The sequence below is a fragment of the Nocardia salmonicida genome, from assembly GCF_036142455.1.
Lineage (GTDB): Bacteria > Actinomycetota > Actinomycetes > Mycobacteriales > Mycobacteriaceae > Nocardia > Nocardia salmonicida.
Window position 1 is genome coordinate 4594425 of record NZ_CP108014.1, and the last position, 57671, is coordinate 4652095.

Genomic DNA, 57671 nt, shown 5'->3' on the forward strand with positions numbered 1-57671 from the left:
AACCGCTCACCATGACGAGGTGAGCGGTTCGCTTGCGGTACAACCCTTTTCCCGGGTTCATGCCATGATCGCGACCTTGCGCGGACGACCGCGGGGGCGCTTGCGGGCGATCACGACACCCTGGTCGAAGATCTCACCGCCCCATACGCCCCACGGCTCGGCGCGATCGATGGCCGCGGTCAGGCAGCCCTTGCGGATCGGGCAGGCCGCGCACAGTTCCTTGGCCTGCTCGAGATCGGTGGGGCTCTCGGCGAACCACAGATCGGGGTTTCCGCCCCTACAGGGCAGAGTCTTGGTGACCTCACGGACGCGAGGGGTCTGCGCCACGGTTCGGCATGTCACGTCAGTAGTGGCCGTCGGCCAGTCCTGGGCGGTGAACACGTCGTTCTCCTTCAGCTCGTTTGCAGCGGTGGAATGTTCGGTGTGCGAACCCGGTGCCTACGGCTGAGGAGCCGATATAAAGATGGCCACGGATTTCGCTTCTCGCGATCCGTGGCCAGGAGGTCTGGGAGGTGTTCCCTACCTAGTTCGACATTTCTGTCGAGACCTGATCACGGTCGCTGGGTGGACGCGGAGGCGGATTGCGCCGATGAACTCCGGTGCGTAACCGGCTTCATCGGCGATTGCTGCCGGTGCCGCAACAGCGGTCGGCTGCCAACCCACGTTGGGCTTGTCCTGGAGACGAATCGGAGTGGGCTGATGGACGACAGTCATCGGCACAGCTTTGACATCGACGCCGGACAGGCCGGTCCCCTGCAGAGCGAGGACCCCCCGGGAGGCGGACATGACAAATGCGTTCACCAGGACGCGATTGCTCATCGCATCGAACGTGGTGTTCGTGTTCGTGTTCATGTGTCTGCCTCCCTCCTGAACTCGTGTGTGAACAATTACCGCGCACCGGGATCACTCTCGGTGCGTGTTCTCCACCATAGGCAATGATCGAGAACCGAACAACTTATTTTCTACCTGGGGTTTTGTGCCGTTGTCTTCACACGTGATGCGACGATCGCGAGCACGTCGGCACCGTACTGTTCGATCTTCTTCGCACCGATGCCCGCGATGGCCGCCAGCGCGGCGTCGTCGGCGGGCAGTTGCTCGGCGATGGCGGTGAGGGTGGTGTCGGTGAAGACCACGAAGTCGCGCCGCTGCAGGGCCTCGGCCTTCTCGGCTCGCCATTCCTTCAGCGCCTCGAGCAACTGGGGGTCGACTTCGCCCGGGCAGCGCCGGCAGCGGCCGAGCATGGTGGCATGGGTGCCGATCAACGGCTTGAGACACACCCGACACAGCGGACGTGGGGCCTCGGCCCGGGCCTCGACGGCGATCCGCGAGGCCGAGGAACTGTCCGGAATCAGCCCGTTGAGGAATCGCGACCTGGTCACCGGCCGGTAGTCCCCGCCTGCTTGCAGCCGCCGCTGGGTCCACGACAGGCTCAGATGTTCGCGTGCCCGCGTGACACCGACGTAGAGCAGCCGTCGTTCCTCTTCCAGTCCCGCTTCGTCGACAGCCGTGTTCTTCTTGCCGAGCACGTGGAAGATCGGCAGCGTGCCGTCGGTGAGCCCGGCCAGGAACACCGCGTCCCATTCCAGGCCCTTCGCCGCGTGCAGCGAGGCCAGGGTGACACCGTCGACGGTCGGCGGATGCTTGGCCTCGGCACGGGTCGCGAGCTCGCGCAGCAGCGCCGTGAGGTCCATCTCGTCGTCGTGGCTGACCAGTTCCTCGGTGAGCTGCACCAGGGCCAGCAGCGAGGACCACCGTTCCTTCGCCTGCGCACCGGCCGGTTCCTCCGCGGTGAGACCGACCGGCGCCAGCGCGGCCCGTACCAACGTGATCAGCGACGATCCGCTGCGCGCCGCATCGGGCAGGTCGTCGCGCGCGTCGACCTGACGCAACGCCGACACCGCCTGCCGCACCTCCTGGCGGTGGAAGAACCCCTCGCCACCGCGCACCTGGAACGGAATCTCGCGGGCGCCGAGCACCTGTTCGAACGGTTCGGACAGCGCGTTGGTCCGGTACAGCACCGCGATCTCGGACGCCGGCGTCCCGGCGGCGATCAGTTTCTGGATCTGTGTGGCGACGGCGACGGCCTCGGCCTGCGCATCGGCGTACTCGGCGAACTCCGGTTCCGGACCGGCGGGCCGCTGACCGATCAGGGCGAGGCGGGTGCCCGCGATGCGTCCGCGCGCTGCCCCGATCACCTGGTTGGCCAGCGACACCACCTGGGGAGTCGACCGGTAGTCGCGTTCGAGCCGGACCACCGTGGCGTCGGGGAAGCGCCGGGAGAAATCGAGCAGGTAGGACGGGGTGGCGCCGGTGAACGAGTAGATGGTCTGGTTCGCGTCACCCACGACGGTGAGGTCGTCACGTTCGCCCAGCCACGCGTCGAGCACCCGCTGCTGCAGCGGCGTGACGTCCTGGTATTCGTCGACGACGAAACTGCGATAGCGACCGCGGAACTCGTCGGCGACGGCCGGATAGTCCTCGAGCGCGGCCGCGGTGTGCAGGAGCAGATCGTCGAAGTCGAGCAGCAGACCGTCGGCGGAGGCTTTCGCGGATTCGTAGCCCTGGTACACCTCGGCGACCTTGGCCACGTCGACCGGCGCGTCACGATGATGCCGGGCAGCGGCGGCCGGATAGTCCTCCGGCGCGATCAGCGAGGCCTTGGCCCATTCGATTTCGCTGAGCAGGTCACGCACCATTTCGGTGGAGGCCCGCAGCCCCGCCCGCTGCGCGGCCTGCGAGACGATGGGGAACTTGCTGTCGATCAGTCGCCACGGCACATCCCCCACCACCTGCGGCCAGAAATACCGCAACTGCCGCAGCGCCGCGGCGTGGAAGGTGCGCGCCTGCACCTGTCCGGCGTCGCCGCCGAGCCCCATCGTGCGCAACCGATTGCGCATCTCCCCCGCGGCCCGTGCCGTGAAGGTCACCGCCAGCACCTGGTCGGCCTTCACATGCCCACCCGCGATCAGGTGCGCGATCCGATGCGTGATCGTCCTGGTCTTCCCGGTGCCCGCACCGGCGAGTACACAGACCGGCCCCCTCGGTGCCCGCACCGCGGCGGCCTGTTCCGGGTCGAGGGCGGTGAGATCGAGTGCTGGCACGCGCACCATCATGACAGCGCCCCCCGACAACTTGCCGCGACGCCCGCCGATCCCACGGCCACGATCGCGCGATCGAGCACCGTCACCCATCGGTCCAGGATCGGGCAAGGAACACCGAGCCGCGTCGCGACGTTGCACATCGCGTGACTGAAGCAACGGCAGATCTGACGATGTACTCGACCACCTGGTGCGGCTATTGCCGACGCCTGCGGACCCAGCTCGACGAGGCGGGCATCACCTACACGGTGATCGATATCGAAGACGATCCCGCGTCGGCCGAGTTCGTCGGCAGCGTCAACAACGGCAACCACGTCGTGCCGACGATCAAGTACCGCGACGGCTCCACCGCGACCAACCCGTCGTTGGCTGCGGTCAAGCAGGCGTTGGCCGCCCAGCAGGCCTGATCCGCCGAGTCAGTCCGCCCAGGACTCGATGATCGATCGCGCGATCGAGATGGATCCGGGGACGAGCAGCCGTGCGCCGGGTTCGCGCGCCGACCAGTCGCCGACCTGCAAAGCGGCGCGAACCTCTTCGCGGGTGAACCAATGCGCTTCGGCGATCTCGCCATCGGAGAACACGAGTTCCTGGGCGGGGTCGCCGACCGCGGCGAAGCCGACCATCAGCGAGCGCGGGAACGGCCACGGCTGGCTGCCGAGGTAGTGGATATCGCGCAGGTCGACGCCCACCTCCTCGCGGACCTCCCGTTCCACACAGTGCTCCAGCGATTCGCCCACTTCCACGAAGCCGGCCAGCAGCGAGAACATCGTCTCCGGCCAGCTCTGCTGGCGGGCGAGCAGCACGCGATCGGCACCGTCGTGGACCAGGCAGATCACCGCGGGGTCGATCCGCGGGAATTCTTCCTCCCCCGTGGCGGTGAGCCGCGACCAACCGCCGCGCGCCGACGTGGTGGCCGTGCCGTCGCCGCCGTGGTATCCGGCCCGATCGTGCCAGTTGAGCAGCGCGTACGCGGTGGACAGCAGCTCAGCGGTGAAGTCGTCGACGGCCCCGAGCGTGCGCAGATCCCTCAGCGTGCCGTCGAGGTCGGTCGCCCGCATCGCCCACAGGTGGCTGCCGTCGACGACACCGAGGAACACCGTCCCGTCACCGGGCTCCGCGGCCACCGAAACAGCCGCGTCGAGGACGATCTTGTCGCCCTCGACCCGCACTTTTCCGCGCGGGTCGATACGCAGAATCTTGGCTTTGCCCCACCCTTCGCGCAGGGCGCCGGGATCGAGCCGGGCGTGCTCGGCCCGGTCGATGGTGGAACGTGACAGCAGCGGAACGTCTTTCAGCCGGAATGACACGTTGCCGAGCATAGGCCGCGCACGGCTGCGGCGAATGCGGAGGTACGCCTTGGTCGGGCGGGTGACTACTTTCCGGCGCGACGGATGTAGAGCAGTTTGTCGCCCGCGTCGAGGGCGTCGACCTCGGGTTCGCCGACCCGGATCAGTGCCCCGTTGCGCACCACACCGAGCACGATGTCGCTGAGATGGCGCGGCGATCCGCCCACTTCGCCCTCCTCCACCTCGCGTTCGGCGACGGCGAAGCCCTGCTCGGGCGTGAGCAGATCCTCCATCATCTCCACGACCGTGGGTGTGGTGGTGGCGATACCGAGCAGTCGACCCGCGGTCTCCGAGGACACCACCACCGAGTCGGCGCCGGACTGGCGGACCAAGTGGGTGTTCTCCGCTTCACGGATGGCCACGGAGATCTTGGCCGTCTTGTTCAGTTCGCGGGCGGTGAGCGTCACCAGTACGGCGGTGTCGTCGCGATTGGTGGCGACGACGACCGCGGCGGCACGCTGCACGCCGGTCAGCCGCAGGACATCGGATTTGGTCGCCGAACCGTGCACGGTTACCAGACCCGCCGCGGCGGCGGCCTCCAGCGCGATGGGGTCGGTATCGACCACCACGATGTCGGACACCTGGATCCCGTCACCGACCATCGCATCGATCGCCGTGCGGCCCTTGGTGCCGTAGCCGACGACGACGGTGTGATTACGCACGGTGTGCCTCCATCGCTGAATCTTGAATGCCTGCCGCGACCGTTCGGTCAGCACGCCGAGAGTGGTACCGACCAACACGATGAGGAACAGGACGCGCAGTGGGGTGATGACGATGATGTTCACCAGCCGTGCCGTTGGGGTCACCGGGGCGATATCGCCGTAGCCGGTGGTAGACAACGACACCGTGGCGTAGTACATCGCGTCCAGGAACGACAGCTCGTCGCCGGTGTTGTCGCTATAGCCGTCGCGGCCGACATAGACCACTGTCGCAGCGGTGAACAGCAGCGCGATCGCGAACAGCACGCGGCGGGTGAGCGAGACCCACGGGCTGGACTGCGCCGCCGGGATCCGCAACAGACCGACCAGGGCGTAGTCGGGACTGCTGCTCAACCCGACCGGGTTGCGCGTGTCACCGAACATGCCTGCTCCTGTATCTATGGCGGCTGGCGCCGCGTGTTTTCGGCCTGGGAACCTTGATCTTCCCTCCCGCCGGGTACTCCTTCGTCGCACCCTCTGGTCAGTCCAGATCAAGGCGGCCGAAAACCGGCGGCTGCGCCGCCGGGTTGACGGCCCTGTTCGCCTCGAGCTTTCCTCGGCGAGCGCAACACTATCGGCTCAGTGGGCCTCGTGTGGATCGGTGTCGGCGTTTTCCGGTGCGGCGTCGTGGATGAGGCGCGCCAGTTCGGCTGGGCCCGCCAATTGCTCGGGGGCGATGGTGCGACCGGAGCGGATGTAATGGAATGCGGCGCCGACTCGTTGGAGCATCCGGTCCTCGGTCTCGCCGGTGCGGGCGGCCATCAGGCGGGCCCAGGCGAGGCGGTAGACGGCCAGCTGCATGGCGACGGCGGGCTCGTCGGCGGGGCCGGGTTCGGCGCCGGTCTTCCAGTCGACCACGATCCAGCGCCCACCGGGTTCGGCGAACACGGCGTCCATGCGGCCACGGATCACCGTGCCCGCGATGCTGGTTTCGAACGGCACCTCCACGTCGACAGGATTGCGGTGCGCCCACGGTGACCGGCGGAAGGCCGACTGCATGGCGGCGAGTTCCTGATCGGCGCGGCCCATCTCGGTGGTGCTATCGGCGGCGCCGGGTAGCTCGTCGAGGCCGAGCAGCTGTTCGGTGCCGAACCATGACTGCACCCAGGCGTGAAAAGCGGTGCCACGCCTGGCCATCGGGTTCGGGGGGTACGGAAGGGGGCGGCGCAGACGTGCGGCCAGGCGAGTCGGGTCGGCGCGGAGTTCGACCAGGGCGGTGGCAGGGAGTTGGCCCGGAAGTTCCACCTGCTGTTCGGCGAGTTCGGCGGCGGTGAATTCGGCGAGGAGCGCGTCGACGTCGTTGACCCACCCTTCCGGGTCGTCCTCGACGACCTCGGCCGACTCGAGTTGATCACCCGCTGCACGGCTGGAAACCGTTGTGCCGCTGCGCAAGGTGTCGAGAGCCTCGCGAACCAGCGCGGCGCCCTGTTCGATGGGGTCGCGACGGTTGCCGAGTGGGTCACGCGGCCACTGGGCGGTCGGTGGGTTGTCGGCGAAGGGGTTCACGGCGTCCGGTGCGGGCTTGTCGTCCCAGCGGGCGATGGTGGCGACGCCGTAGGCCGCGCTGTCCGGGTTCTCGTTCGCCTCCTTGAGCTCGAGCAGGAACTCCGACGGGCCCTTCTGCGAACTGCCCGTCTCGGGCCAGTAGTAGGCCGAAACAAGGAGCACCCGTTCGGTTCTGGTGAGCGCTACGTAGAACAGGCGACGTTCTTCGTCGAGGCGGCGACTCTTGAGCGCGTCCTTGTGGTGGGCGATCGCGTGTTCGAGTTCGGAGCGGTCCCCCACGGCGCTCAGGTCGAGCACGGGCACGCCTTCGGACGCGTCCGGCTGGGCGCGGTCACCGCGCAGGGTGGTGGGGAGTTCGGTGAGTGCGCCGAGCCAGGTGCTCAACGCGGTCGTCGACGGGAACACCGTGGCACTCACATGCGGCACGGCGACGACTTCCCATTCGAGGCCCTTGGCGGCGTGCACGGTGAGAATCTGCACGCGGTCGCGCGCGACCTCGACTTCGCCGGGCTCCAAACCGTTTTCGACCGATTCGGCCGCGGTGAAGAAGGCGAGCAGGCCGCTCAGCGATGCCCTGGAGTCGGCCGCGTATCCGGCGACCACCTCGGCGAAGGCGTCGAGATGCTCGCGACCCGCACCGCCACCGGCGATAGCGCGCCTGGCCTGGGTCTCGACGCCGACCCCGATGGTGCGTTCGACATCAGCGACGAGTTCGACCAGCGGTTGTCCGCTGCGCTCGCGTAGCGCGGCCAGCTCCTCACTCAAGGCGGCGATCCGCGCGAACCCGGGCTCCGAATACTGTTCCGCCGCACCGGGATCGGCGATGGCATCGGCCAGCCCGGCCTGCTCGGTCGGTTCGGGCGCCACCTCACGCAGCGCCGTCGCCAGCCCGGCGGCATCGGTGATCGCGTTCGCGTCGCCACCGGACACACTGCTGATGGACAACATCCGCGCGCGTCGCGCCAGGGCGGCGAGGTCAGCCACCCCGATCCGCCACCGGGCCCCCGTGAGAATCCGAACCGCCGCGCTCCCGGTCCCCGGTTCGGCGATCAACCGCAGTGTGGCGACGATATCGGCGACCTCCGGGGTCGCCAGCAACCCGCCGAGCCCGACGATCTCTACCGGCAGCCCCTGCTCACGCAGCGCCTCGGCCAGCGGCGCGGCATCGGCATTGCGTCGCACCAGCACCGCCGAGGTGGGCGGCGGCGCTTCGTTCTCCCGTGCGCTCGCCCACTCTCGCGCGATCCGCTCGGCGATCCAGTCGCGCTCCTGCGCAATGGTTTCGGTGAGCCCGAACTCGACTACCCCCGCATGCGATTGCGGCTTGGCCCGCAACGCGTCCACCGTCGCGCCGCCGGCGGCCCGTGCCACCATCCGCAACGGGTCGGCCACCAGATTCGCCAACGCCAACGCCTCGGGCGGATTCCGCCAACTGGTCAGCAGTGGCAGCACCGGTGCGGGAACCCCTGGCGCAGCGGGGAAGTCGGTGGCGAACCGCGGCAGATTGGCCGCCGAAGCGCCACGCCACCCGTAGATGGATTGCATCGGGTCGCCCACCGCCGTCACCGCGAGGGCCTGCGATGGTCCGGGTACGTCACCGACAGAGTCACCACGGAGCGACAGGTTGCCCACGTGTCCAGGTCCGTCGCCGCGCACCTGCGGAGATGCCGGGTCCTGATCGTCCACCCCGAACAAGGTGTCGGCCGCGTGCGCACGAGTCGGCTGCGCGTCACCCCGAATCCGAACCGCTTGCCTCGGCCGATCCTGTCGCACCGCCTCGGCATTGCCGAACAGCGCCGAGAGCAGGACGCGCTGCGCGTGCCCGGTGTCCTGGTATTCGTCGAGCAGGACCAGTTTGAATCGAGCGCGTTCGGCGGCGGCGACTTCCGGGTGGTCGACGGCGAGCTGCGCGGCCAGCGACATCTGGGAGCCGAAATCCAGTGCGCCGCGACGGTTCAGGGCTTCGGCGAGCTGGCCGACCAGCGGCAACAGGGCGACGCGCTCACGCTGCGCGGTCACGACACCGATCAGCGCCTGACTCGGCCCGCCGCGTTGACGTGGACCGGCGGGCAGCGTGTAGACGAGTTTCTCCAGCTCCGCGTGCGCCTCGGCCAATTGCTCCGGCTCCACCAGGTGCTCGGCGAGCTGCCCGGACAGGGCGAGCACCGCCTCGGTCACCGAGACCGGGGTGCGGTCGGTGTCGAGGTCGCCGTCCCAGGACCGCACCACCTCGTGCGCGAGCTGCCACAGCTGGGTCTGGGTGAGCAGGGCCGCCGAGGGCTCCACCGGCAGCAACAGCCCGTGCGCGGTGAGCAACCTGCCCGCGTACGAGTGGTAGGTACTGATCTCCGGCTCGGCCCCGGCGACGATCGTGCGCAGCGCGCCACTGGGGTCGATCTCGCGCAGGAGCGGCGCGCCCGCCAACCGGGCCAGCCGCGTACGGATACGAGAGGTCAACTGCTGGGCGGCTTTTCGGGTGAAGGTCAGCCCGAGCACCTCGTCCGGGGCGACCAACTGGTTGGCCACCATCCACACCACCCGCGCGGCCATCGTCTCGGTCTTGCCGGCGCCCGCGCCCGCGACGACCAACGTGGGCCCTGGTGGCGCGGCGATCACCGCCGCCTGCTCATCGGTCGGTGGTGGCAGGCCGAGCGCGTCGGCCAACCGCTGCGGGGTGACGCGCACGCCGCTCACTCGTCGGTCACCTGCCGTCCGGTGTCCTGCACCGGGCAACTGCCCGCGACCGGGCAGTGTCTGCACCCGTCGTTGCGCACCGCCAGATATCCGGGACCGCGCGTCGCGTCGGCCGCATCGTGAATGGTGGTGCGCCACTGGTCGAGTCCGTCGCTGTCGAGCGCGTTCTGTGTGCGTTCGGCCGCGCCGGTCTTGCGGTTCGGTTTGGCGACATAGACCAGCCGCGCGCCACCGGGATCGACCACCGGGGTCGGCTCCTCGGACTCCTCCTCGTCCAGCGCGCCGTGCGCGGCCGCCACCTGGTAGGTCGCCAGCTGGGCGTGATCGGCCACCGCCTTCTCACTGACCGGCGTCTTGCCCGTCTTCACGTCGACGATGACGAAGCGCCCCTGCGCATCTCGTTCGAGCCGATCGATGCGCCCCCGAATCCGCACGGCCCGTGCGCCTTCCGTGCGCGCGGGCAACACGCAGTCCACCGGTACCTCCACCCCGGCCTGGGTGAGCTCACCGCGCGTGGTGCGGACCCAGGAGAGGAAGGTCTCCAGCATCGTCTCGGTGCGGCGCAGTTCCTGTCGCGAATGCCAGCCGTCGGCCGGGTCGACCGTTTTCCACGCCTGGTCCAGTGCCGCGCGCACCTGCGCCTCGGGGACATCGCCCGCCAGCGCCTGCACGAGCGTGTGCACGAGATTGCCCTTCACGGCGTGCGGGTTGTCGCCGTCGGTACCGCCGTGCCGTTCCAGCGCCCACCGCAGCGGACAGGTGCGCAACAGCTCGACCGTCGACGGTGACAGCCCGATCGGCGAATCGTCGTCGTCCCAGAGTTCGCGCTGCGAGCTGAGTTCGGCGGTGCCGTACCAGTCGCCGGGGTCGGTGCCGGGCACGCCCGCGTCGGCCAGCCGGGCCAGCTGACGTGCCGCCCGATCACGACGTTCGGGGTCGCCCCCGGGATCACACACCACCCCGCGCAATTCGGCGACCAGCGCGTGCATGACCAGCGCGCGTCCGGGATCGGCGACCGGCAGCGCGCCGGGTTCGCCGCTGTCGTCGTCACCGACGAGTTCGGTGAGAAACCGCGACGGCACCAGATCCTGGTCTCCCGCAGCGGATTCGACAGCGGTGACCAGCAGTGACTGCCGAGCCCGACTGCACGCCACGAGCAACAGCCTGCGTTCCTCGGCCAGGATCGGTGCGGCCCGGCTCACGGTCGCACTCGGATCGACTCCGCCGACCAGGTCGACGAGATCCTCGGTGTGGAGCAACGTGCCCCGCGAGCGCGGGTTCGGCCAGATGCCCTCCTGCACGGCGGCCACCGCCACCACGTCCCATTCCCGGCCCGCGGCAGCGTGCGCGCTGAGCAGGGTCACCGCCTCGCCTTCCGCGGTCAGCGGCCTACCCTGCTGTGGAAGTTGCTGGTGCAGAAGGTATTCGACGAACCCGTCGATGCTCGCCTTCGGCAGCCGGTCGACGTAAGCGGCTGCGGCATCGAACAATTCGACGGCGGCATCGAGATCACGATCGGCCTGCATGCCCGAGGCCCCGCCGCGCCGTGACTGCCGGAACCAACGCCGCTCCAGCCGGGAATTCGTCCACAGCGTCCACAGCACGTCTTCGAGACCCTGTCCTCTGGCCTGCGTCTCCTTGGCCTTCGCCACCGCACGCAACACCCGACGCAGCGGCGCGGCTTCGACTTCGGTGAGCCCGTCGAGCAACCGCTGTTCGCCGACGCCGACGATCAGGTCGCGCAGGACCTCGGCGGAGGATTGGTCGATCAGCGCCACCGCGGGCGCTTCGGGGCGTACGACTTCCACGACGGTGTTCGCGGCAGGCGGGTTCTCGACATCGAGGAGGTCGATATCATCGGGTAGTCGCTCGGCGATATCCCAGTCCGGTTCGGGTTCCGGGCGCAGCGGGTCGTCCGGGTCCGGTGGCGGGAGCCATTCGTCGTCGACCGGATCCGGTTCGGGCTCCGGCATTTCCGGCGCGGGCGCGGCCTCCTCCCAGAGCAGGAACTGGTCGGCGCCGTCGACGAAGGGCTCGGCGAGCGCACCCGTGCGTTCCAGGTCGAGCACGCTGCGTCGCACACCCCGGCGCAGTCGGCGCAGCGCGATCTGGTCGGCCCCGCCGAGCGGCCCGGACAGCAGATCCATCGCATCGTCGGGCGAGAACATCGCGTCGATCGCCCGCCGCGAGCCCGGCCGCGACGGATCCCCCGCCAACAGCACCCGCAGCGCGAGCACCATCCACGCCGCTCCACGCCGCCGCGCCAACGGCTCGGCCACCGCGGGCCTGCGCACCGGCACCCCCGCCGCCAGCAATGCCCGCCGCAACGGCGCCAGCGACAACGGCACCGAGCGCACGATCACGGCCATTGCCGACCACGGCACCCCATCGGTGAGGTGCGCGCGGCGGAGGTGATCAGCGATCAGCGCCGCTTCCTTGGCCGGCGTCGACAGCACCCGCACCCGCACACTCGACTCGTCGACGGGATGCGAATCCTCCGGGGCCGCCCACTCGTCATCGGGCGGCGGCTCGTCATCGGGCGGCAGATGCCCCGGCCAGACGTCCGGTTCATCGGGCATGTCCTCGAATGCCGCCGAATCGGGGCGCGCGGATTCCGCGCTGACGTCGCGGTCTACTGTCGCGGCCCGCTGCCGGCCTGGTCCCTCGGGTAGGTCGGCGTGCGCGAACAGATCGACGTCCTCGAGTCCATGCTCCTGACCTGCTACGGGCTCGGGTGGTTCGTTTTCCTGCCCCGGCAGCACCCGGTGCCGGGCACTGCCCGGCAACCTCGCCGCGATGCGCGCGTTCGCCAATCGAATCGGCGCACCACTGCGATGGTTGTGCCGCAAGATGATTCGACGCGACGCGGCGGTGTCGAGGTCGGTGAGGAAGTGCGAATCCGCGCCGCGGAAGGTGAAGACCGCCTGGTCCGGGTCGCCGGTGACGACGGTGCTCGCGCTGCCGCTGCCGATGGCGCGCACGAGCGTCGCGGCCTGCGGGTCGAGGTGCTGCGCGTCGTCGACGAGCAGGTAGCGAATCCGATCTCGTTCGGCGGCAAGCAGATTCCGGTCACCGGCCAGGGCGTCGAGCGCCGCACCGACCAGTTCCGCGGCGTCGAGGGCGGGCGCGGTGGCCTCCGGCGCGGCGACACCGACCGACCAGCGCAGCATCGACGCCTGTTCGTAGCGCTGGAAGAACCGCCCGGCCGCCACCCACGCGTCGTTGTCGTGTTCACGACCGAGGGCCATCAGGTCCTCCGGCCCGAGTCCGCGCTCGGTGGCGCGCAACATCAGATCGCGCAGTTGCTCGGCGAACCCACCCAGTGCGAGCGCGGGCTGCAGGCGCGGCGGCCACAACCCCCCGGCCCCGGCTTCGATGTCGGCGAGATCGCCGCGCAGCATCTCCCGGAGCACCGCGTCCTGTTCGGCACCGGTGAGCAGTCGCGGCGGCGGATTGCCGTGCAGCTCCGCATGCCGACGCAGTACCGAGAACGCGTAGGAGTGCAGCGTGCGCACCATCGGTTCCCGGCTGGCGCCCGGAATGCCACCCGCGGCAGGCCCCAGCTGATGGGTGATCGCATCGCGCAACGCGGCCGCGGCGTGCTTGGTATGGGTGAGGACGAGCACCGAGGCCGGGTCGGCGCCGTCGACGATCCGCGCGGTCACCAGGTCGATCAGCAGCGAGGTCTTACCCGTCCCCGGCCCGCCCATCACCTGCCACGGCCGCCACCCCGGACGTGGCGGCGCGGGCTGGGCCTGCTCGGTGAACAGCGCGCGAACGGACGCACCCCAGGCCCGCGGCCGGGGCGCCCGCGTTGTCCGGCGCACGAGTCGCACCGAGCTATCCGATCGCACCACATCGGCTATTGCAACAGACCAGTCCGACACTCCGGCGTACCCCTACCGGAGGGACACGCTGCGAGACTGTGCGCGACCGGCCAGAATGGGTGTCGTGTCGTCGCTTCATGTGCACCGATTCGGCCCCGCCGACGGTCCCGTCGTCCTCGCCCTGCACGGTCTCACCGGCCACGGCAACCGGTGGGAAACCCTGGCCGCCGAGCACCTGCCCGAGGCCAGGATCGTCGCCCCCGACCTGCGTGGACACGGCCGCTCCACCTCGCTGCCGCCGTGGGATTTCGAAACGATCGTCGCCGATCTCGCGGAGCTGCTTCGTGCCGAGACCGACGGACCCGTCGTCGTGGTCGGCCACTCGTTCGGCGGCGCTACCGGCATCCATCTGGCCCGGCAGCACCCCGACCTCGTGCGCGCGCTGGTCCTGCTCGATCCCGCCATCGGCATCGACGCGAAACTGATCGAGCAGATCGCCCTGGCCAATCTCGCCTCCCCGGATTACACCGATCTCGCCGAAGCCCGCTCCGACAAGCAGGTCAGCGCGTGGGGACCCGACGAAGTCGATCCCGAGACCCTGGAACGGGAGTTGGCCGAGCACCTCGTGCCGACCGAGGGTGGCCGCGTGGGTTGGCGCATTTTCCAGCCCGCGATCACCTCGTACTGGGGTCAGCTGGCGCGAGGGTTCGTGCTGCCGCCCGCCGACCTGCCGACGGTGCTGGTCCGCGCCGGCAAGGTGCAGCCGCCCTATGTCACCGAGGAGTTCCTGGCCGCCCTCACCGCCCACCTCGACGACTTCACCGCCGAGGTCTGGGACTGCGACCACATGGTCGCCCAGGCCCGCCCCGCCGACACCGCCGCGCTGATCGCCGAGGTCCTGTAGCCCGTGGCTGTCACGACGGAGGAGCAGGTGGAGAAGGTCCGTGAACTCGTCGCCGCCATCCCACCGGGTCGCGTCTCGACCTACGGCGATATCGCCGCCGCGGCCGGGCTGTCCTCGGCTCGCACCGTCGGCTGGATCATGCGCACCGACTCCGCGGATCTGCCGTGGCACCGTGTCATCGGCGCCAGCGGCCGTCCCGCCGCGCACCTGGCCACCCGCCAGCTGCGGCTGCTCACCGAAGAAGGTGTTCCGGTCGTCGACGGTCGTGTCGTTCTGCGCACCGCGCGACTCTGAGCGACCGCCACCCTCGAGCACGCGGGCAGCTCGAGCACCGGCAGCACGCCTACTAGCATGACTTTCGTGCCGTTTACCCGATTCAGGATCAGCCGATGACCGCCGTCGATGCCATCGTGCTCGCGGGTGGACGCGCCAGTCGGATGGGTGGGGTCGACAAACCGGCGATCGTGATCGGTGGGCGATCGATGCTCGACGCCGCGCTGGATTCGGTGCGCGACTGCGCCGAGGTGGTGGTGGTCGGCCCGTACCGCCCCGCACTCGATGCGCGGTTCCGGCAGGTTCGTGAGGTGCCGCCGGGTTCCGGGCCCGTCGCGGCGATCGGCACCGGCCTGAGCGCACTCGACACCACGGCCCCGTGGATTGTCGTGCTGGCCGCCGACATGCCGTTCCTCACCGATGCCACCGTCCACGAATTGCTGCGCAGGGCAACCGATTCCACCGCTGATGCCGTTTTCGCGATCGACGCCTCCGGTCGCCCGCAATACCTCGTCGGCGTCTGGCGGCGCAGCGCGCTGGTGGCGGCGGTGGCGGGACTGGGTTCACTGGTGAACCAGCCGATGAAGGCCATCGTGCCCGCCGAGACCGTCTTGGTCGAGCTCCCCGATATCGCCGACTGCGATACCGAGGAAGAGGTCCGCCGCGCCCGTGAATCCTTGGCCACCGACCGCGCGTCGGCCCGCCTCGACCTCACCGAAGCGCGCGAACGCCTCGGCACCGGCCTGACTCCCCTGGTCGCCTACGAGGCCGCGCTGAGCGAAGTCCCCGGTGCCGCACTGGCGGCAGCACTCACCGCGGCGGGCCCACTGCCCCGCTTCGACGTCTCCGCCATGGATGGCTACGCCGTCTGCGGCGACGGTCCGTGGCAGTTGCGGCGCGACGTCGGCTTCGCGGGCGGCGCGCGGCCGGAGGGCCTGCGCTCGGGCGAGGCGGTACGCATCGCCACCGGCGCCCACGTTCCGGACGGCACCACCTCGGTAGTGCGCGACGAATTCGCCACCATCACCGGCGACGAGCTGGCCCGACTCCCCGACACCCCGTTTCGCGGCGATGTCCGAAAGAGCGGCGAGGACAGGAAGATCGGCGATCTCGTCGCCCCGGCGGGCACTCGGATCACCGCCGCCCTCCGTTCGGCCGCGGCCTCGGTCGAGGTCATCACGGGCACCGTCCGTGGACCCGTTCGCGCGCGAATTGTCATGACCGGCGACGAAATTCGCAGCACCGGCCCGCTTCAGTCCGGCCAGACCCGTGACTCGATCGGGCCTGTCCTGCCAGATCTCCTCGCGGGCTGCGGTATTCGCGTCGTCGACCGCGTCCACCTGCGCGACACCGCGCACGGATTCGACGACATGCTCACCGACACCTCCGATTTCGACCTGCTCGTCGTAGTCGGCGCCACCGGCGGCGGCGCGGCCGACCAACTCCGTACCGCCATCGCCCGAGCCGAAGCCCGCGTCCTGGTCCCCCGACTCGCCCTGCGCCCAGGCGGTTCCACCGTTGTCGCCGAACTCCCCACGGGCCCTACGGTTCTCGGCCTCCCCGGCAACCCCTTCGCCGCCATCGCCGTCCTCCTCTCCCTCACCCCCGCGATCGTCGCCGCCCGCACCGGCGCCCCCCTCCCCCGAAAGATCCTGGGCCCACTCCACAACGCCGCCGAGATCACCGCCCCGGTCCAACGCATCACCCCCGCCCGCTACGCCCCCGAAGGCGGCTGGCTCGGCGACCCGGTGGTCCGCACCGCCCACCTGGCCGGCCTGATAGACCGCGACGGCTTGGTCATCGTTCCCCCGAACGCCACCGACGGAGCAACCGTCGAATTCATCCCCCTCCCTTCCTGACCGAGTTATCGACAATGATCGAGATCGAATCCCCCGTTCTCGCCGCAATTCTCGCAATGTCACAGAATGGCGAAGCCGGGAATAGGTGGTCCACTGGGTCCGTTCCGGTAATGGGGAATGGATCAAGGACTGACACGCCGAATTTTCCAAGGTCAGAAACCTATTTTCCGCGCAGGTCTACCCTCACGCCGTAATGGTGCTTATTGTTGGTCGAGTCAGGCGTGGGACGCCCCGCACGCGAGGTGGATTGCGTCGGACAGTGCGTTGAAGGCTTAATCACTTATCCCTCGGAAAGGACCGTGTGGAGATGGCTGACAAGTCTAAAAAAGCACCGAAGAAGATGCCCAAGCAGATGCCGCGCCAGCAGCAGGAGCAGCGGCAGGAGCAGGGGCAGGACTCGCAAGGTATGACGCGAGCAGGCCAGGACGATCGGCGTGAGCAGCGCCGCCCCGGCCATCACTGATATACGTGTGTCGACGAGCCGCCGGTATCGCTACCGGCGGCTCGTCCACGTCATGCCCCGATGCGCACTGGCGCGCCTGCCGCGGATCCGCCCAGCCCACGCCGAGCCGTGGCCGGATCGGGGACGGGCACCGCGTCGACCAGGCGGCGGGTGTACTCCTGAGCCGGTGCGGCGAATACCGCGCGCACCTCGCCGGTTTCGACGATCCGGCCCTGCCGCAGCACCACTACCCGGTCGGCGACCTGGTGCACCACGGCCAGATCGTGACTGATGAACAGGCTGGCGAAGCCGTATTCGGCGCGTAGGTCGGCGAAGAGGTCGAGCACCTGCGCCTGCACCGATACGTCCAGCGCGCTGGTCGGCTCGTCGGCTACCAGCAGTCGCGGCGCCAAGGCCAGCGCGCGCGCCAACGCCACTCGCTGACGCTGCCCGCCGGACAACTCCCCGGGCCTGCGCTGCGCGTAATCCTTCGGCAGCCGAACCGATTCGAGCAAGTTCGCGACCTTGGCTCGCAGCAGCGTGCCCGACGCTGCCCGATGCACCTGCAAGGGCTCGCCGATCGAGTCGGCGACGGTGCGCCGTGGATCGAGTGAGGCACTCACATCCTGATGCACCAGCGCGACGTGCTTGCGCAGTCCGCGCAGTTCGCGGCGCGACAATCCAGCCAGCACGACACCTTGTAGCTCGACGCGTCCCGAGGTGGCGGGAACGAGCCCGAGCGCGGTGCGCCCCAGCGTGCTCTTGCCCGACCCGGATTCACCGACGAGCCCGAGAACTTCACGTGGACCGAGTGTGAGCGAAACATCCTGCAGTGCCGGGAAAGGCGCAGCGCCGTGGCGGCCCGGGTAGACGACCGAGAGATCGTCGATCCGCAGCACGTCGCGGTATTCGGATTCGCCTCGCCCCCCGCCCTTTTCGGCGACAACAGCGGGCCCACGCACCACTACCCGGCGCAGAATCCGGCGAACGCTCCGGTCCGAGGGTTCCGCCGGGACGTCATCCGAATCGTCGATGAGGTCCGCCGACTCGTCGTCGCCGCCGTCGGACGCGTCGACCTCACCGGCTTCGTCCTCGTGCCGCACCGTCGTCGGGTCGTCATCCGTTGCCTCAGTGGCGAGCGCGTCCTCGGCACCACCCGGGCTGACGGCATCCACTTCGGCGACAGGTGCAGGCTCTTCGCCCCGCGACGACACCGCGGGCAATCGCGGCACCGCGGCCAGCAACGTCCGGGTGTATTCCTCGCCCGGTTCGGCGAACAACCCGAACACCGTCTGCTCCTCGACCACCCGCCCCTCGCGCATCACCACGACCCGGTCGGCGATCTCCGCGACCACGCCGAGGTTGTGGGTGATGAACAGGATCGCCGTGCCGCGCTGGCGTTGCAGGGAGCGCAGTAGATCGAGGATCTCGGCCTGCACGGTGACATCGAGCGCGGTGGTCGGCTCGTCGGCGATGAGCAGTTCGGGCTCGCCGGACAGGGCGAGTGCGATCACCACGCGCTGCTTCTGTCCGCCGGAGAGTTGATGCGGGTACCAGTCGAGGCGCTTGTCCGGTTCCGGAATATCCACCGCCGTCAGCAGATCTATCGCGCGGGTTCGAGCGAGGGCCTTGTCGGTCACGCCGTGCGCACGCAGCGCCTGCGCGATCTGGGTGCCGATCTTCTGCACCGGATTCAGCGCGGTCTGCGGCTCCTGAAAGACCATGGCGGCCTTGGTACCGCGCAGATCCCGCAACGCGGATTCGGCGGCACCGACGACCTGCGTGCCCCCGAGCCGGATCGACCCGCCTGCCCGCGCGGTCTCCGGCAGCAGCCCGAGCACCGATCGCGCGGTGAGCGATTTCCCCGAGCCGGACTCACCGACCAGGGCGACGACTTCACCCCGGCCCACCCGCAAGCTCACCCCATCGACGACGATCTTGTCCCCGAAACCCACCGTCAACTCGTCGATCTCGAGCACGGGGTCGAGCGGATCAGATGGTGCGCTCATGCCAATCTCCTTGCCCGGCCCAGTGCTTGGGCGATCAACAGGAATCCCAGGGTCAACGCGGCCACCACGACCAACGGTCCGATCGCGATCCACGGATTCGCGTCCAGGTTGGCGATCGAGGCAGCGATCAGCGATCCCAGCGAGGGCTGCGGCGGCAGTACGCCGATGCCGATGAAACTCATCGCGCCCTCGATGAACACCGCCACCGACAGCGACAGCGCGAACTGCACGCCGAGCGGCTCGATCACATTGGGCAGCACATGCTTGCGCAAGGTCCACCAGGTGTCGGCGCCGATCACCTCCGAGGCTTCGACGAACGGCTGTTCGCGCACGGCCAGTACCGCCGTGCGGATCTGGCGACCGAAGATCGGGATCTCGGCGGCGACGATCACGATGACCACCGCGTGCCAGCCGGGCCCGGTGATCGCGGCGAGCGTGATGCCCAAGATCAGGGTGGGGAAGGCCAGAATCAGGTCGAACACCCGCTGGACGGTCACGTCCGCGACGGGGTGGACGGTGGCGGCCAGCCCGATCAGCGCACCGATCACGGCGCCGATCGGCACCGCGAGCAGCGCGATCAGCAGGTCGATTCGGATACCGGCCAGTACTCGCGCGGCCACATCACGGTTGAGATGGTCGGTGCCGAGCCAGTGTTGCGCGCTCGGCCCAAGCAGGTTCGCGCCGGGGATCTGGGTGAGCGGATCGTAGGAGCTGAGCAGGCCGGCGAACACCCCGGCCAGCGCCACCAGGACGACCAGCAGCACCCCGGCCAGTCCCTGTCCACGGCGCAGCGCCCACAGCGGACCTTCGCGGCGCGGTGAATCATTCGCTGTGACACCAGGTTTCTCGGATGTCGTCGTCATGACCGTCCTCCGATCCGAATCCGCGGGTCCAGCCACGCGTGCGCGACATCGGTGATCAGCTGGATCACCACGAACACCGCCACCGACAGCAGCAACAGCACCTGCACGAGCGGATAGTCGCGACGACTGATGCCCTGTTCGATGAGCTGCCCGATCCCCGGCCACACGAAGGCCGCCTCGACCAGCACCGCGCCACCGAGCAATTGCCCGGTCTGGATGCCGAGCACGGTGAGCATGGTCGGCAGCGCGTTGCGCAGGGCGCCACGGGTGACGATCTCGCGATAGCCGACACCGAGGGAACGTGCCGTCAGCACATACTGTTTCGCGAGTTCGGTGCGCAGCGCTTCGGTGAGGAACCGGGTCAGCGCCGCCGACACCGGCAGTGCGAGGCAGATCGCGGGCAGCAGCAGATACTGCACCGCGATATCGGGTCGCGCGATGAATCCGTCCGGCGGCACCCCGCCGGCGGGCAGCACCGGAATCGCGACGGCGAACACCAGCACCAGCAACGGGCCGACCACGAAGGTCGGCAACGCGACCGCGGCCGTATTCGCCGCGGCGACAACCGTATTCAACCAGCGGCTCGGCCACAGCACCGACGCCACCGACACGATCAGACTCACCAGCACCGCCAGCAGCAGCGCGGTCACGGTGAGCACCAGCGTATTGGTGAGCCCACGGCCGACCAGGTCGGTGATCTCACCGCCGATGATGTAGGAGCGACCGAGGTCGAGGGTGAACACCTCGCCCAGCCACTGCAGGTACTGCACCGGGATCGACCGGTCGAGGCCGAGCTGATGACGGATCACCTCGATGGTCTGCGGTGTCGCGTCGTTGCCGGCCAGGATGGTGGCCGGGTCGCCGGGGACGAGCCGCAGCAGCAGGAAGATCAGCACCGAGGCCCCGAACAGCACCAGCAGCGCCGACGGAAGGCGGTGCAGCAGGTAGCGCGTCATGACAGGAAGGTGTCGGTGAGAACCGGTTCGCGTCGCTTGGTCCAGGCGAAACCGTGCACCTTGTTGACGGTGGAGTACTGCTGGAAGCGCACGCCGATCTCGATCAGGAACAGTCCTTCCAGCAGCTGATCGGTGACGGCCTGGTAGGCGCGCACCGCATCGGGCCCGGTGCCCTGCGCCAGCTGCCATGCCGTGTCGGCGGCCGCGGTGTAGGCGGGTGATTCGTAGCGCGAGGCATTGCGGCGGGCGTTGAAGGGGTAGGCGCTCACCGTGAGCGTCGACGGGACGAACTGCGCCCACGAATGGTCGGTGACCCACAGGCCACGGAATTGCTGGCCGGTGAGCTGTTTGACGAAGGTGGCGGCGTCGACCGGGTCGAGGTCGACCTCGATGCCCACGTCGGCGAGGTTGGCCTGCACGATCTGGGCGACCTCGCCGTACCCGGGGGCGAAGGTCAGCGGCAGCTTCGGCGGCTTGGCCGCCTGGCCGAGGAGTTGCTTGGCCTTGTCGATGTCACGCTTGTACTTGGCGTTGCGGGATTCGTCGAAGGCGGGCGAGTTCTTGGGCCACGGCACGTTCAGCGGATATCCCGCGCCCCGGAACACCTCGTTGATGATGCGTTCGCGGTCGAGCGAGAAGGCGATGGCCTGGCGGACTCGGACATCGGCCAGCGACGGCTCGGTCACATTGACGCCGACATAGGCTTGCAGCTCGGCGCCCTCGAGATCGTGCACCGTGAATCCGCCGCTCTTGCCGAGGTTTTCGGCATCGCGGTAGCCGAGTTCGCGCGCCGCGGCGATCTGACCGGACTTCAACGCGTTGAGCAGCGCGTTCGGGTCGGGGATGATCGAGACCTCGACCCGGTCGAGGTACGGGCGCTCTGGCACCCAGTAGTTCGGGTTCTTCTCGAAGATCAACTGCGAGTTCGGCACGCGCTGTACGTATTTGAAGGGGCCGGTGCCGATATAGGTGTCGCCGGTGCCGAGCTTGTCGGCGGTTTCGCTGTCCAGGATCGGCACGGTGTCGAGCAGGTCGTAGATGTTGCTCAGTGGGTGGGCGAGCTGCAACACGATCCGCGTCGGCGAGACGATGTCGAACCCGGTGACGGCCGCCGCCGAGCTACGCAGCTGCGCTGACCATTTGGCGTCGGCGTAGGTGCGCAGCGAGAACTCCACGTCCTTGGCGGTGAAGGGGCGCCCGCTGTGGAACTTCACGTCGTCGCGCAGGTCCAGGCTCAGCGAACGACCGTCGGCGGCGAGCTGCCACGACTTGGCCAGCAACGGCTGCGGTTCCAGGGTGTCGTTCGGATAGCGGATCAGCGATTCGTAGACCAGGCCGATCACGACCGGGGTCGCCGCGGTGTTGGTGAGCAGGTTCGCGGGCACCAGGTCCTCACGGATACCGACCTTCAGGGTGCCGCCGCGCACCGGCGTCGCGTCGTCCCCGCCCGCCTTCTGTTCCGAGACCGCCGAGGTGCAGGCCGCCAGTGCGGCGCCGCCGAAGATGGCCGCGGCGGCGATGCCGCTGGTGCGCAAGAAATTTCGGCGGCCGAAGCCACTCGCCGTTGAACTCATCGTGAAGATCCTCGAAGACGCATCGGCCCGCGCGGCGGGCCGAGGAGGGTGCGCACAGCGCACCGCAGGAAAGGGAACACATCGGCTCGGCCGCGAACGTCGTATGCGTTCGTCAGCCGCGCAGGACGCGACACGAACAGCAGCAGGGTGGCTGATTCGTGGGCACGGCAGTGACGCTAACAAGTTGCGGCGTACCGGTCACCGATTCCACGCACACTGCACATAACCCTGGTGACCAGCGGATACGTCGCCTTTACTGCCAGAATGCCTGTTCCACCCCATGCTCGCGGTTACGCATCTTTCGGCGGCTCGGCCGGTCGCACGTCCGCGGAGTCGACTCCCGATTGGACCTACCCGCCCACTGCTCCGGCGGGCTCGCCGAACATCGTCGTCGTCCTCGTCGACGACATGGGTTACAGCGATATCGGCCCGTTCGGTTCGGAGATCGAGACACCGACACTGGACCGTCTCGCGGCCGAGGGTGTACGGCTGTCGAACTATCACACGACGCCACTGTGCTCGCCCTCGCGCGCGGCACTGCTCACCGGAATCAATTCCCACCGTGCGGGTTTCGGGTTCGTCGCCAACGCCGACCCCGGCTATCCCGGCCTGCGGCTGGAGTTGGCCGACGACGTGCTCACGCTGCCGGAGATTCTGCGCGACAACGGTTACGCCACCTACGCGGTGGGTAAATGGCATCTGGTGCGCGACGCCACGATGAACCCGTCCGCGCATCGGGACTCCTGGCCGACCCGGCGCGGATTCGACCGCTACTACGGGTCGCTGGAGGGGCTGAACTCCTTCTACTACCCCAATCAGCTGGTGTCGGACAGCTCGGTGGTCGATGTCGAGGAATATCCGGAGGGCTATTACCTCACCGACGATCTCACCGACAAGGCGCTGTCCTACATCAAGGATCTGCGCGCGCACGACACGGACAAGCCCTTCTTCCTGTACTTCGCACACGTGGCGATGCACGGACCGCTGCAGGCCAAGGCAGAGGACCAGGCCAAGTATCGCGGTCGCTACGCCGAGGGCTGGGACGAACTGCGTAGGCGCCGCTTCGCCGAGCAGCTGGCCCAGGGGTTGTTCCCGCCGGGTACCGAGCAGAAGCCGCGCAACACCGAGCCGGGTTACGAAGCGGCGGAGTGGGATTCGCTGTCTGTCGACGAGCAGCGGCGCTACGCCAAGTACATGGAGGTGTACGCGGGCATGGTCGACAGCATCGACCAGAGCCTGGGACGCATCGTCGACCTGCTCGACGACCTCGGCGAACTCGACAACACCATCATCGTGTTCACCTCCGACAACGGCGGCACCGCGGAGGGCGGACCGGAGGGCACCCGCTCCTACTTCGCCGAATTCGCCCACGTCGACGACCCCGACTGGGTGGGCGACGTCCCCCACGACGAAGACCTGATCGGCACCGCGAAGCTGGGCGTGCACTACCCGCGCGGCTGGGGTCAGGCGTCCAACACACCGTTCCGGTTCTACAAGGGCCAGACGTTCGCCGGTGGTGTGCGGGTGCCGCTGGTCGTGTCGTGGCCGAAGGGGTTGCCCCGCACCGATACCGATTCCGGCATCCGCCACGAATACGCCTACGTCACCGATCTGGCGCCGACGCTGCTCGAGCTGGCGGGCCTGGACCGTCCTTCTGTACGTAACGGCCTGCCCGCCAAAGACTTCGACGGCGTCTCCGCGGCCGAGCTGCTGCGCGATCAGGCAGCCCCGACGCGGCACACCGAGCAGTACTCGGAGATGACCGGTCACCGCGGCTTCTACCGTGACGGCTGGAAACTGCTGTCGCTGCACGATGCCGACGCCGACATCGACGCGCCGAACTGGCAACTGTTCGATGTCCGCGCCGACCCCACGGAGCTGCATGATCTTTCGGCGCAGTACCCGGACAAGGCCGCCGAACTGGCCGCCGCCTGGGACGAATCAGCGTGGGCCAACACCGTGTTCCCGCTCCTGACCCGCGCCGACCTGTTCCGCCGTCGCCCGGAGGAGGCGCGTTTCGCCGCTCCGGTGCGGCTGCTGCCCGGTACCCCCACCCTGGAGCGCTACCGCTCCCAACGCCTCATCGCCTTCCGCGACTTCACGATCACCGCCGACTTGACCGGCACGGCGTCGGCACGCGGTACGGCGGTACCCGATGAGCAGGTGGTCGACGGCTATCAGCCCGGCGACGAAGGAGTGCTCGTCGCACACGGTGACCCGCTCGGCGGGTACCTGCTCTACATCGAGGACGGCGAAGTAGTGCTCGGCGTGAACAGCTACGGGCGGTACGCGTCAGTCGGCGTGCCCCTGCCCATCGGGACGCGCGAGATCACCGTGCGAGCCACCGTCGAGCCGCGTCTGCGCTGGGACTTCACCATCCAGGTCGACGGCACGACGCTCGCGGAGCTCACCGACCAGGTGCAACTGGTCGGCATGGCGCCGTGGACCGGGATCTCCGTCGGCGTCGACGCGCGCGGTCCGGTCTCGTGGGAGCTGCGCGAGCGTCGCGGACCGTTCCGCTATTCCGGCGGCCTGCGCGCGATCACCTACACACCCGGTCCCGTGCAGGTCCCACAGCGCACGATCGACGCGGTGGAGCGGGAGGCCGAGTACGCCGCGGAGTGATCGACCGGCCCCGCGGATCGAGTCGCGACCAGGTCGGATACCGTTTACCAGCCAGAAAATGCCACGCAGACAGGACGCCGGAGATGGACGACAGTTCCCTGATCTGGGACGACGGTGCCCTCGTCACCATCGACCAGCGCGGACTGCCGCACGAGGTGCGAGAACTTCGCCTGCGCACCGTCGACGAGGTCATCGAGGCGATCACCACCCTCGCCATTCGCGGCGCTCCGGCGATCGGGATCGCGGGCGCGTTCGGCGTGGTCATCGCGACAAAGGCGCACACTCACGACGGCGTGCCCGGCGAGGCGGGTGACTCGACCGACGGCATACCCGATAACGGGGGCAGCCCAGTTCAGAGCCTGCCCGGCGAAACCGAGATCCGCACTCGCCGCGTGGTCGATGTAGCTGCCGTCCAGGCCGAAGCCGATCGCATCGCCGCAGCGCGCCCCACGGCAGTCAATCTGGCGTGGGCAGTTGACCGGGTGCGTGGCAGGGTCGCCGATGGTGCCGACGCGGTGCTCGCCGAGACCCTCGAGATGCTCGCCGAGGACGGGCGGGTCAACCTGGCCGCCGCCACCCATGCAGCTGACCTGGTGCAACATCTGTGCGGTGCGCGGCCGCTCCGACTGCTCACCCACTGCAACACCGGACGCCTGGCCACCAGCGCGGTGGGGACCGCGATCGGTGCGTTGCGGGTGCTGCACGAACGCGGCGTCGTCGAGGACGTGATCGTCGACGAGACCCGCCCGCTGTTGCAGGGCGCGCGGCTCACCGCGTGGGAGCTGGCCGAGGCGGGCATCCCGCATCGGCTGACCATCGATTCCGCCGCCGCCTGGGCGATGGCGACCGGACAGGTCGACGCCGTGCTGGTCGGCGCCGACCGGATCACCGCCAACGGCGACGTCGCCAACAAGATCGGCACCTTCACCCTGGCCCTGGCCGCCCGCCACCACGGCATCCCGTTCATCGTGGTCGCCCCGGAATCCACCCGAGATACCGCGATGGCCACCGGCGCGCAGATCGTGGTGGAACAGCGGGCCGCTGCCGAGGTGACCGGCTTCGGCGGCGTCGACACCGCACCGGCGGGCACCGCGGTGTTCAACCCGGCCTTCGATGTGACGCCGACCGATCTGGTCACCGCCGTCGTCACGGAAAACGGTGTGGTCTACCGGAACTCGGATACCTATGACGAGCACGGCCGTGCGCCGGCGGCCACCGTCGAGAACACCGACAGGCCCCTCGCCGCGCGGGGACAGGCGATCGCCGCTACCGCACGCCAGCTCTACGAGCGGGGCTGGATGCCGGGCACCGCGGGCAATATCTCGGTGCGGGTCGACCCCGATGATGCCCTCGTCACCGCCAGCGGCCTGTCCAAAGGCGAACTCGGCGAGGACGACACGGTGCTCGTCGCGATCGCCGACACCATCGCGCGCCCAGGTCAGAGCCGAAAGCCGTCCGCGGAGACCAGCATTCACACCGCCGTCTACCGCACCCGGCCCGCCGGCGCGGTCGTGCACGTGCACTCCCCGTTCGCCACCGCGCTGGCGACTACTTCCGCACGGCCCGGCGGCGCGGTGACTCCGCTGCGGATCAGCGGTTTCGAACTGCTCAAGGGATTCGGCCTCACCGACCCGTCGACGGTCGTGATCCCGGTCTTCCCGAACTGGCCGGCGGTGGCGCGCATCGGCGCCGACATCGACACCTACCTCCGCGAAAACCCCGACGCCCCACCGATTCTGTTCATCACCGGGCACGGGATCACCACCTGGGGTGACACTCTTGCCCAGGCGCGCGATCGCGCCGAATGCCTGGAAGCCCTGTGCGAGTTGATCGCCCGCACGGGACGTACCGACGCCATGCCTCTCGAGATCGGACCGACATGACCCTGTTGCAAGTGATGGCCGCCGACAACGCCGCCGACGTCCGGGTGCGCACCACCGACCCCACCGAGATCGGCGCCGAGCTGGCACAGCACGGCATCGCCTACTCGCACTGGGCCGTGCTCGCCGAGGCCGCCGCGACCGACTCCGACACCCTGCTCGCCCACTACGGCCCGCAGATCGCCGAACTCAACGCCTCGGGCCGCTACGAGCACATCGACGTCGCCCGCATCCATCCCGACGCCGACAACCCGGAGTGGCCTGCCACCGCCGCCGGTGCGCGCGCGAAGTTTCTCGACGAGCACCGCCACGCCGAGGACGAGGTGCGCTTCTTCGCCGCCGGCCGCGGCTGCTTCTACCTGCACGTGGGCGACGCCGTGCTGGCGACGGTCTGCGAAGCGGGCGACCTGCTCTCGGTCCCGGCGGGCACCCTGCACTGGTTCGACATGGGCACCACCCCCGACTTCATCGCCATCCGCTTCTTCGAGGAGGCCGACGGCTGGGTCGGCGACTTCACCGGCGACAAGATCAGCGCGGGCTTCCCGACCCTCGACGAACTGCTCGCGTGACCCGCGCGATCGTCCTCGACATCGAGGGCACCACCAGCCCCACCGAGGCGGTCCGCACCGACCTCTACGGCTACACCGAACAGCACCTGCCCGCCTGGCTGGCCGACAATGCCTCCGGCCCCGCGGAAGCGGTGATCGCGCGGACCCGCGAACTGGCCGGAGAACCCACCGCGGACACCGACCGAGTCGCCGCGATCCTCATCGCCTGGCTGCATTCCGACGTGAAGGCCGAGCCCCTCAAAGCCGCCCAGGGCGCGATCTGCGCCGAGGGCTTCCGCGCAGGCGCACTATACGGACGCTTCTTCGACGATGTGGTACCCGCGCTGAAGACGTGGCAGGCCGAGGGCTACCGACTGTTCGTCTATTCCTCGGGTTCCGAACGCAACCAACGAGATTGGTTCACCTTCGCCGAGGCAGGCGACCTGTCCACCGTGATCACCGATTACTTCGACCTGATCAGCGCGGGCGCCAAACGGGAGGCGGGTTCCTATGAGCTCATCGCCGACCGGATCGGCATCCCGGCGCACGACATCCTGTTCCTGTCCGACCATGCCGACGAACTCGATGCCGCGGTGGCCGCGGGTTGGCAGGCAGTCGGCGTGCACCGCCACGGCGAACCGAATCCACCACGGCCACCGCATCGTTGGGTGAGTTCGTTCGCCGAGGTCGAGGTCGCCGAATACTGAGGTGGCGCGCTCTCAGCCGACGTGCGCCCTGACCGCGCCGAGCGGTCCCCGCTGGACTGTCCCGAACACCCGTCGTGCGTGGATGGCGACCGGGCTCGTCGACCACGGCGCCAGCGTGGTGGTGAACATCAGTTCGCACCAGGACAGGGCGGGGATCTCGCCTGCGGCGAGCGTGGCGATGAGGGAGAGTTCGGTGTCGTGGCCGAGCCAGGCCGCTACCAGCCAGGAGGCGTCGAGGCGGCCGAGGAATTCCTCGGCGTCCTCGGGCGGGCCGTGTGGTGTGTCGACGGCGAGGTGGACGACGGCGGCGATGGCGTGGCGCATCTTCGCGTCCATGCCGATGGCGTCGTGCAGCAGCAGACTTTCCAGTGCGGAGCGCAATTCCATCGAGGGGTCGAGTGCTAGTTCGTGCATGTCGAGCCTTTCCTGTGGTTCGGACTGCTGATCGAGACCGCCGGTGATCGCCCGCAGCGTCGGGATCGTCTGTGGAACTTCCGGATCGACGAGGCCGGTCAACGGGCCCGACGTCCAGTCGAGCCTGCCGAACGCCTGGCACCAGTCCAGTGCCGGATTGTCATCGGAGACAACCAGATCGAGGGCCAGCCCGGCCATCGACGCGGTGCAGGCCAGGGTGATGGCGTCGAGTCCGTCCTCGCTGACTGTCAGGTGCAGTGTCACCTTCTCGACCCCGGTGTCCTCGCGGGCTCGGCCCGCGAGCCAGATCGCGCGGCCCGCGGCGCCCATCGCGGCCGCGAGCTGGTCACCGCGGGGATGGTCGGCGTCGGCGTCGATGAACGGGCCGTACCAGATCGCCCTGCCCTCCGCGTCGCAGACCGCGAAGGTCGCCGAGACGCTGTCACCCGCGGCGGCCAAACTTATGTGGGCATCCTGCCCCTGCTCCGTCACCCTCATCAATATCCCCGTTTTCCGATTCGAGCCGACTGTCACCGACATCCCTATCCAATCGGCCACAAACGGACATGTCCACAGGGCGCGCACAAATAGACGGCCCCAGTTAGGTATATACACTCGCCAGTGAATTCACAGAACCGGCCGTGCACCCATCAGGCGGTGCCGCATTCGGTCCGCAACCGGGCGAAATCGACCGCGCCGCTTGTATGTTTCGACCATGCCCTTCGTGCACTCCGATTCTGTCAATGTCCATTTCCGCACCGACGCGGTCCAAGGTCCGACGCTGCTGCTCGCCCACGGATTCCTCATGGACGAATCCATGTTCGACCCGATCCGGAAGGTCTTGGCGCACACCGATATCAATGTCGTCGCCTGGGACGCTCGCGGTCACGGCCGCACCGGATACGGCGACGACCCGCGCTTCGACTATTGGGATCTGGCCACCGACGGCCTGCGGGTGCTCGACGCACTCGGCATCGAGAGCGCGATTGTCGGCGGCATGAGCCAGGGTGGTTACGCGGCACTGCGGATGGCATTGCTCGCCCCCGAACGCGTCACCGGATTGGCACTGCTCGATACCGAAGCCGACGCGTGCACCAGGAGCGACGAAACCTATTACGAGAACTTCTTCGACGAATGGTGCGGCAGCGGCGATTTGCGGCCACTGGCCGAAGAACTCGCGCCGCTATTGATCGGCGGCACCGACCCGCGGATCTGGCAGACCTGGATCGCCCGCTGGCTCGATGCCGATCGCACCGCGATCCGCCCGGCGGCCGAGTGCCTGATCGGGCGCGATTCGGTCCGTGGGCGACTCGACGAAATAGGCGTGCCCGCTCTCGTTCTCCGCGGCGAACACGACCACAGCAGTACCGCGGCCAAGTGCGCGCGCTTGGCGGAGGAACTGCCGGGCGCGAATGGGGTACGCACGGTGGCGGGCGCGGGCCACGGCTGCGTGCTGACCCATCCCGAACAGGTTGCCGCCGCGCTGGCCGCGCTGGTGACGGCCTGCACCCCGTATGCCGTTGACCCGGTGGCGGTCGCCGGTATCTAGCGGTCGGGCCCGCGAACGCCCTGGTAGTACTGGATGCGACCGGGATAGGCGACGGAATCGAGCCGGAACAGCTGGACCTCGACGGTGTAGTTCTCGCCGGTGTGCAGATCACACAGCCGCATGGCGGTGTGCTCGCGACCGTACACGGTGTCGCCGTCGTCCCAGATGCGGCGGAAGTCGCGATATTGCGCCAATTCGTCGAGCAGGTCGGAGGCCCAGTCGCCGCCGACCTGCTGGCCGATCAGGCCGCGTAGCCAGTGCACGGTGAGGGTGGACTCCTTCTCCCATTCCACCATTACTTTGCGCGAGAGCGGGTTACCGAAGAACCAGCGCAGAATATTGACATCCTCGACCAGTCCCGGGAACGCGCGATCATAGGAATGGTTGCCCGCGAGCACGTTCCAGCGGGTGTCGACATAGGCCGCCAGATCGGGTTCCCGCAGCGACAGAGTCCGGCGCATCTCGGTGCTGATCTCGGCTCGCAGATCCTCGACCGTCGGATTGTCGACCGGCGCGATGCCGGCCAGATCGAATAGATGTCTGCGCTCGATATCGGTCACCGGCGCGATCCGGTCGAGGTAGCGCACGAGCGCCTCGATCACCGCGCGCGTCGGCCGGTCCCGATCCCCGCTCTCCAAATGCGTGATGTAACTCGAACTGACCCCCGCCGCGAAGGCGAGTTTTTCCCTCGAAATCCGCCGATCGTCGCGAAGTCGCCGCAGCAACCCGCCGAGCGTCGGCGGTTTCGGCGGCCCGTCTGGTCCGTCGAACGATGGCTTCGGTATCACGACTACCCTTCCTGTCTGCACGGGCCAATCCTGGATGACTATTCAACCTCGAACCATCCGCCAACCGGAAAAGATGCCGTTTCTTTATATTAGCGCCACTTCGTTTGGGTAGTTAACCTGCGGCAACTGTGCTCGCGGTCACGAAATACGGCGTACTGAATCGAATTAAAAGGATTCGAAATCGTTCCGTTCAGCAGTGCTCTAGGATTGCCCACCGCGCGACCCCGCGCGCCCCGACCGTGACGGTCTGCACCCCCGCTCGACACCTGCCACCGACTACGAAGCACTCCCGCCGCGCGCGGCGACCCTCCGGCGTCGCCATGTCCGCGCGGCCGTTCCCGCTGTCCCGCAGACCGTCTCGACGCGACCATAGCTGTGCGTGGCGTCACATCAGCGCTGTTCAGCGGGCACACCGGGTGTGTAAACAAATGTAAACCGCGGGAGAACCAGTCGTTTCCGAAGCATCACCGTCGGCCCGCCGACGGACCCGTCGATCACCACGTTCTGCCAGCTCGCGGCTCAATTCACCCTGGTGAGCCCCCGATCGCGGATGCTGACGAGCCCCTCCCCCGTGACCACGACATTTCGCCGACCTCACAGCTCACCGAGGGCCGAATACGGATGTGAAAAGTTCGTTTTGCCGAAGGGGTCCGCCTCCTTACAGTTCCCTCAACAGCCCGATTTCACAGCTCGAAGGGGGCGTCGTGGTTAATTCGCGCACGCAAGGTCCGTCGCCCGCCGATTTCGGCGACACACTGCTGAACCTCGGCAAGTATTTCCAGCGGGGCGAGGTCTCGCCCGACAACCGGTCCGTATACAAGGTCGGCGGCCGCGATGCCGACGAGTTCTACCGCGACCGCTGGTCGCACGACAAGGTGGTGCGCTCCACCCACGGCGTGAACTGCACCGGCTCGTGCTCCTGGAAGATCTACGTCAAGGACGGCGTGATCACCTGGGAGTCCCAGCAGACCGACTACCCGTCGGTGGGCTCGGACAAGCCCGAGTACGAACCGCGCGGCTGCCCGCGTGGCGCCTCCTTCTCCTGGTACACCTACTCTCCGGCCCGCGTGCGCTACCCGTATGTGCGTGGCACGCTGCTCGATCTCTACCGCAAGGCCAAGGCCGAGCTCAAGGACCCGGTGCTGGCGTGGGAGTCCATCGTCGAGGACCCGGTCAAGGCCAAGGCCTACAAGACCGCGCGCGGTAAGGGCGGTTTCGTCCGCGCCGAGTGGTGGGAAGCCGCCGAGATCGCCGCTGCCGCGCACGTGTACACGATCAAGCAGTACGGCCCCGACCGCGTGGCCGGCTTCTCGCCGATCCCGGCGATGTCGATGGTCAGCCATGCCACCGGCGCGCGCTTCGTGTCATTGATCGGCGGCTACATGCTGTCGTTCTACGACTGGTACGCCGACCTGCCGGTGGCCTCGCCGCAGGTATTCGGCGACCAGACCGACGTGCCGGAGTCCGCCGACTGGTTCGACGCGGGCTACCTCATCATGTGGGGCTCCAACGTCCCGGTGACCCGAACCCCGGACGCGCACTACATGACCGAGGCGCGCTACCGCGGCCAGAAGGTCGTGGTGGTCTCCCCCGACTACGCCGACAACACCAAGTTCGCCGACGAATGGGTGGCCGCGCGCCCCGGTACCGATGCCGCGCTGGCGATGTCGATGGGCCATGTGGTGCTCAAGGAGTTCTTCATCGAGAAGCAGACTCCGATGTTCACCGACTACATCAAGTCCTTCACCGATCTGCCGTACCTGATCTGCCTCGACGAGGCGGCGGATCAGGACGGCGCTCTGCCGGGCAAGTTCCTCACCGCCGCGGATCTCGGCCACACCGGCGAAAGCGTCGAGCACAAGCCGGTGCTGCTCGACCAGGCGGGCAACCCCGTCGTGCCCAACGGCTCGCTGGGCCATCGCTTCGGCGAGGGCGACGCGGGCAAGTGGAACCTCGACCTCGAGGGTGTCGACCCGCTGCTCACCCTGCTCGGCCATTCCGACGACGCACCGGCCACGATCGCGCTGCCGCGTTTCGACACCGACGTCGCCGGGTCGATCATCCGTGGTGTTCCGACGAAAATCGTTGCGGGCAAGCGGGTTACCACCGTGTTCGACCTGCTGCTGGCCCAGTACGGTGTCGGCCGCGAAGGGCTCCCGGGCGAGTGGGCGAAGGGCTATGACGACGCCGAGTCGCCATATACCCCAGCGTGGCAGGAGGCCATCACCGGCGTGCCCGCCGTTCAGGCGGCGCGCATCGGACGCGAATTCGCCGACAACGCGGAACGTTCCGGCGGTCGCTCGATGATCCTGATGGGCGCGGGCACCAACCACTGGTTCCACTCCGATCAGATCTACCGCGCCTTCTTCACCCTGACGCTGCTCACCGGCTGTCAAGGCAAGAACGGTGGCGGCTGGGCCCATTACGTCGGCCAGGAGAAGTGCCGTCCGGTCACCGGCTGGGCCACACTGGCTTCGGCATCGGACTGGCAGCGCCCGCCGCGTCAGATGCAGGGCACCGTGTTCTGGTACCTCACCAACGACCAGTGGCGCTATGACCCCTTCACCTCGGACTCGTTCGCATCGCCGCTGGGCAAGGGCAAGTTCGCCGGTCGCACCGCCGCCGACAACATCGCCCTGGCGAGTCGCCTCGGCTGGATGCCCAGCTACCCGACGTTCAACCGCAACCCGCTCGACCTCGCCGACGAGGCCGCCGAAGCGGGCAAGACCCCCGCCGAGCACGTCGTCGACGGGTTGAAATCCGGCGACCTGCGCTTCGCCTGCGAAGACCCCGACGCACCGGAGAACTTCCCGCGCGTGCTCACCGTGTGGCGCGCGAACCTGCTCGGCTCCTCGGGCAAGGGCAACGAGTACTTCCAGAAGCATCTGCTCGGCTGCGGCTCCAATCTGCAGACCACCGACGCGACCGGCGTGCGACCGCAGGAACTGGAATGGCGCGAGGAAGGAGCCGAGGGCAAACTCGATCTGTTGCTCGCGCTGGACTTCCGCATGACCAGCACCACGCTGTTCGCCGACATCGTGCTCCCCGCCGCCACCTGGTACGAGAAGCACGACCTGTCCTCCACCGATATGCACCCCTTCGTGCACGCCTTCTCCCCCGCCATCTCCCCGCCGTGGGAGGCCAAGACCGACTTCGAGGCGTTCCACCGGATCGCGCGTGGTTTCTCCTGGCTGGCCGAGAAGCACCTCGGCACCCGCAAGGACATCGTCGCGGTGCCGTTGCAGCACGATTCCCCCGATGCGCTCGCGCAGGCCGGCGGCAAGGTGCTGGACTGGAAAGCCGGTGAGTGCGAACCGATTCCGGGCAAGACCATGCCCAAGATCGTGGAGGTCGAACGCGACTACACCAAGATCGCGGAGAAGCTGGCCGCGCTGGGGCCGCTGGTGGAGAAGCTCGGTCTCACGACCAAGGGCGTCACCACCTTCCCCGAGGAGGAAGTGGCGTACCTGGCCGGACAGAACGGCACCATCGTTTCCGGCATCGCCGCGGGCAGGCCGTCGCTGGCCAAGGACACCCACGCCGCCGAGGCCATCCTGTCGCTGTCGGGCACCACCAACGGCCGCCTGGCGGTCGAAGGGTTCGAGGCGTTGGAGCGGCGGACCGGTACCGAACTCGTCGATCTCGCGAAAGAGGCCGAGGGCAAACGGATCACCTTCGCCGACACCCAGGCTCGCCCGGTGCCGGTGATCACCTCGGCGGAATGGTCGGGCTCGGAATCCGGTGGTCGCCGGTACTCGCCGTTCACCATCAACGTCGAGCGGCTCAAGCCGTGGCACACCCTCACCGGTCGCCAGCACTTCTACCTCGACCACGACTGGATGATCGAACTCGGCGAGCAATTGCCGATCTTCCGTCCACCCCTCGATATGTCGGCGCTGTTCGCGGAGCCGAGCATCGGCAATGTGAGCGGCAACGGTCTCACCGTGCGTTACCTGACCCCGCACTCCAAGTGGTCGATCCACTCGGCCTACCAGGACAACCTGCACATGCTGACGCTCTCGCGCGGCGGTCAGACGATCTGGATGTCGGACGTCGATGCCAAGAAGATCGGGGTGGCCGACAACGATTGGATCGAGGCGATCAACCGCAACGGTGTGGTCGTCGCCCGCGCGATCGTCTCGCACCGCATGCCGGAGGGCACCGTCTTCATGTACCACGCCCAGGACCGCGCGGTCGACGTGCCGCGCATCGAGGGCGCCGAGGACACAACCAAGGAAGCCAAGGGCAAGCGCGGCGGTATCCACAACGCGCTCACCCGGGTGCTGATCAAGCCCTCGCATCTGATCGGCGGCTACGCCCAGCAGTCCTTCGCCCTGAACTACCACGGCCCCACCGGAAACCAGCGTGACGAGGTCACGACTATCCGTCGCCGCAACCAGAACGTGGAGTACTGACATGCGCGTAATGGCTCAGCTCGCCATGGTCATGAACCTGGACAAGTGCATCGGCTGCCACACCTGCTCGGTCACCTGCAAGCAGGCGTGGACCAACCGCGGCGGCACCGAGTACGTGTGGTTCAACAACGTGGAAACCCGTCCGGGACAGGGCTATCCGCGCCAGTACGAGGACCAGGAGAAGTGGAAGGGTGGCTGGACGCTCAACAAGCGCGGCAAGCTGACCCTCAAGTCCGGCTCGCGGTTCAAGCGCCTGATGAACATCTTCGCCAACCCCGACCTGCCCACGGTCGCCGACTACTACGAGCCGTGGAGCTACGACTACGACAACCTGCTGTCGTCGCCGCCCATGGACACCACCCCGGTGGCGCGGCCCAAGTCGCTGATCACCGGTGAGGACACCAAGGTCACCTGGGGTGCGAACTGGGACGACGACCTGGGTTCGGGTCCCGAGCAGGTCGGCAAGGACCCCATCCTCGGCAAGCTCGAAACCAAGGTGAAACTGGAGTTCGAAGAGACCTTCATGTTCTACCTGCCGCGCATCTGCGAGCACTGCCTGAACCCCTCCTGCGCCGCGTCGTGCCCTTCCGGCGCGATCTACAAGCGCGAGGAAGACGGCATCGTGCTCGTCGACCAGGACAAATGCCGTGGTTGGCGCCAGTGCATCACCGGCTGCCCGTACAAGAAGATCTACTTCAACCACAAGACGGGCAAGGCGGAGAAATGTACTTTCTGCTACCCCCGTGTCGAGGTCGGCATCCCGACGGTGTGCTCGGAGACCTGCGTCGGGCGGCTGCGCTACATCGGCGTGATGCTCTACGACGCCGACGCGGTGCTCGAAGCGGCCCAGGTCACCGATCCGCAGGACCTCTACACCTCGCAGCTCGGCGTGTTCCTCAACCCGCACGATGAGCGCGTGATCGCCGAGGCCGAGAAGGCCGGGATCTCGCCGGAATGGATTCAGGCCGCCCAGGATTCACCGGTCTACAAGCTGATCGTCGACTATCAGCTGGCTCTGCCGCTGCACCCGGAATACCGCACGATGCCGATGGTGTGGTACGTGCCGCCGCTGTCGCCGGTGGTGGATGTACTCGCCGAGACCGGTCACGACGGCGAGGACGTGCGCAACCTGTTCGGCGCCATCGACGCGCTGCGCATCCCGCTCGAATACCTCGCCGAGTTGTTCACCGCCGGGGAGATCGGGCCGGTGCGGTCCTCGTTGCAACGCCTGGCCGGGATGCGGGCGTTCATGCGTTCGGTCAACCTGGGCGAGGAGCCCGAAGCCCATATCGCGCCGTCGATCGGGCTCGAGCCCGAAGAGATCGAGGCGATGTACCGGCTGCTGGCGATCGCCAAATACGAACACCGGTACGTGATCCCGATGGGCGCGACGTCCAAGGCGCACGAACTGGATTCGCTGGCCACCGGGTGCAGTCTCGACACCGACGGCGGACCCGGCATGACCGCGTTCGATCAGGTCGTCGAGAAGTTCTCGCTCTCCGATGTCAATCAGGCTGCGCCGGAGGAGAAGTCGGGCCGGATCAACCTGCTCAATTGGGACGGGCGCAGCACCAGTGGACTCCTGCCGAGCGCGAACGGCAACGAGAAGACCGGCAACGGCGCCGGTAACGGCAACGGCAGCAACGGCGCTGCCGTCGCCGACTCCCCCGCGAGCGGTGTCGCGCCATGAGTCTGCTCTCGATTCGTAAACGGCCCCAACCGGTTACCGAGATGGCCGAGCACGACCGCCTGGTCGTGTGGCGGTTGGCGGCGTTCCTGCTCGACTACCCCGGCGAGCAGACCCTGGCCATGCTCGACCAGTTGTCCGACGCCGCGGCGCAATTGCCCGAAGAGGTGCAGGCGCACTTCGCCGAGATCTTCGCCTACCTGCGCGATACCCCGGCGATCGAAGTGGCGCAGAGCTACGTCGAGACCTTCGACATGCGCCGTCGCGCCAGCCTGCACCTGACGTTCTACGCCTTCGGCGACACCCGCAAGCGCGGTATGGCACTGCTGCGTTTCAAGCACGCCTACCGCCAGGCGGGGGTCGAACTCGGCGACGAGGAACTGCCCGACCATCTGCCGGTGCTGCTGGAATTCGCCGCCACCATCGATCCGATCGGCGGCGAGCGCCTGCTCGGCGAGCACGTGCCGGTGATGGAGCTGTTGCGACTGTCGCTGGGCGACAACAACTCTCCCTACAGCGGCGTCCTCGGCGCGGTCCTCACCACCTTGCCCCCGGTCACCACCGCCGACCGCAGGCGCATCGCCGAACTCGCCGCCCAGGGGCCGCCAGAGGAAGAGGTCGGCCTCGAACCGTACGCCATGGACCCCGCCCTCTTCGAAGCAACAGAAGGCCGCCGTTAACGGTTCCCCCGCAAGTTCAGCGAGGGATTTCAAGCTCAGACCGCACTCACCACCGCCCCGAAGGAGGGCTGCAAGTGTCCTACGTCGTCAACGCTTGTGTGGCCCCGCTCTGCCACAGCCAGAATTACTCCGGCAGCATTTCGGTCGCGCCCAGCGGAATACCCACAGGACGCACACCGGAAGGTTCGGTCAGCGAGTTCGAGCCGCTGCTTGGCTCTCGCGAAGCAACTCGAACACGTCATCGTCGTGTACGCGGGCACAACCATCACCACCTTCCGGCCGGCCCGCGAGCCACGGTCGATCAACTCACGCTTCGCGGCGCCGATCGCCGCATCGGCTGCCTTGCGCGCCATCGTGGATCGGGTCAGGAACTTCATTGTGAAGTCCTCGATCGCGATCGTCTGATGTTCGTTGACTACCCGGCGCGCTCATACACGCGCAGCATGGGTGTTCTGCCGGGCGGCCTTCTTGTGCAATCGGGCGGCGGCGCGGCGCGCGACTCGGTACCCGTTGGACGGGGCTTGTCCGCGTGGGCGACGCCTGCGCGCCACTTTTCGTTGCGCCCGAGCCAACTCAGCCGCACACCTGGCCCGGAAACCCTGGTAGGGCAGGTCGAAGCCAGGGTTTGTCGTAGTGGCGGTGGTCGCAATACCCCAATCGATGCCGATGCCATCGGATGTCGCAGGCATCGTCGCTACTTCTCGGCGGACCACGAACGAGGCATACCAGTGTCCGAGAGAATCCCTGTAGATACGAACCGAACTCGGTTCCGACGGCAGTTCGCGCGACCACACAACCGGAATCTCGACGCCCTTCGGCAATCGCAAGCGGCCGTCTGTGATCGAGAATCCATTGCGGGTGTACTCCAACGACGGCAGACAGTTCTTGCGCCGTTTGATCGTCGGCCGACCATGGCCTTTCCTGGTGAACGATTGATGCCTGGCACTGACATAGGAACGAAGCATCTGCTGTTGGGGGACTTGGGAACCGCTGCGAAGCCAGGAGCTTTGCCGACGCGCAGCGGTCAAGAGCTTTCCAAGTTTGGTGAGCGTGGGCCTGCCACCGATGCGCTGCTGGTGGACCGCCTCGTTCCACAGAAACCGGCACCGATGCCACTCGGACTCGAGTCCGCGCACAGCCTGCACTCCGGGGCGCTGGCGATAGGTGTACCGCACGGTCTCGACCATACGTTCGAATGTGCAGCAGATATTTCACAGCCAGGAAAAGGCAGCAAATTTGTCGCCATCAATGGCGGCGCAAGCACGGAGGTCCGTCGATGAATGCCACTATCCCGCTGCCCGAAGGCCTGTGGCTGATCCTGCCCTACATCGCGGCGACCTCCTTTGTGCTCGGCCATGTCTGGCGCTACCGCTTCGACCAGTTCGGCTGGACCACCCGCTCCTCGCAGATCTACGAGTCCAAGCTGCTGCAGCTGGGCAGTCCGCTGTTCCACTTCGGCATGCTCGGGGTGTTCGGCGGTCACGTGATGGGTCTGCTGATCCCCGAGTCCTGGACCTCGGCGATCGGTATCTCCGAGCACGCCTATCACATCATCGCGGTCGGTGCGGGTTCCGTCGCCGGACTCATGGTCGTGCTCGGGGTGGCCATCCTGTGCTACCGCCGCATCGCCATTCCCGCCGTGCGTAAGAACACCAGCCGCAACGACGTCATGATGTACACGCTGCTGACCCTGGCCCTGGTCACCGGCCTGCTCAACACCTGGGGTTCCAACCTGCTGTGGGGCACCTACAACTACCGCGAAACCGTCTCCCCCTGGTTCCGCAGCCTCTTCTCGATCAATCCCGAACCGGGTCTGATGGTCGGCGTCCCCTGGACCTTCCAACTCCACGGCCTGGTCGTCCTCGCCCTGGTCGCGGCCTGGCCCTACACCCGCCTGGTCCACATGTTCAGCGCCCCCATCGGCTACCTCACCCGCCCCTACATCGTCTACCGCCGCAAGGAAGTGGACACCAAGGACAAGACCCGCTTCGCCAAGGCCTGGGACGCACCGGTCACCCCCGACCGCTGGTAGTTACCGCCGGGCGCCGAACAGCTCTGCGTCACGACGCGGGGCCGAGGGCTTTGCGGACCGTGTCGAACCAGGCCTGGGTGTCGACGAGACCCTTTTCGTTGTCCTTGCGGCCGCCGACGAAGCCGAACAGGTCGGCGGCGAAACGGCTCAGGACCGTTCCCTCGTTCTCCTCGAGTTCGGCGAGGACTTCGGCGTCGCCCAGCACGTAGGCGACGACAGACACCTGGCCCGCAGGCCACTCGGTGCGGTAGTTCGCCCAGCCGTCGGCGCGCACGGCACGGGCCTTGGCGAGCAGGTCCGCACGCAGGGCGTCGCGGTCGGCGTCGGTGGGCTGACGTGGTTTGCCCCAGGTGATCCGTTTCGCGTCCGACATGTCGAGTCCTCTCGCTGATGGGCGGTGTTCGGGCGGCGGTCGACCGGTTCGGGTCGACCACCGCCCGCTCATCAGGTCAGGGTCGCAGATCCTACTCGGCTCGCAGGAACTCCCCCACCCGTTCGGTGCCGAGCGCGGGATCGGCTTCGCCCTCACCGAAGACATACCGGCCGTTGACGAAGACCGCGGTGACGGTCTCGTCGTTGCGGTTGACCATGCGGGAGAGATTGCCGAACACCGCGATCGGGTCCTCGGCGTAGGCGTCGAGGGTCTCGTCGAGGTGGGCGGGGTCGATCACGATGGCGTCGGCGCGGGCGCCCAAGCGCAGGTGACCGGTGTCGAGGCCGTACCAGTCGGCGAGTTCGCCGGTGAGCCGGTGTACCGCGTGCTCGACGGTCATGAACGGCTTCTCGCTGGTCGCGGCGTCGTTGACGCGGCGAAGCAGGCGAAGGCCGAAGTTGTAGAAGGCCATATTGCGCAGATGCGCGCCCGCGTCGGAGAAGCCGAGCTGGACCGACGGATCGGCGGCCAGGACATCGGCCACCTCGGGACGGTGGTTGGAAATGGTGGTGCGCCAGCGCAATTTGTCACCGTGTTCGACGACGAGGTCGAGGAACGCGTCGACCGGGTGCAGGCCGCCGCGGTCGACACCGACCTCGCCGAAGGTCTTGCCGATGACGGTCTCGTCGGGGCAGTCGACGATATCGGCGTCGAAGAAGTCACGGTGCCACGCGCGGGGGCCGTATTTGTTGTCGTAGTCCTTGCGGAACGAGCGGCGGTACTCCTCGTCCTGCATGAGGTGACGCTGCTCGTCGATGTGATCGGCCAGGTGCAAAGCGGCGGCGCCGGAACCGAATTCCTCGAACACCGGCAGCGAGATGCCGTCGGAGTACACCTCGAACGGCACCGGCAGGTGCTGCCAGCGGAAGTCGCCGTCGAGCCCGTTGATGATCTTGCCGACGGCCGGGAACATCTTGGACGCGGCGGGCAACGCCTTCACATCGGCCGCCGACAACAGGCTCACCTTGAGCGGGTCACGCCAGAGGCCGATGCTCGACACCGCCATCGACACCAGGCTCTTGGGGTTGGCGATATCGGGGCCACCCTGCAACGCGCGACCACGCTTGCGCAGGATCGTGTTGAGCCGGTGGCGTTCCTTGCTCTTGGCATAGGTGGACGGCAACGTCCGCGAACGGCAGGTCTCCCCGTCGAGCTTGTCGAAAAGCAGCTGCTGCGAGGACATTCCGACGAAGCCGACGTCGAGCGCGTCGACGAGCATGCGCTCGATCTCGGCCAGCTCGTCCTTGGACGGTTTCACCTCCTTGCGGGTGGAGCGGTCGAGCCCCATCACCGCCGCGCGGATGTCGGAGTGGCCGATGAAGCCGGCCAGGTTCGTCCCGAGCGGCAGCCGCTCGAGTGCTTCGACGTATTCGCCTGCGGTACTCCAGGTCTGGACGTCGTTCATCGCGCCGACCACGTATTGGCGCGGGATGGCCTCGACCCGACCGAACAGGTCGCCCGCGGTCTCACCGTCGACGTGCACGGTCGAGAGCGAACACGAACCGAGCAGCACGGTGGTGACGCCGTGGCGCACCGACTCCGACAGCGACGGGTCGAGCAGGACCTCCACGTCGTAGTGGGTGTGGATGTCGATCATGCCGGGCATGACCCACTTGCCGGTCGCGTCGACGACCCGGGGGCAACCGGTTTCGTCGAGCGGGGTCTGCGAGATCGCGGCGACCTTACCCGCTGTGATGCCGAGGTGGCGGACCGTGGACGGGGCACCGGTGCCGTCGAAGAACCGGCCACCTTTGATGATGCTGTCGAACATTTCTGACCCCTTCAGATCGCGAGCTCGCGCCTGGTGACTTTACCGGTCGCGTTGCGCGGCAGCGCGTCCGAAGTGATCCGCCATCGGACGGGCACCTTGAAATAAGCGAGGCGGTCGGCGACGAAGGCGCGCAACTCCTCCGGGTCCACCGCCCCCGGTTCGGCGACGACGACGGCCGCCACTTCCTGGCCGAGATCGGGATGGGCAACGCCGAAGACCGCGCAATCACTGACGGCCGGGTGTTCGACGAGCACGTTCTCGATCTCGGTGGGATACACGTTCTCGCCGCCGCGCAGGATCAGGTCGGTGCGCCTGCCCGACACGGTGAGCCTGCCGTTGTGCATCGTGCCGAAATCGCCGGAGCGCAGCCAGCGTTGGTCGTCGATCGCGGCGGCTGTCGCCGCGTCGTCGTCCCAGTAGCCGAGCATCACGTAGGGGCTGCGGATGCAGATCTCGCCCTCTTCACCTTCACCGACCGCCTTGCCCTCGGCGTCGCGGATCTCCACCGCGACACCGATGATCGGTCTGCCGACCGAGGCGTCGTCGGCGGCCAGGTCGAGCGGGGTGGCGACCGTCGCCGCGGTACCGCTCTCGGTGAGGCCATAGCTGGTGGTCAGCGAGAATTGCAGGGCCGAGGTCTTCTCGCGCAGGCTCGCCAGCAGCGCGGGCGAGGACGGCGCCGAGTTCAGCGAGAGCGCGCTCAGTGAGGACAGATCGTGCTGGGCCACATCGTGTTCCAGCAGTCGCGACGCCATGGTCGGCACCGCGGCCCAGTTGGTGACCTTCTCGCGCTCGACCAGGCTCAGAACGCGGCCGATCTCGAAGGCGCCGTGAGGGAACACCGCCGCCGCGCCGGTCAGCAGGCGCGGGATGACGAGGTTGTGCAGGCTGGCGATATGGAACAGCGGCGCGGTGACCAGGTAGCGGCGATCACTGGGAGCATCGCCGGGCTCCTGACCCATGAACGCGGCCATCATGGCGTCGGTGAAACGGTGGTAATCGCTGATCGCCACCATGTTTCGCTGCGAATGGACAACACCCTTCGGCCTGCCGCTGGTCCCGCTGGTGTAGAGGATCACAGCCGGATCGTCTTCGGCGACCGGCACGCTGGGGATCTCGCCACCGCCGAACTCGGCGATCAGCGCGGGCAGATCCTCCTCCATGGTCAAGACGGGCAGGTCCGTGCCTGTCTCGGTCAGGTGCGCAGCCCTTTTCGCGTCGGCGATGACGACCGTCGGCGTGGTGTGGCCCAGCCCGTAGGCGATCTCCGGCGGCGCCCACCAGGCGTTGTAGCCGACCGGGATCGCGCCGAGACACTGTGCGGCCCAGAACGCGATCACCCAGTCCGGGCCGTTGGCGGCCAGGATGCCGACGCGATCACCCTTGCCCACGCCGTACCTGGCCGCCAGCGCGGTGGCCAACGCGCCCGCCGCCGCGGCGTGCTCGGCGAAGGAGATCCGGCGGTCCTCGGTGACGAGGTAGTCGCGCTCGCCCCACTTCAGCGAATGCTCCAGCAGTTCGCGCAGGTTGGCACGGCGCTGCGCGAAGACCGGAATCGGCACGCCGAGAACGGGTTCGACGGTCATCTCGAACGGCGCGCCCGGCGCGGTCAGGCCCGCCGCCACCTTGGCCACGAATTCCTGTGGGTCTACAGCGTTGGTCATGTTCTTCTCCATCAGGGAATCAGGACGGCGCGGCCGCGGATCGCGCCGGAGTCGAGTCGGTCGAAGGCGGTTCGGGCATCGGCCAGGTCGAACCGCTCGATCTGGGCGCGGAGCTTGCCCGCAGCGGCCAGAGCCACGGAATCGATGAGGTCGGACCTGGTGCCGCCGTATGACTTTCGTACCGTGGCACCCCAGGGCAGTCCGGGTCCGCCCGCTGGTCCCGAGTCGATGCCGGTAGCCCCGCCGCCGAGACCCACCAGCCGGACAGCGCCGTTGGGGGCTACGGATTCGACGGCGAGCTTGACGGTGGGATCGGTACCGACGAAGTCGAACACCGCCTCCGCGCCGCGTCCGCCGGTGAGCTCCAAGATCGTGGCCGCGGTGTTCTCGTCGGCCTTGAGCACGATGTCGGCGCCGCATTCGGTGGCAAGGGCGAGCTTGTCCGCGTCCACGTCGACCGCGATCACGGTGGTCTCGGTGAGCGCCTTCAGCAACTGCACCGCCACGTGGCCGAGTCCGCCTATGCCGATGGCGACCGCGGTGGCGCCGGGCCAGAGCTGGTCCATGGCGCCGCGAATGGCGTGCATCGGCGTCAGGGCCGCGTCAGCGAGAGGCGCGGCGTGGGCGAAGTCGAGTTCGTCGGCGATCGGAACGAACGAGCGCACCGGGATGCGGACGTACTCGGCCATGCCGCCGTCGGGACCGAGACCGGGACACGGCGGCATCGCGGTGCGACCGGCGGCCAGGCAGACATTCTCGTTGCCGCGCAGGCACTCCCGGCATTCGCCGCACGACCAGCACAGGTACACGATCCCGCGTTCGCCGACGCTACGACCTTCCACCGCCGAGCCGACGGCCTCGATCGTGCCCGCGATCTCGTGGCCCAACGTCAGGGGCTTCTCGCTCATCGGGAACGGCAGGCTCAGCACGAACGAATCCGAATGGCAGATCCCCGCCGCGCCGACCCGCAGCAGCAGATCGTCGGGTCCGAGTTCCGGTACGGGCACCGTGCGCAATTCGAGGGTGCCCGGGGCAGTCAACTGCATCGCACGCATGCTCATCGGGCATCTCCTACCGCGTCGAACGTGGCTTTCAGATAGCTGTCGCACCGATCGGAGCCGATCAGTCCGGTCGCCATGCGATTCATGGTGTAGGCGAAGGTGATTCGGCGATCAAGGTCGTTGACCACCATCGAACCGCCGTACCCGGCCCACCAGCAGACCCGGCCGTCCGGAATATGCGGGAAAGTCTCCGGTCGGGGCAACCCGAAGCCGATGCCGAAGCGCAGCGGGGCGAGCAGTGCCAGGTCGATGCCGTCGGCCTGCTCGCGGAAGATCAGCTCGATCGTCGCGGGCGAGAGGAACCGCGTGCCGCTCAGCTCGCCGCCGTTGGCGATCAGCGACTGGACGCGGGCCACCGAGCGCGCGTTGCCGTGCCCGTTGGTGCCGCCGATCTCGGCCGCGCGCCAGGCCGGCGTCGCGGTTTCGGAGACCTCCAGCCAGGGGCTGGTGAGCGTCTTGATCAGCACGCTGTTCTGGTCCAGGGTCGACAGGTCGTAGTCGGGCATTTCCGGCGGGATCAGGGTGGCGATCCGGTCGGCGTGCTCGGGACCGGTACCGATGTGGAAATCGGCGCCCAAGGGCCCGGCCAGTTCGTCAGCGAAGAACGTGCCCAGCGAGCGGCCGGTGATGCGGCGCACCAGTTCGCCGATGAGATGCCCGTAGTTGATGGCGTGATAACCCGAGGCGGTGCCCGGCTCCCACCAGGGCGCCTGCGTCGCCAGGCGGGCGGCGGCGGCATCGGTGTCGTAGATATCGGACAGCGCGATCGGCTTGTCCCAGCCCGAGACGCCCGAGGTATGCGAGAGCAGGTGGCGGACTTCGATGTCGGCCTTGCCGTTGGCCGCGAATTCGGGCCAGTAGTGGGCAACCCGCTGATCGACGTCGAGCTCGCCGCGGTCGACGAGCAGCAGGGCGCACAGCGCCGTCATCGTCTTGGTGACCGAGAAGACGTTGACCAGAGTGTCCGCGCCCCAGGCGGTCTGCTGCTCAGGATCCGCGTAGCCGCCCCACAGGTCGAGGACCGGATCGCCGTCGACAGTGACGCACAGCGCGGCGCCGAGTTCGGCCCCGGAGCTGAGGTGTTCATCGAATGCCGCACGCACACCGGCGAATTCGTCGCGACAGAAGCCGGAAGAGGTACTCATCGCGCCACCTCGGCCGTCACCCGAGCGGGCACCGGCAGAGCATTGCCCGCGGCAGTGGCACGTTTGGCGCCGCGCTCCATCTCCTTGGTCATCGAGCGCACGTACGGCTCGAATTCGGTCTGGATGGTGTGTCGGGGCGAATCGTAATAGCGACCGGAACGTTTGGCTTCCTGCGCCCCGAGCACCTCGTCGATCTCCGCGCGCGGAGGCAGGTGATAACGACCGGTCAGGTAGGCGACTACGAGCTTGCTCTGCTGCTCGGCGAAGTTCACCAGCGTCGGCATCGGCTGGGCCAGACCGAGATAGAACAGGTTGTCCACACCGGGCTTCATCATCATCTGGAACAGCGGGAACCGGTTGTCCGCGTCGGGCGCCAACTCGGTATCGGTGAAGAACGGAAAGCTGATGTGGTAGCCGGTGGCACAGACGATCACGTCGATCTGTTCGCTGCTGCCGTCGGCGAAATGCACCGTGTCGCCGGCCAATCGGGTGATCGCGGGCTTGCACTCCACGTCGCCGCAGCCGGCCCGGTGCAGGAATTCCTCACTCGCCGACGGATGGGCCTCGAACGGCTCGTGATCGGGTGTCGGCAGACCGTAGGTCGACATCTCGCCGCGGTTCTTGCGGACGAAGCGTTGCTTGAGCTTGAGCGCGATCTTGGCGGGAATCCACGCGGGCATCGACGCCCGGTCCCCCACCTGACCGTTCACATATTTGGGCAACACCCACACGCCCCGACGGGCGGAAACGAACAGCTTCGAGGCGAGGAAGCGCTGGGACAGTTCCGAGGCGATGTCGAGGCCCGAGTTCCCCATGCCGACCACCACGATCCGCTTGCCGCGCATATCGATCGGGTCGAACGGGTCGTTGTAGGCGTGGCTGTGCATGAGCACACCGTCGAACTCGCCCGGGTAGTCCGGGAATCGAGGATTCCAGTGATGTCCGTTGCAGACGATCAGCGCGTCGTAGACCTCGGTCTCGCCTGCCGCCGTCGTCACCCGCCACAGACCCGCGTCGTCGCGCTCGGCGGCGGTGACCAGGCTGTTGAACCGGATCCGATCCCGCAACCCGAAGTGGTCGACGTAGTCCTTGAAGTACTGCAGCAATTGGGAATGGTGCGGGAAGTGCGGCCAATCCGCCGGTGCCGGAAAGTCCTCGAATTGCAGGCGGTACTTCGAGGTGTCGATGTGCAGGCTCTGATAGCACGCCGACATGCCATTGGGGTTCTTGAAGTACCAGTTGCCGCCGACCTCGTCGGAGGCTTCGTAGCAGTCGAACGGAATTCCGTTCTCGGCAAGCCTCTTGGCGGCGGTGATACCCGAAGGTCCGGCGCCGATGACGCATACCTTGGGTAATTGACCTGTATCCATGCGCAACTCCTGAGCGGCCTCGGTCCTCGACGACCATGCCGGGTGACGTGAAACACACGATAGCGTCTCACTGGACACTATGTCTAGTGAATGAGCGGATCGTCTAAGATGGGCCCATGACGACCGAACCCGCCCGCCGTGGATCGCTGCGCGAGGAACAGAAGCGTCTGACGAAGGCCAGGATCGTCGAGACCTCGCGCACCCTGTTCGAGACGCAGGGCTACTCCGATGTCCGCGTCGACGACATCGCCGCCGCTGTCGGCTGTAGCCGGGCGACCTTCTACCTGCACTTCACCAGCAAGGGCGAGGTGCTGCGGGCCATCGCGCAGGAAGGCACCCTCGCCAGCGTGCGGGATTTCTACGCCGACCTCGACCGGGTGCTCACCGTCGGGTCCCGAGAGTCGTTCGCGGACTGGATGACTCGCGCGATCGACTGGTTCTTCACGAACAAGGACATGCTCCCGGCCTGGGACGAGGCGACCGCGCTCGAACCGGAATTCCGCGCGGTGGCGCGCGAGGGCATCATGACCCTGGCCGACACCATGCCCGCCTACCTCGCCCGCTGGCCCGAACACCGCCGCGACGAGGCCCGGCTGCGGATCGAACTGCTCGTCGCCCAGCTCGAGCGGTTCTTCACCCGCTGGGCGATGCAGGGCACCATCGACGTCTCGGCCACACAGGCCGCGGCGGTACTCACCGATGTCTGGTTTCCGGCCCTCCAAGCGCCGGACTGAGCTCAGAGCAGGCCGAGCACCCGGGCCTGGGCGATCGCCTCGGCCCGGGCGTTGACGGCGAGTTTCTGGTAGATCCCGCGCAGGTGCGTCTTGACGGTGTTCACCGAGACACCGAGATCGGCGGCGATATTGCCGGCCGTCATGCCGGAGGGAAGTTGGCGAAGCACCACCAATTCGGTGTCGGTGAGTTGTGGCGCGCCCGCGGTGGCGCCCCGATAGGCACGGATTCGGTCGACCAGAGCCGCGTAGTGACCGAAGCGCGCGCCGATGCGGGAGAGCAGCTCGTCGGCCGCGGGGACATCGAGGAACGGGCGAGCCAACTGCTCGGTGGCCGCGTGGGCGAGGGCCTGCTCGCAGGCGTCGTCGACCTTGCGGGGGCGATCGAGGCGGTCGGCGGCGACCGCGACCAGCAACCACGCCGTGACCAGTGATCGCGAGGACAACCGCGCGGTGGCGAGCAGCGGTTCCAGCAACGTCAGCACGACGGCGGGGCGATGGGCGTAGAGCGCCAGTCCCGCTTCGGCGACGACCATGTCCGGGGTCCGGCCGAGCGCCCGCGTCGCGTGGTCGATCAGTTGCTGCGCGTCCGCCCTGGCCTGTACGCGCAGCAGCAGCCACAGCACATCGGTGACCAGTCCGCCGGTGCCGTGCAGCGTGGGCGATTCGTCGAGCAGGCGATGCAGTCGCTTGCTCAGCGCGACCGCCGCGGCCGAGCGATCCGTGGCGTCGCCGAACATCAGCACGCCGGTCATGATCGCGGCCAGGCGCACCGGCGCGGGGACCACCGTCTCGTCGGCTGCGGCCGAGGGCAGACTCGGCAACGGCCGCTCGAAATCCAGGCCCTGTTCATACGCGCCGTAGGCCGCGAGCGCCCTCGCCGCGGCGGCATCGCCCGAACCGGCGAGGTCGTAGCGCTCGGCGCACTCGATCGCCTGGGCCGCCAGCGCTCGAAGCTCGCCGACCCGGCCCGCCATCCCGGCCGCCACGGCCGTCGCGGTTCTGGCACGGACCGCGACGCGACCCAGCCCGGCCTGCTCGGAGTGCACGATCGCGTGGCGCACAGAGGTCGCGCCGCTGTCGATCGCCCCGCCGTAGATCTCGGCGATGCCACAGTGCAGCGCGGCGTAGCAGTCGAGGTCGGGTTGTCCGGTCACCGGCGGCAGCGGCCATGACATCGAGGCCGAATCACCTACCAGGACGGCGACTCCCGCGCTCACGGCATGATCGAGAGCGGCCACCCACTCGGTGGGCACCATCGGCGCCGCCGAATCCGGGCCGACGTGGGCGGCTTCGAGATAGACCTCGGCGGCGGCGATGTCACCCGACTCCACCGCGACGGCCGCGCGCAGCAGGCGAACGAAAGTGTCGTGCTCGGAAAGGTTGTCGACGGCGGCGAGCAGGGTGTGGCCCGTTCCTTCCAGCACCATGCGCAGCCCCCAGTCGCGCAGGAAGGGCACCAGCCCTGGCGCGCCGGGCTCAGCCACGATGTGCTCGAGCGCGGGACCCGGCATCGCGGCCGCGGTGAACCAGGCCGCCACCCGGCGATGGCAATCGGGCAGGCGATCCGGCCTGGTGTAGGCGGCCTCGGCGAGCAGGTATGCCCGTAGGAGCGGGTGGTAGGTGTGCCAGAGTTCGCCCGCGTGGGCGACGGTGTGCAAGGGAAAGTTGGCGCGCAGCAGTTCGTCGAGGATGCGGGCGGCGTCGCCACCCACCAGATCTTCGGCCATCGGCAGGCTGAATTGCGCGGGAACCGCTGTGGCGAGCAAGAATTCGAGAGTCGGCGCCGGTAGCGAGGCGAGCAGTTCGGCGACCAGGAAGTCGGCGACCGCGTGCGAGGGGCGGGCCAGCGCGGCGAGGGCCGTGTCGCGGTCGGTCCCGGTGGCCGACAGGCAGATCGCCGCGATGCGAACCAGTGCGGCCCAGCCACGGGTCAGGTTCTGGACCACGGCGAGCTCGGCATCGTCGAGTCGGCAGCCGTGCTGGGCGAGCAGTTGGGCGACCCGATCCGGGGCGAGCGCGAGTTCGGGCACGCCGATCCGGGTGAGCCTGCCCGCCAGGTCGAGGGCGTGCCAGCGCAGTGGCGGATCGAAACGGCTCGCGATCAACACGGTGAGCTGGGCGGGCAGGTGCGTGAGCAGGTATTCGAGCCCGGCGAGTTGCAGCGGGTCGGTGAGCAGGTGGGCGTTGTCGATCACCAGCACCGTCGGCTCGACATCGACCAGGCCTGCGAGGAGATTCACGGCACGGTCCATCGGCGTCTGCAGCACGCCGGTCGGCACGAAATCCGGTGTGGGATCGAGAGTTCGGGCGATCTCGGCCAACAGGTCGGTGCCCCGATATTCGGCCACGGTCAACCACGTGACACGGGCCGAGCACCTGCGGCGTACCCAGTCGACCAGCACGACGGTCTTCCCACTGCCCGCCGGTCCGCACAGCAGCACGGTGTGCCCGGTGGCCGCCTGTGCCCGATCCAAACGGGCGAAGGCCTCGTTGCAGCGAACCGGAGCGAAGGACAGCTCAGGGAGACCGTCACACGGACCGGCCACAGCTATCACCGAGCCGCCGCTATGAACTTCCAGAGAACCCGACGACGAAGCCATCTTCACCCTCCTGAACACGCTTTTCATCGCGTGGCGGCCGACCTCCGCCGAGATCGACGGTAGGCCAAGTGGAGGCTGTGCGGTTGCTGGCGAGGTGAAGTGGGGCCGCTCGTTATCAGATCGACGTCGACTCGTCGGCGAACGCTCAGTCGGGCAACTGGGACATGCTCAGCAGGGTGAGGCCGAGGGTGTCGATGCGGGCCATCACCCCGCGCATGGCCGTGCTGTCGGCGACGAGGCCGAACAGGGTGGTCGTCCCGGTCGGCGAATGCGAGCTGGGGCGCAGCTCGGGAAAGGCCGCGAGGACACGCTCGGACAGCTCGCCCTCGACGACGAACTGGTAGCGGAGCGGTCCGGGCTTCGACATGGCCCCAGTGTCGCGGCCGGTCGCCGCGGCTGCCTCATCCGCTCCGGGTGAATTCGCTCGCCACCTGCGGAGCAACGGGCTCCAACACTTTTAAACATTGTTATTTCAGTTTCCGGGACGCGGGCCGGATCCGCTGGCTAATGTCGCGCTCATCAACAGCGCGAACAGGAGAACATCATGAAGATCTACCAGGCGCGGCGTGCCGGTTTCGGACTTACGGCTTTCACCGCGGTGGCCGCGGCCGCCGTGCTGGCGGCACCGCAGGCTTCGGCGCTCGTGCAGGGGATCGCGGTGAGCGGTAGCACCCACTATGTCGATACCGCCTACACCGTCACCGCCGATGTCACGTCCACCTCGTTCCTGTTCAAGGTGACCTTCACCGACAACGGCACCCAGATCGGTGAGCCGGTCTCGGTATCGGACGGCAAGGCCACCATCACCTGGACGCCGAAGACCACCGGCGCGCACGAGATCAAGGCGGTGCAGGAGCTCGTCAGCTCCAAGACCGTCACCATCACCGTCGCGCCGAAGCCCACCTCACCCGGTGGTGGGACGAGTACCGGTTCCGCTGACCTGGGTGGGCTGCTGTCGGGCTCGGCCGGCTAGCCCACTCGAACAGTCCGGCCGCCGCGAACCTCTCCCCGCGGCGGCCGTTCTGCGTTCAGACCTGGTCGTAGGCCTGTTGCAGGGCGGCGATGTCGAGCTTGGACATCGAGCGCAGCGCCGTGCCGACGGCGATGACACGATCGACCTCACCACCCATCAGTTTGGTCAGCACGGCAGGCACGACCTGCCAGGACACCCCGAACCGGTCGGTGAGCCAGCCGCACGGGCCGGGGGTTCCGCCGTCCCGCGACAGCGCGTCCCAGAGGCTGTCGATCTCGTCCTGGGTATCCACGACCACCTGCAGCGACGCGGCATCGCTGTGCGGGTGACCCGGGCCGCCGTTCATCAAGGTGACAGCCTGACCGTCGAGGTCGAGGGTGACGATGAAGGCCGAGCCGTCCCCCTGGCGGGTGACCTCGACGATGCGCGAGTTCGGGACGGACGCGGCATAGAGTTCGGCCGCCGCTTCGGCGTCGGCGTCGAACCAGAGGAAAGTGTTGACGGACATGATGTGCTCCTTGGGGTGAGTGGCTCTGCTTCACTCCCTGGTCGGAGCCGATCATCACCCTTCGACACATCCGCCGAACTTTTATTTTCGCGGCAAGGTCGCGGCGAACCGCACCCCGCGTTCGACCCATTTCCGCAGGACGGTGTCGTCGTCGACCGTTTCCGGGGCTACTCGCAGCCAGCCGTGCAGCTCGCGCCCGCCCATCACCATCGGCGTGATCGCCGGCCCGTCGAGCAGACCATCGCCTTCGGCCGGGGCCACCCGCACCAGCAGCCCACCCTTGCCGCTGGCGGCCACGGCCATATTGCCGCCGATCAGGAAGGCGAGACCGCCGAACATCTTCCGCTCGGTGAGGTCACGGCGCGGGTAGGCGATCTCCCGGATCCGCTCGGCGAGTTCCTCGTCATATGCCATCAGCTCAGTGTGCGCCGAGCCACCGACACCGAACTCAGATGCCGAGGGCCGCGGCGAACATGGGCCAGGAATCGTGGACGTCGTCCTGCCAGTAAGGCCAGGCGTGGGTGCCCGCGGCGCGGAAGCGGATGTCGGCGGGGATGCCGAGTTGGGCAAGGCGGCCCGCGAGCGGACTCGAACAGCTGCCGACGACGGCTTCCATGGTGCCGCCGACCAGCAGGCGATCGACCAGCACGCCGACATTGCCCGCGATGCTCGGGTCGTTGAACGCCTCGTACGGGCCGGGAGCGCCGTTACCCGAGGACAGATAGATGGCGGTGCCGCGCAGACGGTCGGCGTGCAGGGTCGGGTCGTTGGCCGCCCATGCCGGGTCGCCGGGACCTCCCCACATATTGGTGGCGTCGGCGCCGAAGGTGGCCAGTTGGGCGCGAACCAGCGTCTCCGCGAGCGGGTTGCCGGTCTGGGTGCACCCGCTGAAGGCGCCGACCGCGCGGTACAGGCCGGGTGCGGCGATCGCCATGTTCAACGCCGAGGTGGCCGACATCGAAAGGCCCGCAATGCCGTTGGCGCCGGTCATGCCGAATCGTTCGTTGAGCAGCGGGGGAAGTTCGTTCGTCAGGAAGGTGGACCACTTGTTGCGGCCCAACGCGCCGTCGTCGCGCTGCCAGTCGGTGTACATGCTGGCGCGGCCGCCGATCGGGACGATCACATTCACCGGCTTGTCGGCGAAGAAGTCGACCACATCGGTGCGCCGCATCCACGGCCCGCCGCCCTCGCCGCCGTCGATCGCGTTCAGCAGGTACAGCGCCGGCGCGCCGGACCCCGGATGCGACATCCAGAGGGTGATCGGGCGATTCATCGCCGCGGAATACACGACCACCTCGAATTGCCTGCCGCCGAGCGGGCGGACATCGAGGATCCCGGATTCCGCCGACGCCATGGGCGAGACGACGAAACCACAGCCGAGCAGGACGAGCAGACAGCACACAAGCCGACGCATGCGACGTAGTGTGCCGCACGACCCCGCTAATGTCCGGCATTGGGCGGTTCGTGTCCCTATTGTGCGTGTTCATCCGGAAAATGTGCGCACAGTTCGGTGATCGAGGCCGGTCCCGCGTCGGGCACGTGCATCCGATCCGCAATCGTGGCGCGCAGCTTGCGCGGGAGCCCTGGCGCGTGCCGGGCGAGGTAGGCCGAAAGCCACTCCGGTTCGCCGACGAGGAACGGAAAATCGGTGTTCATCATCGGGCGGATCACCAGCATCGGCAGCGGGGCGTGCAGCGGGCGGTAGTCACGGTTCCACAGGCCCGCGACCGGACAGCCGGGGTAGAACTGGCCGAGCATCGCACCCGCGCGGACGATGTCGCTCTTGCGGGCGGCGTGCGCGGCGTCGATGCGGGCGGTGTCCGCGAGCTCGGGGAAGACGGTGAGGACCGCTGGGGTGTGGTCGAGAGTGCGGTAGAGCTCGAAGGCGTCGTCGACGGCCGCGGCGATCTCGCCGGTGTCCGTCAGTTCGGCGATCCACAGGGTGTGTTGTGCCACAGCGGGTTTGACGAACGGGCACACCGGGCCGGGTCGGCCCTGGGCGGGATCGGGGCGCATGAGAGTGTTCGCGAACCAATCGATCAGGGGTGCTGTTCGTGGGTGCTCGGCGGACCAGCGGGCGGGGTCGTCGTAGACGCACCACCAGGTGGCGTCGGTACGTCGACCTCTCATCGAGCGCAGAGTGGTCATGTCGTGGCCGTCGCGATCTCGACTTCGCGCAGGTGACGGTCGAGGATCGGGCCGATGCGGGCGACGACGTCGGCGTTGGTGAGTTGGGCGTGGGTGGTGTCGACGGGGTGTTCGATGAGACGGCCGGTGACGAAAGGGCGCCAGATCTGGGCGTCGAGGAACGCGGTCATGCCCTGGGTGGCGCAGAAGTAGAGGAGGTCGCCGTCGAACAGGTCGGGGCGGTAACCGTGGGAGAGGCGGACACCGTCGGCGTAGGCCTCGTGCAGCCTGGTGAGTTGTTCGACGGTGAGGCCGGACCCGAGACTCGCTCCGGCTCCGGCCAATTCGGCTGCGGCTTCCTCGGCGGAGAGGTCGGCAAGTGTGTCGGCGTCGTCGGGTTCGTCGCCGAGCAAGTGGGTGAGGAGGTCGCGCATGCGGGGGCGCGGGGGTGGGTCGGCGTAATCGGGGACGACGACGCTGTCGAGCATGGCGAGGGTGGCGACGTCGCGACCTTCGGCCCGCAGGCGGACAGCGGTGGCGTGGGCGAGTTGGCCGCCGAGGGACCAGCCGAGCAGGTGGATGGGGCCCTCGGGTTGCAGGCGGGTGATCTCGGTGGCGTAGGTGGCGGCGAGGAAGTCGACGGTCAGGTCGTCGAGTTGCGGATCTGCCGCCGACAAGGTCGGTGCTTGCAATCCGTAGACAGGACGGTCGGTGATGTGGCGCGCCAGGCCGGTGTAGCACCAGGCGAGCGGGACGGCGGAGTGGACACAGAACAAGGGTGGGTGAGTCCCGCCGGTGCGCAAAGGCAGCACGGTGGCGAGGGCGTCGGCGCCTGGGTCGGCGTCGGCACGGTAGGTCTCGATGCGGTGGGCGAGCGCGGCGACCGTGGGTGCGGTGTAGAGCCAGCGGACGGTGATCGGGGTGTTCGTCGACGCGGCCAGTTCCGCTGAAACACGCACGCCGGTCAGAGAATTGCCGCCGATGGCGAAGAAGTCGTCGTCGGCGCCGACCGCGTCCAGGTGACAGGCGATGGCGAAGGTGGTGGCGACCACGAGTTGTAGCGGTGTCCGTGGCGGACGGTAGGGGGTGGCGGGCGGTGGGGGAAGTGCCGCACGGTCGAGTTTTCCGTTGGCTGTCAGCGGGAGGCGGTCGAGGGTGATCAACGCGGCGGGGACCAGGGCCGTGGGCAGGACAGTGCGGAGGCGGGCGAGGGATGCGGCGGCATCGAAGCCGGTGTCCGATGCGGACGGATGCTCCGATCCGGGGCGGCCGAGGGACGAGCCGCTGTCGGAGGTGGTGTCCGGTGTGGAGGGTTGCGGACCGGGAGCTCGGGTAGGGACGACGTAGCCGATGAGACGCGCTGCGGGCGTGCCCGCGTCGGCGATGTCGACTGCGGCGTGGGCGATGGTGGGGTCGGCGAGCAGGGCCGTTTCGACTTCGGCAGGTTCGATGCGGCGGCCGCGCACGGCCAGTTGGGTATCGATGCGGCCGAGGAACTCGTAGCCGCCGTCGGCGCGCGGGCCGACGAGATCGCCGGTGCGGTAGACGCGTTCGCCGTTGCCTCGGGGATCTGCCACGAACCGTGCCGCCGTGCTCGCGGGATCGCCGAGATAACCCTGCGCCACACACGGTCCGCCGAGATACAGCTCGGCGCGGGCACCGGTGGGGACAGCTCGAAGGTGTGGATCCAGTAGCAGCGCGGACACTTCCGGTAGCGGCGAGCCGATGGTCACCGGCTCCCCCGGCACCAGCGGCATCGACTGGGTGGTCATCACCGTGGCCTCGGTCGGGCCGTAGCCGTTGTGCAAGCGGACTCGGGATGCCCAGGCGGCGACCAGTTCCGGCGGGCAGGCCTCGCCGCCGACGACCACCACCGCCAGAGTCGGCACTTCCTCGGGGCGCAGGGTCGCCAACACGGCGGGAGTGGTGAGCAGATGAGTGACTCGATGCTCGGTGATCAGTCCGGTCAGTTCCGCGCCTGCGACGACCGTTGGCGGTTCGACTACCAGGCGTGAACCCGCCGCGAACGCGGCGAGGAGTTCGAGCAGATGCGCGTCGAACGCCGGTGAATGGGCATGCAGCACTACCGAATCCGGTGTCGTTCGGTAGCGGTCGAGCAAGTGGCTGGTCAAGGGAGCGAGGCCGCGGTGGGTGACCGTGACGCCTTTGGGCGTCCCGGTGGTTCCCGAGGTGTGGATGAGGTAGGCCAGGTGTGCGGGTGTCAGCCGTCCGCGGCGGTCCGCGTCGGCGACCGGCTCCGACGGCTGATCGGCGACGTGTGCCAGGGTTCGCTCGTCATCGAGCAGCAGCCATGTGACCTCGGAGGATTCCCCGGGGTTCGCTGCCCGTGTCGTCAGCCCGAGTACCGCACCGGATCCGGCGATGATCCGGTCGACCCGCTCGCTCGGATCGCCCACATCGATCGGCGTCAGGCAGGCACCGGCGGCCGCGATGGCGCGCACCGCCAGCACGGACTCGAGCGACCTCGGAATCGCGGTGAGCACCGGACTTCCCGGCGTGGCGCCATGCGCGATGAGCACCCTGGCCCACCGCGTCGCCGACTCACCGAGCTCCCGGTAGGTCATCGACCTGGCACCGTCCACCACGGCGACGCGGTCCGACTGGTCGAACCCGCTGAGCAGGTCGCTCAACGTCGAAGTTGTTGCCGCACAGTCGCGTACCACTTGGATCCCGTTGCGGCGATACCTACCGACAGGTGCGTCGGCCCGTTCAACACTCTCCGCGGCGGACGACCGCACATCGTGCACGGGGGTCAGGTCGCGGATCGACTGGGTCGGCTCGGCGGCCAGGAAGGTGGCGAACCAGTCGAGGAACAGGCGGTGATACCAGGCCAGGGTGGCGGCGTCGTAGCGGGCCGGGTTGGCTTGGAAGTCGATGGTCGCGGAGGTGTTGTCGGGGCCGAGTTGGTAGCCGTTGACGAGGAGGTCTTCGACGGGGCCGAGGCTCAGGAGATGGGCGTGGCCGGTCACGGGGCCGAGGGTCAACGGGGCGGTGAAGCCGAGGAGGTTGATCACCGGGCCGAATCCGCCTCGGGCGATATGGGTTTCGCCACGGTCGCGTTGGATGTCCTCGTAGCGGTAGCACTGGTGGCGCAGGGCACCGATCACCCGCAGCCGCACCTGGCCGATCAGGTCTTCGACTGACGTCGTGGTGAGGTCGCGCAGGCGCAGGGGCACGACATTGGAGACCGAACCCGCCGAGCGGCGTAGGGCAGCGGTGGGCCGAGCGGCCACGGGCAGCGATAAGACGACCTGGTCGGCGCTCGACATTCTCGCCAGGAAGGCGGCGAAGGCAGCGGCGGTCAACTCCGGAAAGCTCGCCGCGTAGCGCTGTCTCGCGAGGGTCAGCAGGTGCGCGGTCCGCTCGTCGAGACGGGCCGACACCCGATGTGGCTCTGCCGACGCGGGCGCGGCGATTCCGGCGAGCCCTACCGGATCAGGCAGCCCGGCAACCTCTTCGGCCCAGAATGCCCGATCCGCGACCGCGCGGGCGGAGTCGCGATAACTCCGATCCGCGTCGACCAAGTCCGCGACCGACAGCACACCTGCCTGGTCGAGATCTGTTGCCTTCGAGTAATTCTCGGCCGCGAGTCGCAATACCGCCGCCGCACCGACTCCATCGAGCACCAGGTGGTGGCTGCGCAGGTAGAGAAAGCACCGTTCGGGACCCACGCGGTACAACACGGCGACGGTGATCGCGTCCGCGCACAGATCCAGCCGAGCTCGGCGATCGGCGTCCATCCGCGACAGCGCTTCGGCCATCCCGGAGCAGCCCGAGTCCTGACTCGGTTCCAACGTGTCGCCGGTGAGGTCGATGTCGGTGAGTTCGCCGAACAAGGTCGGGTCGAGGTACTGGTGGGGCCGACCGTCGATGAGACGGAGGCGCACATG

45 protein-coding genes (1 of these 45 only partly in view) are annotated in these 57671 nt (G+C 68.1%); 17 read left to right on the top strand and 28 right to left on the bottom strand.

The window, feature by feature from the left end:
- Positions 1-57: 57 nt before the first annotated feature.
- The 3 genes from OHS03_RS21610 to OHS03_RS21620 form a co-directional block, all read right to left on the bottom strand.
- On the bottom strand, positions 58-381 hold the full coding sequence (locus OHS03_RS21610) for a WhiB family transcriptional regulator (protein ID WP_101468522.1): 324 nt from the start codon (positions 379-381) through the stop codon (positions 58-60).
- 138 nt (positions 382-519) lie between these two features.
- The gene (locus OHS03_RS21615; protein WP_328656579.1) at positions 520-852 is read right to left on the bottom strand and encodes a hypothetical protein; all 333 of its coding nucleotides are present in this window, start codon (positions 850-852) and stop codon (positions 520-522) included.
- 110 nt (positions 853-962) lie between these two features.
- Positions 963-3113, bottom strand: a complete 2151-nt coding sequence (locus tag OHS03_RS21620; RefSeq protein WP_328664347.1) for an ATP-dependent DNA helicase UvrD2 — start codon at positions 3111-3113, stop codon at positions 963-965.
- Positions 3114-3271: 158 nt separating this feature from the next.
- On the opposite strand from OHS03_RS21620, the gene OHS03_RS21625 reads away from it, so the two are divergent.
- On the top strand, positions 3272-3505 hold the full coding sequence (locus OHS03_RS21625) for a mycoredoxin (RefSeq protein WP_056812750.1): 234 nt from the start codon (positions 3272-3274) through the stop codon (positions 3503-3505).
- Positions 3506-3514: 9 nt separating this feature from the next.
- On the opposite strand, the gene nudC is transcribed toward OHS03_RS21625, so the two are convergent.
- The 4 genes from nudC to OHS03_RS21645 all read right to left on the bottom strand — a co-directional run bounded on the left by nudC (position 3515) and on the right by OHS03_RS21645 (position 13169).
- A complete protein-coding gene (gene nudC / locus OHS03_RS21630) occupies positions 3515-4405 on the bottom strand; it encodes an NAD(+) diphosphatase (protein WP_328656581.1) in 891 nt (296 codons plus the stop codon).
- A gap of 65 nt (positions 4406-4470) precedes the next feature.
- On the bottom strand, positions 4471-5526 hold the full coding sequence (locus tag OHS03_RS21635) for a potassium channel family protein (protein ID WP_328656583.1): 1056 nt from the start codon (positions 5524-5526) through the stop codon (positions 4471-4473).
- 195 nt (positions 5527-5721) lie between these two features.
- Positions 5722-9342, bottom strand: a complete 3621-nt coding sequence (locus tag OHS03_RS21640) for an ATP-dependent helicase (protein WP_328656585.1) — start codon at positions 9340-9342, stop codon at positions 5722-5724.
- Positions 9339-13169, bottom strand: a complete 3831-nt coding sequence (locus OHS03_RS21645) for an ATP-dependent helicase (protein ID WP_328656587.1) — start codon at positions 13167-13169, stop codon at positions 9339-9341. The genes OHS03_RS21640 and OHS03_RS21645 overlap by 4 nt, the downstream gene beginning before the upstream one ends.
- A gap of 115 nt (positions 13170-13284) precedes the next feature.
- Here OHS03_RS21645 and OHS03_RS21650 point away from each other — a divergent pair, with 115 nt between their 5' ends.
- From OHS03_RS21650 to OHS03_RS21665, 4 genes are all read left to right on the top strand, one after another.
- Entirely contained in the window at positions 13285-14073 is a 789-nt protein-coding gene (locus OHS03_RS21650; RefSeq protein WP_328656589.1) for an alpha/beta fold hydrolase, read from the top strand.
- 3 nt (positions 14074-14076) lie between these two features.
- A complete protein-coding gene (locus OHS03_RS21655) occupies positions 14077-14367 on the top strand; it encodes an MGMT family protein (protein WP_056812765.1) in 291 nt (96 codons plus the stop codon).
- 95 nt (positions 14368-14462) lie between these two features.
- Complete coding sequence (locus tag OHS03_RS21660; protein WP_328656590.1) at positions 14463-16205, top strand: NTP transferase domain-containing protein; 1743 nt, start codon at positions 14463-14465, stop codon at positions 16203-16205.
- A 307-nt stretch (positions 16206-16512) separates the two neighbouring features.
- Positions 16513-16668, top strand: coding sequence for a hypothetical protein (locus OHS03_RS21665; RefSeq protein ID WP_156677410.1), 156 nt, complete (start codon positions 16513-16515; stop codon positions 16666-16668).
- A 50-nt stretch (positions 16669-16718) separates the two neighbouring features.
- Here the strand turns inward: OHS03_RS21665 and OHS03_RS21670 are convergent, their stop codons facing one another.
- The 4 genes from OHS03_RS21670 to OHS03_RS21685 are packed head-to-tail and all read right to left on the bottom strand — an operon-like array spanning position 16719 to position 22049.
- Entirely contained in the window at positions 16719-18656 is a 1938-nt protein-coding gene (locus OHS03_RS21670) for a dipeptide ABC transporter ATP-binding protein (RefSeq protein WP_328656592.1), read from the bottom strand.
- Complete coding sequence (locus tag OHS03_RS21675; RefSeq protein WP_328656593.1) at positions 18653-19519, bottom strand: ABC transporter permease; 867 nt, start codon at positions 19517-19519, stop codon at positions 18653-18655. Before OHS03_RS21675 ends, OHS03_RS21670 begins: the two co-directional genes overlap by 4 nt.
- Positions 19516-20475 (bottom strand): ABC transporter permease, encoded by a 960-nt coding sequence (locus OHS03_RS21680; protein WP_063005571.1) that lies wholly within the window; start codon positions 20473-20475, stop codon positions 19516-19518. Before OHS03_RS21680 ends, OHS03_RS21675 begins: the two co-directional genes overlap by 4 nt.
- On the bottom strand, positions 20472-22049 hold the full coding sequence (locus tag OHS03_RS21685; RefSeq protein WP_056812780.1) for an ABC transporter substrate-binding protein: 1578 nt from the start codon (positions 22047-22049) through the stop codon (positions 20472-20474). The genes OHS03_RS21680 and OHS03_RS21685 overlap by 4 nt, the downstream gene beginning before the upstream one ends.
- A 264-nt stretch (positions 22050-22313) precedes the next feature.
- On the opposite strand from OHS03_RS21685, the gene OHS03_RS21690 reads away from it, so the two are divergent.
- From OHS03_RS21690 to mtnC, 4 genes are all read left to right on the top strand, one after another.
- Entirely contained in the window at positions 22314-24674 is a 2361-nt protein-coding gene (locus OHS03_RS21690) for an arylsulfatase (protein WP_328656595.1), read from the top strand.
- Positions 24675-24757: 83 nt separating this feature from the next.
- Entirely contained in the window at positions 24758-26557 is a 1800-nt protein-coding gene (gene mtnA / locus OHS03_RS21695) for an S-methyl-5-thioribose-1-phosphate isomerase (protein WP_328656597.1), read from the top strand.
- Positions 26554-27123, top strand: a complete 570-nt coding sequence (locus OHS03_RS21700; protein ID WP_328656599.1) for a 1,2-dihydroxy-3-keto-5-methylthiopentene dioxygenase — start codon at positions 26554-26556, stop codon at positions 27121-27123. Before mtnA ends, OHS03_RS21700 begins: the two co-directional genes overlap by 4 nt.
- Positions 27120-27809: an acireductone synthase gene (gene mtnC / locus OHS03_RS21705; RefSeq protein ID WP_328656600.1), complete on the top strand. Its 690-nt coding sequence runs from the start codon at positions 27120-27122 to the stop codon at positions 27807-27809. The genes OHS03_RS21700 and mtnC overlap by 4 nt, the downstream gene beginning before the upstream one ends.
- A gap of 12 nt (positions 27810-27821) precedes the next feature.
- Here mtnC and OHS03_RS21710 read toward each other — a convergent pair whose 3' ends face one another.
- Positions 27822-28721, bottom strand: a complete 900-nt coding sequence (locus OHS03_RS21710) for a hypothetical protein (protein ID WP_328656602.1) — start codon at positions 28719-28721, stop codon at positions 27822-27824.
- Between the two features lie 217 nt (positions 28722-28938).
- Here OHS03_RS21710 and OHS03_RS21715 point away from each other — a divergent pair, with 217 nt between their 5' ends.
- Complete coding sequence (locus OHS03_RS21715) at positions 28939-29772, top strand: alpha/beta fold hydrolase (protein ID WP_328656604.1); 834 nt, start codon at positions 28939-28941, stop codon at positions 29770-29772.
- Here OHS03_RS21715 and OHS03_RS21720 read toward each other — a convergent pair.
- Positions 29769-30560: a helix-turn-helix transcriptional regulator gene (locus OHS03_RS21720; RefSeq protein WP_245661713.1), complete on the bottom strand. Its 792-nt coding sequence runs from the start codon at positions 30558-30560 to the stop codon at positions 29769-29771. The two genes, OHS03_RS21715 and OHS03_RS21720, sit on opposite strands and share 4 nt — an antisense overlap.
- A gap of 704 nt (positions 30561-31264) precedes the next feature.
- Between OHS03_RS21720 and OHS03_RS21725 the strand changes: the two genes are divergently transcribed.
- The 3 genes from OHS03_RS21725 to narJ are packed head-to-tail and all read left to right on the top strand — an operon-like array spanning position 31265 to position 37342.
- Positions 31265-34975, top strand: a complete 3711-nt coding sequence (locus tag OHS03_RS21725; RefSeq protein ID WP_194826346.1) for a nitrate reductase subunit alpha — start codon at positions 31265-31267, stop codon at positions 34973-34975.
- Between the two features lie 10 nt (positions 34976-34985).
- Positions 34986-36665, top strand: a complete 1680-nt coding sequence (narH, locus tag OHS03_RS21730; RefSeq protein WP_328664348.1) for a nitrate reductase subunit beta — start codon at positions 34986-34988, stop codon at positions 36663-36665.
- Positions 36662-37342, top strand: coding sequence for a nitrate reductase molybdenum cofactor assembly chaperone (gene narJ, locus OHS03_RS21735; RefSeq protein WP_062983699.1), 681 nt, complete (start codon positions 36662-36664; stop codon positions 37340-37342). The genes narH and narJ overlap by 4 nt, the downstream gene beginning before the upstream one ends.
- 35 nt (positions 37343-37377) lie before the next feature.
- Here narJ and OHS03_RS21740 read toward each other — a convergent pair whose 3' ends face one another.
- Positions 37378-37608: a zinc ribbon domain-containing protein gene (locus OHS03_RS21740; protein WP_328664349.1), complete on the bottom strand. Its 231-nt coding sequence runs from the start codon at positions 37606-37608 to the stop codon at positions 37378-37380.
- Between OHS03_RS21740 and OHS03_RS21745 the strand changes: the two genes are divergently transcribed.
- Positions 37553-37747: a hypothetical protein gene (locus OHS03_RS21745; RefSeq protein ID WP_328664535.1), complete on the top strand. Its 195-nt coding sequence runs from the start codon at positions 37553-37555 to the stop codon at positions 37745-37747. The two genes, OHS03_RS21740 and OHS03_RS21745, sit on opposite strands and share 56 nt — an antisense overlap.
- Positions 37748-37770: 23 nt before the next feature.
- On the opposite strand, the gene OHS03_RS21750 is transcribed toward OHS03_RS21745, so the two are convergent.
- The gene (locus OHS03_RS21750; RefSeq protein ID WP_328656606.1) at positions 37771-38529 is read right to left on the bottom strand and encodes an RNA-guided endonuclease InsQ/TnpB family protein; all 759 of its coding nucleotides are present in this window, start codon (positions 38527-38529) and stop codon (positions 37771-37773) included.
- Between the two features lie 89 nt (positions 38530-38618).
- Here OHS03_RS21750 and narI point away from each other — a divergent pair, with 89 nt between their 5' ends.
- Positions 38619-39374, top strand: coding sequence for a respiratory nitrate reductase subunit gamma (gene narI / locus OHS03_RS21755; RefSeq protein WP_328656608.1), 756 nt, complete (start codon positions 38619-38621; stop codon positions 39372-39374).
- 28 nt (positions 39375-39402) lie between these two features.
- Here the strand turns inward: narI and OHS03_RS21760 are convergent, their stop codons facing one another.
- From OHS03_RS21760 to OHS03_RS21785, 6 genes are all read right to left on the bottom strand, one after another.
- Positions 39403-39747 carry a hypothetical protein gene (locus OHS03_RS21760; protein ID WP_328656610.1) on the bottom strand — a complete coding sequence of 115 codons (345 nt, stop codon included), beginning with the start codon at positions 39745-39747 and terminating at the stop codon, positions 39403-39405.
- A gap of 91 nt (positions 39748-39838) precedes the next feature.
- Entirely contained in the window at positions 39839-41578 is a 1740-nt protein-coding gene (locus OHS03_RS21765) for an N-acyl-D-amino-acid deacylase family protein (RefSeq protein WP_328656611.1), read from the bottom strand.
- 11 nt (positions 41579-41589) lie between these two features.
- Complete coding sequence (casG, locus tag OHS03_RS21770) at positions 41590-43242, bottom strand: steroid-24-oyl-CoA synthetase (protein WP_328656613.1); 1653 nt, start codon at positions 43240-43242, stop codon at positions 41590-41592.
- 11 nt (positions 43243-43253) lie between these two features.
- Positions 43254-44297 (bottom strand): NAD(P)-dependent alcohol dehydrogenase, encoded by a 1044-nt coding sequence (locus OHS03_RS21775; protein ID WP_328664350.1) that lies wholly within the window; start codon positions 44295-44297, stop codon positions 43254-43256.
- Positions 44298-44299: 2 nt separating this feature from the next.
- Positions 44300-45448 carry a serine hydrolase domain-containing protein gene (locus tag OHS03_RS21780; RefSeq protein ID WP_328656616.1) on the bottom strand — a complete coding sequence of 383 codons (1149 nt, stop codon included), beginning with the start codon at positions 45446-45448 and terminating at the stop codon, positions 44300-44302.
- Positions 45445-46818 (bottom strand): flavin-containing monooxygenase, encoded by a 1374-nt coding sequence (locus tag OHS03_RS21785; protein WP_328656618.1) that lies wholly within the window; start codon positions 46816-46818, stop codon positions 45445-45447. The genes OHS03_RS21780 and OHS03_RS21785 overlap by 4 nt, the downstream gene beginning before the upstream one ends.
- Positions 46819-46934: 116 nt before the next feature.
- On the opposite strand from OHS03_RS21785, the gene OHS03_RS21790 reads away from it, so the two are divergent.
- Positions 46935-47552: a TetR/AcrR family transcriptional regulator gene (locus OHS03_RS21790; RefSeq protein WP_328656620.1), complete on the top strand. Its 618-nt coding sequence runs from the start codon at positions 46935-46937 to the stop codon at positions 47550-47552.
- 2 nt (positions 47553-47554) lie between these two features.
- On the opposite strand, the gene OHS03_RS21795 is transcribed toward OHS03_RS21790, so the two are convergent.
- A complete protein-coding gene (locus OHS03_RS21795; protein WP_328656623.1) occupies positions 47555-50152 on the bottom strand; it encodes a winged helix-turn-helix domain-containing protein in 2598 nt (865 codons plus the stop codon).
- 145 nt (positions 50153-50297) lie between these two features.
- Complete coding sequence (locus tag OHS03_RS21800) at positions 50298-50519, bottom strand: DUF8691 family protein (protein ID WP_056812839.1); 222 nt, start codon at positions 50517-50519, stop codon at positions 50298-50300.
- Between the two features lie 177 nt (positions 50520-50696).
- Here OHS03_RS21800 and OHS03_RS21805 point away from each other — a divergent pair, with 177 nt between their 5' ends.
- Positions 50697-51125: a hypothetical protein gene (locus tag OHS03_RS21805; protein WP_328656624.1), complete on the top strand. Its 429-nt coding sequence runs from the start codon at positions 50697-50699 to the stop codon at positions 51123-51125.
- A gap of 55 nt (positions 51126-51180) precedes the next feature.
- On the opposite strand, the gene OHS03_RS21810 is transcribed toward OHS03_RS21805, so the two are convergent.
- The 5 genes from OHS03_RS21810 to OHS03_RS21830 form a co-directional block, all read right to left on the bottom strand.
- Positions 51181-51633, bottom strand: coding sequence for a VOC family protein (locus tag OHS03_RS21810; protein WP_056812845.1), 453 nt, complete (start codon positions 51631-51633; stop codon positions 51181-51183).
- An 81-nt stretch (positions 51634-51714) separates the two neighbouring features.
- A complete protein-coding gene (locus tag OHS03_RS21815) occupies positions 51715-52047 on the bottom strand; it encodes a TfoX/Sxy family protein (RefSeq protein WP_328656626.1) in 333 nt (110 codons plus the stop codon).
- Positions 52048-52081: 34 nt separating this feature from the next.
- Positions 52082-53047, bottom strand: a complete 966-nt coding sequence (locus tag OHS03_RS21820; protein WP_328656628.1) for an alpha/beta hydrolase — start codon at positions 53045-53047, stop codon at positions 52082-52084.
- Between the two features lie 56 nt (positions 53048-53103).
- Positions 53104-53763, bottom strand: a complete 660-nt coding sequence (locus OHS03_RS21825) for a DUF6875 domain-containing protein (protein ID WP_328656630.1) — start codon at positions 53761-53763, stop codon at positions 53104-53106.
- A gap of 14 nt (positions 53764-53777) precedes the next feature.
- Positions 53778-57671, bottom strand: the 3' portion of a protein-coding gene (locus tag OHS03_RS21830) for a non-ribosomal peptide synthetase (RefSeq protein ID WP_328656633.1). 222 nt of this gene lie beyond the right edge of the window; 3894 of the gene's 4116 nt are visible here — the last part of the coding sequence; the start codon falls outside the window, past its right edge — the gene reads right to left on this strand; it ends in the stop codon at positions 53778-53780.

Excerpts from the sequence above, each read along its gene's own strand:
- OHS03_RS21805 (WP_328656624.1), top strand. The coding sequence starts at position 50,697 with ATGAAGATCTACCAGGCGCGGCGTGCCGGTTTCGGACTTACGGCTTTC.
- OHS03_RS21690 (WP_328656595.1), top strand. The coding sequence starts at position 22,314 with ATGCCTGTTCCACCCCATGCTCGCGGTTACGCATCTTTCGGCGGCTCG.
- OHS03_RS21795 (WP_328656623.1), bottom strand. The coding sequence starts at position 50,152 with ATGGCTTCGTCGTCGGGTTCTCTGGAAGTTCATAGCGGCGGCTCGGTG.
- OHS03_RS21780 (WP_328656616.1), bottom strand. The coding sequence starts at position 45,448 with ATGAGTACCTCTTCCGGCTTCTGTCGCGACGAATTCGCCGGTGTGCGT.
- OHS03_RS21675 (WP_328656593.1), bottom strand. The coding sequence starts at position 19,519 with ATGACGACGACATCCGAGAAACCTGGTGTCACAGCGAATGATTCACCG.
- OHS03_RS21710 (WP_328656602.1), bottom strand. The coding sequence starts at position 28,721 with ATGAGGGTGACGGAGCAGGGGCAGGATGCCCACATAAGTTTGGCCGCC.
- OHS03_RS21760 (WP_328656610.1), bottom strand. The coding sequence starts at position 39,747 with ATGTCGGACGCGAAACGGATCACCTGGGGCAAACCACGTCAGCCCACC.
- OHS03_RS21750 (WP_328656606.1), bottom strand. The coding sequence starts at position 38,529 with ATGGTCGAGACCGTGCGGTACACCTATCGCCAGCGCCCCGGAGTGCAG.
- OHS03_RS21635 (WP_328656583.1), bottom strand. The coding sequence starts at position 5,526 with ATGTTCGGTGACACGCGCAACCCGGTCGGGTTGAGCAGCAGTCCCGAC.
- OHS03_RS21650 (WP_328656589.1), top strand. The coding sequence starts at position 13,285 with ATGGGTGTCGTGTCGTCGCTTCATGTGCACCGATTCGGCCCCGCCGAC.
- OHS03_RS21665 (WP_156677410.1), top strand. The coding sequence starts at position 16,513 with ATGGCTGACAAGTCTAAAAAAGCACCGAAGAAGATGCCCAAGCAGATG.
- casG (WP_328656613.1), bottom strand. The coding sequence starts at position 43,242 with ATGACCAACGCTGTAGACCCACAGGAATTCGTGGCCAAGGTGGCGGCG.
- OHS03_RS21715 (WP_328656604.1), top strand. The coding sequence starts at position 28,939 with ATGCCCTTCGTGCACTCCGATTCTGTCAATGTCCATTTCCGCACCGAC.
- OHS03_RS21670 (WP_328656592.1), bottom strand. The coding sequence starts at position 18,656 with ATGAGCGCACCATCTGATCCGCTCGACCCCGTGCTCGAGATCGACGAG.
- OHS03_RS21615 (WP_328656579.1), bottom strand. The coding sequence starts at position 852 with ATGAACACGAACACGAACACCACGTTCGATGCGATGAGCAATCGCGTC.
- narI (WP_328656608.1), top strand. The coding sequence starts at position 38,619 with ATGAATGCCACTATCCCGCTGCCCGAAGGCCTGTGGCTGATCCTGCCC.
- OHS03_RS21680 (WP_063005571.1), bottom strand. The coding sequence starts at position 20,475 with ATGACGCGCTACCTGCTGCACCGCCTTCCGTCGGCGCTGCTGGTGCTG.
- OHS03_RS21775 (WP_328664350.1), bottom strand. The coding sequence starts at position 44,297 with ATGCGTGCGATGCAGTTGACTGCCCCGGGCACCCTCGAATTGCGCACG.
- OHS03_RS21740 (WP_328664349.1), bottom strand. The coding sequence starts at position 37,608 with ATGGTTGTGCCCGCGTACACGACGATGACGTGTTCGAGTTGCTTCGCG.
- mtnA (WP_328656597.1), top strand. The coding sequence starts at position 24,758 with ATGGACGACAGTTCCCTGATCTGGGACGACGGTGCCCTCGTCACCATC.
- OHS03_RS21625 (WP_056812750.1), top strand. The coding sequence starts at position 3,272 with ATGTACTCGACCACCTGGTGCGGCTATTGCCGACGCCTGCGGACCCAG.
- OHS03_RS21685 (WP_056812780.1), bottom strand. The coding sequence starts at position 22,049 with ATGAGTTCAACGGCGAGTGGCTTCGGCCGCCGAAATTTCTTGCGCACC.
- OHS03_RS21660 (WP_328656590.1), top strand. The coding sequence starts at position 14,463 with ATGACCGCCGTCGATGCCATCGTGCTCGCGGGTGGACGCGCCAGTCGG.
- OHS03_RS21825 (WP_328656630.1), bottom strand. The coding sequence starts at position 53,763 with ATGAGAGGTCGACGTACCGACGCCACCTGGTGGTGCGTCTACGACGAC.
- OHS03_RS21765 (WP_328656611.1), bottom strand. The coding sequence starts at position 41,578 with ATGTTCGACAGCATCATCAAAGGTGGCCGGTTCTTCGACGGCACCGGT.
- OHS03_RS21790 (WP_328656620.1), top strand. The coding sequence starts at position 46,935 with ATGACGACCGAACCCGCCCGCCGTGGATCGCTGCGCGAGGAACAGAAG.
- OHS03_RS21815 (WP_328656626.1), bottom strand. The coding sequence starts at position 52,047 with ATGGCATATGACGAGGAACTCGCCGAGCGGATCCGGGAGATCGCCTAC.
- narH (WP_328664348.1), top strand. The coding sequence starts at position 34,986 with ATGGCTCAGCTCGCCATGGTCATGAACCTGGACAAGTGCATCGGCTGC.
- narJ (WP_062983699.1), top strand. The coding sequence starts at position 36,662 with ATGAGTCTGCTCTCGATTCGTAAACGGCCCCAACCGGTTACCGAGATG.
- OHS03_RS21620 (WP_328664347.1), bottom strand. The coding sequence starts at position 3,113 with ATGATGGTGCGCGTGCCAGCACTCGATCTCACCGCCCTCGACCCGGAA.
- OHS03_RS21800 (WP_056812839.1), bottom strand. The coding sequence starts at position 50,519 with ATGTCGAAGCCCGGACCGCTCCGCTACCAGTTCGTCGTCGAGGGCGAG.
- OHS03_RS21785 (WP_328656618.1), bottom strand. The coding sequence starts at position 46,818 with ATGGATACAGGTCAATTACCCAAGGTATGCGTCATCGGCGCCGGACCT.
- OHS03_RS21820 (WP_328656628.1), bottom strand. The coding sequence starts at position 53,047 with ATGCGTCGGCTTGTGTGCTGTCTGCTCGTCCTGCTCGGCTGTGGTTTC.
- OHS03_RS21700 (WP_328656599.1), top strand. The coding sequence starts at position 26,554 with ATGACCCTGTTGCAAGTGATGGCCGCCGACAACGCCGCCGACGTCCGG.
- OHS03_RS21810 (WP_056812845.1), bottom strand. The coding sequence starts at position 51,633 with ATGTCCGTCAACACTTTCCTCTGGTTCGACGCCGACGCCGAAGCGGCG.